General features: G+C 56.8%; 68 protein-coding genes (1 of these 68 cut by a window edge). 55 read left to right on the top strand and 13 right to left on the bottom strand.

The genetic code is table 11. The features are described from left to right. The 29 genes from AWT75_RS20885 to rplQ all read left to right on the top strand — a co-directional run. Window positions 1–121: EF-Tu C-terminal domain-related protein (locus AWT75_RS20885; RefSeq protein WP_476726751.1), on the top strand; the 121-nt coding region annotated here is incomplete at its 5' end. A gap of 14 nt (window positions 122–135) precedes the next feature. Then, entirely contained in the window at window positions 136–447 is a 312-nt protein-coding gene (gene rpsJ, locus AWT75_RS11200; protein ID WP_017507377.1) for a 30S ribosomal protein S10, read from the top strand. A gap of 143 nt (window positions 448–590) precedes the next feature. Next, window positions 591–1,235: a 50S ribosomal protein L3 gene (gene rplC / locus AWT75_RS11205; RefSeq protein WP_062789193.1), complete on the top strand. Its 645-nt coding sequence runs from the start codon at window positions 591–593 to the stop codon at window positions 1,233–1,235. Continuing rightward, entirely contained in the window at window positions 1,235–1,855 is a 621-nt protein-coding gene (gene rplD, locus AWT75_RS11210) for a 50S ribosomal protein L4 (protein WP_045846866.1), read from the top strand. Before rplC ends, rplD begins: the two co-directional genes overlap by 1 nt. After that, the gene (gene rplW / locus AWT75_RS11215) at window positions 1,852–2,160 is read left to right on the top strand and encodes a 50S ribosomal protein L23 (RefSeq protein ID WP_062789194.1); all 309 of its coding nucleotides are present in this window, start codon (window positions 1,852–1,854) and stop codon (window positions 2,158–2,160) included. The genes rplD and rplW overlap by 4 nt, the downstream gene beginning before the upstream one ends. An 11-nt stretch (window positions 2,161–2,171) precedes the next feature. Next, window positions 2,172–3,005 carry a 50S ribosomal protein L2 gene (gene rplB / locus AWT75_RS11220; protein WP_045846868.1) on the top strand — a complete coding sequence of 278 codons (834 nt, stop codon included), beginning with the start codon at window positions 2,172–2,174 and terminating at the stop codon, window positions 3,003–3,005. 6 nt (window positions 3,006–3,011) lie between these two features. Continuing rightward, window positions 3,012–3,290 carry a 30S ribosomal protein S19 gene (gene rpsS / locus AWT75_RS11225; RefSeq protein ID WP_024301222.1) on the top strand — a complete coding sequence of 93 codons (279 nt, stop codon included), beginning with the start codon at window positions 3,012–3,014 and terminating at the stop codon, window positions 3,288–3,290. A gap of 9 nt (window positions 3,291–3,299) precedes the next feature. Next, on the top strand, window positions 3,300–3,629 hold the full coding sequence (gene rplV, locus AWT75_RS11230) for a 50S ribosomal protein L22 (RefSeq protein ID WP_045846869.1): 330 nt from the start codon (window positions 3,300–3,302) through the stop codon (window positions 3,627–3,629). A gap of 10 nt (window positions 3,630–3,639) precedes the next feature. Next, window positions 3,640–4,341 carry a 30S ribosomal protein S3 gene (gene rpsC / locus AWT75_RS11235; protein WP_045846870.1) on the top strand — a complete coding sequence of 234 codons (702 nt, stop codon included), beginning with the start codon at window positions 3,640–3,642 and terminating at the stop codon, window positions 4,339–4,341. Then, window positions 4,325–4,741: a 50S ribosomal protein L16 gene (rplP, locus tag AWT75_RS11240; protein ID WP_045846871.1), complete on the top strand. Its 417-nt coding sequence runs from the start codon at window positions 4,325–4,327 to the stop codon at window positions 4,739–4,741. The genes rpsC and rplP overlap by 17 nt, the downstream gene beginning before the upstream one ends. Next, complete coding sequence (gene rpmC, locus AWT75_RS11245; protein ID WP_011137725.1) at window positions 4,741–4,929, top strand: 50S ribosomal protein L29; 189 nt, start codon at window positions 4,741–4,743, stop codon at window positions 4,927–4,929. The genes rplP and rpmC overlap by 1 nt, the downstream gene beginning before the upstream one ends. A gap of 1 nt (window position 4,930) precedes the next feature. After that, complete coding sequence (gene rpsQ, locus AWT75_RS11250; protein ID WP_045846872.1) at window positions 4,931–5,194, top strand: 30S ribosomal protein S17; 264 nt, start codon at window positions 4,931–4,933, stop codon at window positions 5,192–5,194. Window positions 5,195–5,399: 205 nt separating this feature from the next. Beyond that, the gene (gene rplN / locus AWT75_RS11255) at window positions 5,400–5,768 is read left to right on the top strand and encodes a 50S ribosomal protein L14 (protein ID WP_043579386.1); all 369 of its coding nucleotides are present in this window, start codon (window positions 5,400–5,402) and stop codon (window positions 5,766–5,768) included. A gap of 9 nt (window positions 5,769–5,777) precedes the next feature. After that, window positions 5,778–6,092, top strand: coding sequence for a 50S ribosomal protein L24 (gene rplX, locus AWT75_RS11260; RefSeq protein WP_045846873.1), 315 nt, complete (start codon window positions 5,778–5,780; stop codon window positions 6,090–6,092). Window positions 6,093–6,104: 12 nt separating this feature from the next. Further along, complete coding sequence (rplE, locus tag AWT75_RS11265; RefSeq protein ID WP_045846874.1) at window positions 6,105–6,644, top strand: 50S ribosomal protein L5; 540 nt, start codon at window positions 6,105–6,107, stop codon at window positions 6,642–6,644. Between the two features lie 4 nt (window positions 6,645–6,648). Continuing rightward, complete coding sequence (rpsN, locus tag AWT75_RS11270) at window positions 6,649–6,954, top strand: 30S ribosomal protein S14 (protein ID WP_045846875.1); 306 nt, start codon at window positions 6,649–6,651, stop codon at window positions 6,952–6,954. Window positions 6,955–6,968: 14 nt separating this feature from the next. Further along, the gene (gene rpsH / locus AWT75_RS11275; protein WP_045846876.1) at window positions 6,969–7,364 is read left to right on the top strand and encodes a 30S ribosomal protein S8; all 396 of its coding nucleotides are present in this window, start codon (window positions 6,969–6,971) and stop codon (window positions 7,362–7,364) included. A gap of 9 nt (window positions 7,365–7,373) precedes the next feature. Continuing rightward, window positions 7,374–7,907 (top strand): 50S ribosomal protein L6, encoded by a 534-nt coding sequence (rplF, locus tag AWT75_RS11280; RefSeq protein WP_045846877.1) that lies wholly within the window; start codon window positions 7,374–7,376, stop codon window positions 7,905–7,907. 13 nt (window positions 7,908–7,920) lie between these two features. After that, window positions 7,921–8,274 (top strand): 50S ribosomal protein L18, encoded by a 354-nt coding sequence (gene rplR, locus AWT75_RS11285; protein WP_045846878.1) that lies wholly within the window; start codon window positions 7,921–7,923, stop codon window positions 8,272–8,274. 13 nt (window positions 8,275–8,287) lie between these two features. Continuing rightward, the gene (gene rpsE, locus AWT75_RS11290; protein WP_045846879.1) at window positions 8,288–8,806 is read left to right on the top strand and encodes a 30S ribosomal protein S5; all 519 of its coding nucleotides are present in this window, start codon (window positions 8,288–8,290) and stop codon (window positions 8,804–8,806) included. Then, window positions 8,799–8,984, top strand: coding sequence for a 50S ribosomal protein L30 (rpmD, locus tag AWT75_RS11295; protein WP_045846880.1), 186 nt, complete (start codon window positions 8,799–8,801; stop codon window positions 8,982–8,984). Before rpsE ends, rpmD begins: the two co-directional genes overlap by 8 nt. Window positions 8,985–8,987: 3 nt before the next feature. Then, entirely contained in the window at window positions 8,988–9,419 is a 432-nt protein-coding gene (rplO, locus tag AWT75_RS11300; protein ID WP_045846881.1) for a 50S ribosomal protein L15, read from the top strand. A gap of 11 nt (window positions 9,420–9,430) precedes the next feature. Then, complete coding sequence (gene secY / locus AWT75_RS11305) at window positions 9,431–10,750, top strand: preprotein translocase subunit SecY (RefSeq protein ID WP_045846882.1); 1,320 nt, start codon at window positions 9,431–9,433, stop codon at window positions 10,748–10,750. Window positions 10,751–11,015: 265 nt separating this feature from the next. After that, complete coding sequence (gene rpmJ / locus AWT75_RS20890; protein ID WP_011137711.1) at window positions 11,016–11,129, top strand: 50S ribosomal protein L36; 114 nt, start codon at window positions 11,016–11,018, stop codon at window positions 11,127–11,129. 70 nt (window positions 11,130–11,199) lie between these two features. Beyond that, window positions 11,200–11,562, top strand: a complete 363-nt coding sequence (rpsM, locus tag AWT75_RS11310; protein ID WP_045846883.1) for a 30S ribosomal protein S13 — start codon at window positions 11,200–11,202, stop codon at window positions 11,560–11,562. Between the two features lie 16 nt (window positions 11,563–11,578). After that, a complete protein-coding gene (rpsK, locus tag AWT75_RS11315) occupies window positions 11,579–11,974 on the top strand; it encodes a 30S ribosomal protein S11 (RefSeq protein WP_008955659.1) in 396 nt (131 codons plus the stop codon). Window positions 11,975–11,992: 18 nt separating this feature from the next. Continuing rightward, window positions 11,993–12,613 (top strand): 30S ribosomal protein S4, encoded by a 621-nt coding sequence (gene rpsD / locus AWT75_RS11320; RefSeq protein WP_045846884.1) that lies wholly within the window; start codon window positions 11,993–11,995, stop codon window positions 12,611–12,613. 23 nt (window positions 12,614–12,636) lie between these two features. Further along, window positions 12,637–13,620, top strand: a complete 984-nt coding sequence (locus AWT75_RS11325; RefSeq protein ID WP_045846885.1) for a DNA-directed RNA polymerase subunit alpha — start codon at window positions 12,637–12,639, stop codon at window positions 13,618–13,620. Between the two features lie 24 nt (window positions 13,621–13,644). Continuing rightward, on the top strand, window positions 13,645–14,040 hold the full coding sequence (gene rplQ, locus AWT75_RS11330; RefSeq protein WP_045846886.1) for a 50S ribosomal protein L17: 396 nt from the start codon (window positions 13,645–13,647) through the stop codon (window positions 14,038–14,040). Window positions 14,041–14,125: 85 nt separating this feature from the next. Here rplQ and AWT75_RS11335 read toward each other — a convergent pair whose 3' ends face one another. Further along, complete coding sequence (locus AWT75_RS11335) at window positions 14,126–14,923, bottom strand: MOSC domain-containing protein (RefSeq protein WP_062789195.1); 798 nt, start codon at window positions 14,921–14,923, stop codon at window positions 14,126–14,128. A gap of 362 nt (window positions 14,924–15,285) precedes the next feature. Here AWT75_RS11335 and AWT75_RS11340 point away from each other — a divergent pair, with 362 nt between their 5' ends. Further along, window positions 15,286–16,926, top strand: a complete 1,641-nt coding sequence (locus AWT75_RS11340) for a methyl-accepting chemotaxis protein (RefSeq protein ID WP_062789196.1) — start codon at window positions 15,286–15,288, stop codon at window positions 16,924–16,926. Window positions 16,927–17,030: 104 nt separating this feature from the next. On the opposite strand, the gene lnt is transcribed toward AWT75_RS11340, so the two are convergent. The 8 genes from lnt to AWT75_RS11380 are packed head-to-tail and all read right to left on the bottom strand — an operon-like array spanning window position 17,031 to window position 23,289. After that, window positions 17,031–18,560: an apolipoprotein N-acyltransferase gene (lnt, locus tag AWT75_RS11345; protein ID WP_062789197.1), complete on the bottom strand. Its 1,530-nt coding sequence runs from the start codon at window positions 18,558–18,560 to the stop codon at window positions 17,031–17,033. 1 nt (window position 18,561) lies between these two features. Then, entirely contained in the window at window positions 18,562–19,416 is an 855-nt protein-coding gene (locus tag AWT75_RS11350) for an HlyC/CorC family transporter (protein WP_045846890.1), read from the bottom strand. A 4-nt stretch (window positions 19,417–19,420) separates the two neighbouring features. Further along, the gene (gene ybeY / locus AWT75_RS11355) at window positions 19,421–19,927 is read right to left on the bottom strand and encodes an rRNA maturation RNase YbeY (protein WP_062789198.1); all 507 of its coding nucleotides are present in this window, start codon (window positions 19,925–19,927) and stop codon (window positions 19,421–19,423) included. After that, on the bottom strand, window positions 19,905–20,867 hold the full coding sequence (locus AWT75_RS11360; protein ID WP_045846892.1) for a PhoH family protein: 963 nt from the start codon (window positions 20,865–20,867) through the stop codon (window positions 19,905–19,907). The genes ybeY and AWT75_RS11360 overlap by 23 nt, the downstream gene beginning before the upstream one ends. Before the next feature lie 16 nt (window positions 20,868–20,883). Further along, window positions 20,884–21,225 carry a hypothetical protein gene (locus AWT75_RS11365; RefSeq protein WP_062789199.1) on the bottom strand — a complete coding sequence of 114 codons (342 nt, stop codon included), beginning with the start codon at window positions 21,223–21,225 and terminating at the stop codon, window positions 20,884–20,886. Next, a complete protein-coding gene (locus AWT75_RS11370; protein WP_062789200.1) occupies window positions 21,222–21,518 on the bottom strand; it encodes a YciI family protein in 297 nt (98 codons plus the stop codon). Before AWT75_RS11370 ends, AWT75_RS11365 begins: the two co-directional genes overlap by 4 nt. Before the next feature lie 24 nt (window positions 21,519–21,542). After that, on the bottom strand, window positions 21,543–22,877 hold the full coding sequence (gene miaB, locus AWT75_RS11375) for a tRNA (N6-isopentenyl adenosine(37)-C2)-methylthiotransferase MiaB (RefSeq protein WP_062789201.1): 1,335 nt from the start codon (window positions 22,875–22,877) through the stop codon (window positions 21,543–21,545). A 40-nt stretch (window positions 22,878–22,917) separates the two neighbouring features. Next, entirely contained in the window at window positions 22,918–23,289 is a 372-nt protein-coding gene (locus AWT75_RS11380; RefSeq protein WP_045846896.1) for a hypothetical protein, read from the bottom strand. 437 nt (window positions 23,290–23,726) lie between these two features. Between AWT75_RS11380 and rbsK the strand changes: the two genes are divergently transcribed. The 8 genes from rbsK (at window position 23,727) to AWT75_RS11425 (ending at window position 33,497) form a co-directional block, all read left to right on the top strand. Then, entirely contained in the window at window positions 23,727–24,614 is an 888-nt protein-coding gene (rbsK, locus tag AWT75_RS11390; protein WP_062789203.1) for a ribokinase, read from the top strand. Window positions 24,615–24,662: 48 nt separating this feature from the next. Then, the gene (gene rbsD, locus AWT75_RS11395; RefSeq protein WP_062789229.1) at window positions 24,663–25,010 is read left to right on the top strand and encodes a D-ribose pyranase; all 348 of its coding nucleotides are present in this window, start codon (window positions 24,663–24,665) and stop codon (window positions 25,008–25,010) included. Window positions 25,011–25,032: 22 nt separating this feature from the next. Next, complete coding sequence (locus AWT75_RS11400; RefSeq protein ID WP_338021298.1) at window positions 25,033–26,511, top strand: sugar ABC transporter ATP-binding protein; 1,479 nt, start codon at window positions 25,033–25,035, stop codon at window positions 26,509–26,511. A gap of 21 nt (window positions 26,512–26,532) precedes the next feature. Continuing rightward, window positions 26,533–27,471, top strand: a complete 939-nt coding sequence (locus AWT75_RS11405) for an ABC transporter permease (protein ID WP_045846901.1) — start codon at window positions 26,533–26,535, stop codon at window positions 27,469–27,471. A 75-nt stretch (window positions 27,472–27,546) separates the two neighbouring features. Continuing rightward, a complete protein-coding gene (rbsB, locus tag AWT75_RS11410) occupies window positions 27,547–28,488 on the top strand; it encodes a ribose ABC transporter substrate-binding protein RbsB (protein ID WP_045846902.1) in 942 nt (313 codons plus the stop codon). Window positions 28,489–28,628: 140 nt separating this feature from the next. Then, window positions 28,629–29,633 carry a substrate-binding domain-containing protein gene (locus AWT75_RS11415; RefSeq protein ID WP_062789205.1) on the top strand — a complete coding sequence of 335 codons (1,005 nt, stop codon included), beginning with the start codon at window positions 28,629–28,631 and terminating at the stop codon, window positions 29,631–29,633. Window positions 29,634–29,799: 166 nt separating this feature from the next. Next, window positions 29,800–32,739 (top strand): bifunctional diguanylate cyclase/phosphodiesterase, encoded by a 2,940-nt coding sequence (locus AWT75_RS11420; RefSeq protein ID WP_161937746.1) that lies wholly within the window; start codon window positions 29,800–29,802, stop codon window positions 32,737–32,739. 104 nt (window positions 32,740–32,843) lie between these two features. Continuing rightward, window positions 32,844–33,497, top strand: coding sequence for a HugZ family pyridoxamine 5'-phosphate oxidase (locus AWT75_RS11425; protein ID WP_062789207.1), 654 nt, complete (start codon window positions 32,844–32,846; stop codon window positions 33,495–33,497). Window position 33,498: 1 nt separating this feature from the next. On the opposite strand, the gene AWT75_RS11430 is transcribed toward AWT75_RS11425, so the two are convergent. The 4 genes from AWT75_RS11430 to AWT75_RS11440 form a co-directional block, all read right to left on the bottom strand. Beyond that, entirely contained in the window at window positions 33,499–34,200 is a 702-nt protein-coding gene (locus AWT75_RS11430) for a S4 domain-containing protein (RefSeq protein WP_062789208.1), read from the bottom strand. Between the two features lie 88 nt (window positions 34,201–34,288). Continuing rightward, complete coding sequence (locus AWT75_RS22865; protein ID WP_338021300.1) at window positions 34,289–34,738, bottom strand: HD-GYP domain-containing protein; 450 nt, start codon at window positions 34,736–34,738, stop codon at window positions 34,289–34,291. Further along, the gene (locus AWT75_RS22870; protein WP_239689558.1) at window positions 34,639–35,556 is read right to left on the bottom strand and encodes an HD-GYP domain-containing protein; all 918 of its coding nucleotides are present in this window, start codon (window positions 35,554–35,556) and stop codon (window positions 34,639–34,641) included. Before AWT75_RS22870 ends, AWT75_RS22865 begins: the two co-directional genes overlap by 100 nt. Before the next feature lie 109 nt (window positions 35,557–35,665). Beyond that, a complete protein-coding gene (locus AWT75_RS11440) occupies window positions 35,666–37,276 on the bottom strand; it encodes a methyl-accepting chemotaxis protein (RefSeq protein ID WP_082696063.1) in 1,611 nt (536 codons plus the stop codon). Between the two features lie 654 nt (window positions 37,277–37,930). Between AWT75_RS11440 and AWT75_RS11445 the strand changes: the two genes are divergently transcribed. From AWT75_RS11445 to AWT75_RS11505, 17 genes are all read left to right on the top strand, one after another. Further along, window positions 37,931–39,274, top strand: a complete 1,344-nt coding sequence (locus tag AWT75_RS11445) for a tyrosine-type recombinase/integrase (protein ID WP_062789210.1) — start codon at window positions 37,931–37,933, stop codon at window positions 39,272–39,274. A gap of 174 nt (window positions 39,275–39,448) precedes the next feature. After that, window positions 39,449–40,207: a hypothetical protein gene (locus AWT75_RS22175; RefSeq protein WP_204376996.1), complete on the top strand. Its 759-nt coding sequence runs from the start codon at window positions 39,449–39,451 to the stop codon at window positions 40,205–40,207. After that, window positions 40,200–41,939: a DUF3987 domain-containing protein gene (locus AWT75_RS20900; RefSeq protein WP_082696064.1), complete on the top strand. Its 1,740-nt coding sequence runs from the start codon at window positions 40,200–40,202 to the stop codon at window positions 41,937–41,939. The genes AWT75_RS22175 and AWT75_RS20900 overlap by 8 nt, the downstream gene beginning before the upstream one ends. A 502-nt stretch (window positions 41,940–42,441) precedes the next feature. Continuing rightward, complete coding sequence (locus tag AWT75_RS11450; RefSeq protein ID WP_062789230.1) at window positions 42,442–43,098, top strand: inovirus Gp2 family protein; 657 nt, start codon at window positions 42,442–42,444, stop codon at window positions 43,096–43,098. 117 nt (window positions 43,099–43,215) lie between these two features. Continuing rightward, entirely contained in the window at window positions 43,216–43,524 is a 309-nt protein-coding gene (locus tag AWT75_RS11455) for an H-NS histone family protein (protein ID WP_062789231.1), read from the top strand. Window positions 43,525–43,713: 189 nt separating this feature from the next. Continuing rightward, window positions 43,714–44,085 (top strand): hypothetical protein, encoded by a 372-nt coding sequence (locus AWT75_RS11460; RefSeq protein WP_062789211.1) that lies wholly within the window; start codon window positions 43,714–43,716, stop codon window positions 44,083–44,085. A 90-nt stretch (window positions 44,086–44,175) separates the two neighbouring features. Beyond that, the gene (locus tag AWT75_RS22180) at window positions 44,176–44,427 is read left to right on the top strand and encodes a hypothetical protein (protein ID WP_204376998.1); all 252 of its coding nucleotides are present in this window, start codon (window positions 44,176–44,178) and stop codon (window positions 44,425–44,427) included. Then, the gene (locus AWT75_RS11465) at window positions 44,358–45,419 is read left to right on the top strand and encodes a TolC family protein (RefSeq protein WP_204377000.1); all 1,062 of its coding nucleotides are present in this window, start codon (window positions 44,358–44,360) and stop codon (window positions 45,417–45,419) included. The genes AWT75_RS22180 and AWT75_RS11465 overlap by 70 nt, the downstream gene beginning before the upstream one ends. Then, the gene (locus tag AWT75_RS11470) at window positions 45,416–46,927 is read left to right on the top strand and encodes an efflux RND transporter periplasmic adaptor subunit (protein WP_062789212.1); all 1,512 of its coding nucleotides are present in this window, start codon (window positions 45,416–45,418) and stop codon (window positions 46,925–46,927) included. The genes AWT75_RS11465 and AWT75_RS11470 overlap by 4 nt, the downstream gene beginning before the upstream one ends. Then, a complete protein-coding gene (locus AWT75_RS11475) occupies window positions 46,924–50,103 on the top strand; it encodes an efflux RND transporter permease subunit (protein WP_062789213.1) in 3,180 nt (1,059 codons plus the stop codon). The genes AWT75_RS11470 and AWT75_RS11475 overlap by 4 nt, the downstream gene beginning before the upstream one ends. A gap of 2 nt (window positions 50,104–50,105) precedes the next feature. Continuing rightward, a complete protein-coding gene (locus AWT75_RS11480) occupies window positions 50,106–50,441 on the top strand; it encodes a copper-binding protein (protein ID WP_153013306.1) in 336 nt (111 codons plus the stop codon). A 122-nt stretch (window positions 50,442–50,563) separates the two neighbouring features. Beyond that, on the top strand, window positions 50,564–50,797 hold the full coding sequence (locus tag AWT75_RS23700) for an ATP-binding protein (protein WP_153013307.1): 234 nt from the start codon (window positions 50,564–50,566) through the stop codon (window positions 50,795–50,797). A 572-nt stretch (window positions 50,798–51,369) separates the two neighbouring features. Further along, on the top strand, window positions 51,370–51,972 hold the full coding sequence (locus AWT75_RS11485; protein WP_153013308.1) for a C40 family peptidase: 603 nt from the start codon (window positions 51,370–51,372) through the stop codon (window positions 51,970–51,972). Window positions 51,973–52,012: 40 nt separating this feature from the next. Next, window positions 52,013–52,450, top strand: a complete 438-nt coding sequence (locus AWT75_RS11490; protein WP_153013309.1) for a hypothetical protein — start codon at window positions 52,013–52,015, stop codon at window positions 52,448–52,450. Window positions 52,451–52,520: 70 nt separating this feature from the next. Beyond that, window positions 52,521–52,958, top strand: a complete 438-nt coding sequence (locus tag AWT75_RS11495) for a DUF411 domain-containing protein (RefSeq protein ID WP_062789215.1) — start codon at window positions 52,521–52,523, stop codon at window positions 52,956–52,958. A gap of 65 nt (window positions 52,959–53,023) precedes the next feature. Beyond that, window positions 53,024–53,497: a cupredoxin domain-containing protein gene (locus AWT75_RS11500; protein ID WP_153013310.1), complete on the top strand. Its 474-nt coding sequence runs from the start codon at window positions 53,024–53,026 to the stop codon at window positions 53,495–53,497. Window positions 53,498–53,538: 41 nt separating this feature from the next. Then, window positions 53,539–53,758, top strand: partial view of a hypothetical protein gene (locus tag AWT75_RS11505; protein WP_062789217.1) — the 5' portion only. It continues 176 nt past the right edge of the window; the window shows 220 of its 396 coding nt (coding positions 1–220); its start codon is at window positions 53,539–53,541; its stop codon lies off the right edge, out of view.

Below are 53,758 nucleotides of genomic sequence, written 5' to 3' on the forward strand. Positions count from 1 at the left end.
CAACGTGGAAATCACCGTAGAACTGATCGCCCCGATCGCTATGGAAGAAGGTCTGCGTTTCGCGATCCGTGAAGGTGGCCGTACTGTTGGCGCCGGCGTTGTTGCCAAGATCATCGCCTAATCGGAGCAGATAACATGCAAAGCCAGAAAATCCGCATCCGCCTGAAGGCCTTCGATTACAACCTGATCGATCGTTCCGCCCAGGAAATCGTTGAAACTGCCAAGCGTACCGGCGCTGTTGTTAAGGGCCCGGTTCCGCTGCCGACCAAAATCGAGCGTTTCAACGTTCTGCGTTCCCCGCACGTGAACAAGACTTCCCGCGACCAGCTGGAAATCCGCACTCACCTGCGCCTGATGGACATCGTAGATCCGACCGACAAGACTGTTGATGCTCTGATGAAGCTCGACCTGCCGGCCGGTGTGGATGTGGAAATCAAGCTGCAGTAATGACAGGAAATGCAGCGCTCGCAGGTTAAGTGCTTGCGATTGCTGAAAATCTTGTGATACATTAGCGGACTCGCAATTTTGCGAGTCCGCTTTTGTTTTTTATGCCGGTCAATCGTAATCGGCGCCTGCAAAAGGATATAAACATGAGTTTAGGTCTTGTCGGTCGCAAAGTCGGCATGACCCGCATTTTTGCCGAAGATGGTGCATCCATCCCGGTAACTGTGCTGGACATGTCCGCTAACCGCGTCACGCAAATCAAAACTGCCGAAGTTGACGGCTACTCTGCCGTTCAAGTTACTTTCGGTGCCCGTAAAGCTAGCCGCGTTAACAAGGCGGCAGCTGGTCACTTTGCCAAGGCTGGCGTTGAAGCAGGTCTGGGTCTGAACGAATTCGTTCTGTCCGCAGAAGCTCTCTCCTCCCTGAAGCCGGGTGATGCACTGTCCGTTGAAATCTTCACCGTAGGTCAACTGGTTGATGTAACCGGTACCTCCAAGGGTAAGGGTTTCTCCGGTGTGATCAAGCGTCACAACTTCTCTTCCAACCGCGCTTCGCACGGTAACTCCCGCTCGCATAACACGCCGGGTTCTATCGGTCAGGCACAGGATCCGGGTCGTATTTTCCCGGGTAAGCGCATGGCTGGTCAGTACGGCAACGTCAAGAGCACTGTTCAGTGCCTGGAAGTTGTTCGTGTTGACGCCGAGCGTCAGCTGCTTCTGGTTAAGGGTGCCGTTCCTGGTGCCAAGAACGGCGATGTTGTCGTTCGTCCTAGCGTGAAGGCAGGTGCGTGATGGAATTGAAAGTAATCAATAGCCAAGGTCAGGCTGCTGGCAGCCTGCAGGCATCCGAGACTCTGTTCGGTCGCGAATACAACGAAGCACTGGTTCACCAGGTTGTGACTGCATTCCTGGCGAATGCTCGCAGCGGTAACCGCGCTCAGCTGACTCGTGCCGAAGTAAACCACTCCACCAAGAAGCCGTTCAAGCAGAAGGGTACTGGTAACGCACGTGCCGGTATGACTTCCACTCCGAACCGTCGTGGTGGTGGTCGTGCTTTCCCGAACAGCCCGGACGAGAATTTCTCTCAGAAGGTTAACCGCAAGATGTTCCGCGCTGGCATGGCAGCTATCCTGTCCCAGCTGGTTCGCGACGAGCGTCTGATCGTGGTTGATTCGCTGTCGGTTGAATCGCCGAAAACCAAGGAATTCGTAGGTGTGGTTAAGTCCATGGGTCTGGAACAGGCTCTGTTCATTACCCGTGAACTGGACGAAAACCTCTATCTGTCTTCGCGCAATCTGCCGAACGTGCTGGTGATCGAAGCGCAACAAGCTGACCCGTACAGCCTGCTGCGTTTCAAGAAGATCGTCATCACCCGTGAGGCGGTGCAGCATCTGGAGGAGCAGTGGGCATGAATCAAGAACGTCTGTTGCAAGTAATTCTGGCCCCGGTTGTTTCCGAAAAGAGCACCATGGTTGCTGAGAAGTATCAGCAAGTTGTTTTCCGTGTTGCTACCGATGCTACCAAGCCGGAGATCAAGGCTGCAGTTGAAATGCTGTTCAACGTAAAAGTTGAAGGCGTATCCACTGTTAACGTAAAGGGCAAAGTTAAGCGCTTTGGCCGTACCTTTGGCCGTCGTAAAGACTGGAAAAAGGCTTACGTTAGCCTGGTTCAGGGTCAGGAAATCGATCTGACCGCCACCCCGGCCGCTGCGGAGTAAGGAGATAGAGCATGCCTATCGTTAAAGTAAAACCGACTTCCGCGGGTCGTCGTGCTGTTGTCAAGGTGGTTCACCCTGATCTGCACAAAGGCGCTCCGCACGCCGCTCTGGTAGAGAAAAAGTCTGCCACTGCCGGTCGTAACAACAATGGCCACATTACTACCCGTCATATGGGTGGTGGTCACAAGAAGCACTACCGTCTGATCGACTTCCGTCGCAACAAGGATGGCATTCCGGCAAAAGTGGAACGTATCGAATACGATCCGAACCGCACTGCCCACATCGCCCTGTTGTGCTACGCCGATGGCGAACGCCGCTACATCATCGCTCCGCGCGGTGTTAAGGCTGGTGCAGTTCTGCTGTCCGGTGCCGAGGCTCCGATCAAGGCTGGTAACGCTTTGCCGATCCGCAACATCCCGGTGGGTACTACCATCCACTGCGTAGAGCTGCAACCTGGCAAGGGTGCCCAAATGGTCCGTTCGGCTGGCGGTTCCGCCATGCTGCTGGCCCGTGAAGGTGTCTACGCTCAGCTGCGTCTGCGTTCCGGCGAAATTCGTCTGGTGCATGTTGACTGCCGCGCTACTGTTGGCGAAGTGAGCAACGAAGAGCATTCCCTGCGCAAGCTGGGTAAGGCTGGTGCTAGCCGCTGGCGTGGTATTCGTCCGACCGTTCGCGGTACTGCGATGAACCCGATTGATCACCCGCATGGTGGTGGTGAAGGCCGTACTGGTGAAGGCCGTGTGCCGGTTAGCCCATGGGGCACTCCGACTAAGGGCTTCCGTACCCGTCGCAACAAGCGTACCGACAACATGATCGTACGCCGCCGCTATTCTACTAAAGGGTAATTGACAATGGCACGTTCGCAGAAAAAAGGCCCGTTCGTTGATCTGCACCTTCTGAAGAAGGTCGACGCGGCGCGTGCAACCAATGACAAGCGTCCGATCAAGACCTGGTCGCGTCGTTCGACCGTCCTGCCGGACTTCATTGGTTTGACCATCGCGGTACACAACGGTCGCACCCATGTGCCTGTTTATGTTTCCGAAAACATGGTCGGTCATAAACTGGGCGAATTCTCGCTGACTCGTACCTTCAAAGGCCACGCGGCCGATAAGAAGGCGAAGAAGAGATAAGGTGAAGCGATGAGAGTATCTGCAAATCTGAAAAGCGTCCGCCTGTCGGCACAAAAGTGCCGCCTGGTGGCCGATCTGATCCGCGGTCAATCCGTTGGTCAGGCTCTGAATATCCTGGCCTTCTCCCCGAAGAAGGGCGCGGTTATTGTGAAGAAAGTGCTGGAATCTGCCATCGCTAACGCCGAGCACAACGAAGGCGCTGACATCGACACCCTGCGTGTCACCAGCATCTTTGTTGACAAAGGCGCTAGTCTGAAGCGTTTCACTGCCCGTGCTAAGGGTCGTGGCAATCGCATCGAAAAGCAGACCTGCCACATCTCGTTGACCGTTGGCAATTAAGGGGTAAGAAATGGGTCAGAAGATTCATCCGACGGGATTCCGTCTTGCCGTTAACAAAAACTGGTCTTCCAAGTGGTTCGCCAACTCGAAGAATTTCCCGGAAATGCTCATGCAAGACCTGGAAGTTCGCGAATACCTGAAGAAGCGCCTGGGTCATGCGGCTGTTGGTCGTGTCACCATCGAGCGTCCGGCCAAGTCCGCACGCATTACCATTCACAGTGCCCGTCCGGGTGTTGTGATCGGTAAAAAGGGTGAGGACATCGAAGTTCTGAAGCGCGAATTGCAAGCTCGTCTGGGCGTGCCGGTTCACGTGAATATCGAAGAAGTTCGCAAGCCGGAACTGGACGCGCAAATCATTGCTGATGGCATCGCCTCCCAGCTGGAAAAGCGTGTAATGTTCCGCCGTGCCATGAAGCGATCCATGCAGAACGCCATGCGCATGGGCGCCCAGGGCATCAAGATCATGTCCTCCGGTCGTCTGAACGGCATCGATATCGCTCGTAGCGAATGGTATCGCGAAGGCCGTGTGCCGCTGCATACCCTGCGTGCCGATGTTGACTACGCTACCTCTGAAGCCAAGACCACCTACGGTATCATCGGCATCAAGGTATGGGTTTACAAAGGTGAGCTGAAGCCGGGTCAAGTAGCACCGGCTCCGGTTGCGACCGAGAAGAAAACGAGAAAGGGCCCGCGCAATGCTGCAGCCAACTAGACTCAAGTACCGTAAACAGCATAAAGGCCGCAACACTGGTATCGCTACCCGTGGCAACAAGGTGAGCTTTGGTGATTTCGGTTTGAAGGCTGTTGGTCGCGGTCGTCTGACCGCGCGTCAGATCGAAGCGGCCCGTCGTGCCATGACCCGTCACATCAAGCGTGGCGGTCGTATCTGGATCCGTATTTTCCCGGACAAGCCGATCACTTCCAAGCCTGCTGAAGTGCGTATGGGTGGGGGTAAGGGTTCTCCGGAATACTACGTGGCCGAAATCCAGCCTGGCAAGATGCTGTACGAAATGGACGGTGTTAACGAGGAACTCGCTCGTGAAGCTTTCCGTCTGGCCGCAGCCAAGTTGCCGATCGCCACTGTGTTTGTAACTAGACAGGTAGGTCAGTAATGAAAGCGTCCGAACTGAAAGCCAAAACTGTTGACGAGCTGAAAGCGGAACTGCTGAGCCTCCTGAAGGCCCAGTTTGCCCTGCGTATGCAGCACGCTACTCAGCAACTCGCCAAGACCTCTGAACTGAAGAAAGTGCGTCGCGACATCGCTCGTGTTCGCACCGTTCTGAAAGAAAAGGCAGTTTAAGATGAGCGAAACCAAAGTGGTACGTACGCTGACCGGTACCGTTGTCAGCGACAAGATGGATAAGACTGTAACCGTTCTGGTCGAGCGCAAGGTTAAGCACCCGATCTACGGCAAGATTATCCGTCGTTCTAAGAAGTTCCACGCACACGACGAGAACAACGAGTTCAAGGCCGGCGACATCGTAGTAATCAGCGAGTCCCGTCCTCTCTCGAAGACCAAATCGTGGGTGGTGACTGCCCTGGTCGAGAAATCTCGCCAGGTATAAGACTTGCAAGGGACGAAAGTCCCTTGTATAATGGCCATCTTCTTATCCGTGTCGGATAGGAATTCCGCCCTTACGGGGTCCAAAACTGGCCGTTTGATACGCCACAGCTTGATCTGTGGCGTTTCGTCTGTTTGGTCTTGCTCTTATGCGAGAAACCGGCAGGTGAAAGTGACGGATAAAGTTGGATTAGAAAGGTAATCATCAAATGATCCAAATGCAGACCATGCTTGAGGTCGCTGACAATACTGGTGCGCGTCACGTTATGTGCATCAAGGTATTGGGCGGTTCCAAGCGTCGCTATGCAAGCGTTGGCGACATCATCAAGGTGAGCATCAAGGATGCTGCTCCGCGCGGTCGCGTCAAAAAAGGCGACGTGTACAACGCAGTAGTAGTACGCACCGCCAAAGGCGTGCGTCGTCCGGACGGCTCGTTGATCAAGTTTGATAGCAATGCTGCCGTTCTGCTCAACAACAAGCTTGAGCCGATTGGCACTCGTATCTTCGGACCCGTGACGCGTGAACTGCGTACCGAGCGTTTCATGAAGATCGTGTCGCTTGCTCCTGAAGTGCTGTAAGGAGGTCGCATGCGCAAAATTCGTAAAGGTGATGAAGTCGTAGTAATCACCGGTAAAGACAAGGGTAAACGCGGCACCGTTCTGCGCGTCCTGGATGAAAAACTGGTTGTTGAAGGCGTGAATGTTGCCAAGAAACACCAGAAGCCGAATCCGGTGCGTGGCGTTGCTGGTGGTATCGTTGAAAAGGTTATGCCTGTTGACGCTTCCAACGTTGCTATTTTCAACCCGGCTAGCCAGAAGGCTGACCGCGTAGGCTTCAAGACTCTTGAAGACGGCCGCAAGGTACGCGTGTTCAAGTCCAGTGGCGAAGTTATCGGCGCGTAAGGAAAAGCAAACATGGCACGTTTCTACGATTTCTACAAAGACAGCGTAGTGCCGGAACTGATGAAACAGTTCGGCTACAAGTCGATCATGGAAGTTCCGCGCATCGAGAAGATCACCGTCAACATGGGTGTTGGTGAAGCTGTTGCCGATAAAAAGGTAATGGAATTCGCCGTGGGCGACATGGAAAAGATTGCTGGCCAGAAGCCGGTAGTTACCACCGCTCGCAAATCCATCGCCGGCTTCAAGATTCGTGATGACTATCCGGTTGGTTGCAAGGTTACCCTGCGCCGTGAACGCATGTACGAATTCCTGGACCGTCTGGTAACCATCGCGTTGCCGCGTGTTCGTGACTTCCGTGGTGTTTCCGCCAAGTCTTTTGACGGCCGCGGCAACTACAACATGGGTGTCAAGGAACAGATCATCTTCCCGGAAATCGAGTACGACAAGATCGATGCTCTGCGTGGTATGAACATTACTGTTACCACTACGGCGAAGACTGACGAAGAGGCCCGCGCTCTGCTGGCTGCGTTCAAGTTCCCGTTCAAGGGTTAAGCACATGGCAAAACTTGCACTGATCAAGCGTGAAGAGAAGCGCGTTAAGGTGGCTGAAAAATTTGCCGCTAAGCGCGAAGCCCTCATCGCTACCATCAACAATCAAAGCCTCTCGGAAGAAGAACGCTTCGCCGCTCGCCTGCAACTGCAGCAGCTGCCGCGCAATGCTTCCCCGGTACGCCAGCGTCGTCGCTGCGCCATTACCGGTCGTCCGCGTGGCGTGTTCCGTAAATTCGGTCTGGGTCGTAACAAACTCCGTGAAATCGCCATGAAGGGCGAAATTCCGGGTGTTGTTAAGGCCAGCTGGTAATAGGAGAACCATAAATGAGCATGCACGATCCTATTTCCGATATGTTGACCCGCATCCGTAACGGCCAAATGGCTTCCAAGGTGGCTGTTGCTATGCCGTCTTCCAAGCTGAAAGTTGCGCTGGCACAGGTGCTGAAAGAAGAAGGCTACATCGAAGACTTCGCCGTTGCCGGCGAAGCCAAGAAGCCTGTTCTTGATATCCAGCTCAAGTACTACGCTGGCCGTCCGGTGATCGAGCGCATTGACCGCGTTTCCCGTCCTGGCCTGCGCGTGTACAAGGGCTCCACCGAAATCCCGAAGGTAATGAATGGTCTGGGCGTAGCTATCCTGTCTACTTCCAAGGGCATCATGACCGATCGCAAAGCACGCGCTGCCGGTATCGGCGGTGAGCTGCTGTGCGTAGTGGCATAAGGGGGTCAAATGTCTCGCGTAGCTAAGAATCCCGTAGCCATTCCGGCTGGCGTCGAAGTTAAATTCGGTGCTGCAGAAGTGACCGTAAAGGGTGCCCTGGGCTCCCTGAGCGCCGCTCTGTGCAATGACGTTGAAATCAAGTTCGACAACAACGAACTGACTTTCGCGGCTAAAAACGACAGCAAGTTCGCACGTGCCATGTCCGGTACCCTGCGCGCCCTGCTGAACAATATGGTGATTGGTGTATCCAAGGGCTTCGAGAAGAAGCTGCAGCTGGTTGGCGTGGGTTACCGTGCCCAGGCTCAAGGCGACACCCTGAACCTGTCTCTGGGTTTCTCCCATCCGGTAGCTCACCAGATGCCTGCTGGCATCAAGGCTGAGACTCCGACTCAGACCGAGATCCTGATCAAGGGTGCTGACAAGCAACTCGTTGGCCAGATCGCTGCCGAAATCCGCGCTTATCGTTCCCCGGAACCCTACAAGGGCAAGGGCGTTCGTTACGCTGATGAGGTTGTGGTTCTGAAAGAAACCAAGAAGAAGTAACTGAGGCACTGACATGGACAAGAAACAAGCTCGACTCCGCCGTGCACGTAAAACCCGTGCTCGGATTGCGGAGCTCAAGATGGTGCGTCTCACTGTTTACCGCACCAACAGCCACATTTATGCCCAGATCATTGATGAAACTGGCAGCAAGGTACTGGCAAGCGCTTCCACTCTGGAAGCCGAAGTACGCGCTGACGTTTCCAATGGTGGCAATGTGGCCGCTGCAGCCGTAGTCGGTAAGCGCATCGCTGAAAAAGCCAAGGCAGCCGGTATTTCGACCGTGGCATTTGACCGTTCCGGTTTCAAATACCACGGCCGTATGAAGGCTGTGGCAGACGCAGCCCGTGAACACGGTCTCGTATTCTAATTCGGAGTGAAGAATGGCTAAGCACGAAATGGAAGATCGTGGCGACGGTCTGGTCGAGAAGATGATCAGCGTCAACCGCGTCACCAAAGTGGTTAAGGGCGGCCGTATCATGGCTTTCTCCGCCTTGACCGTCGTTGGTGATGGCGATGGCGGCATCGGTATGGGCAAGGGTCGTTCCAAGGAAGTTCCTGTTGCCGTACAGAAGGCAATGGAACAAGCCCGCCGCAATCTGGTAAAGATCCCGCTGCGTAATGGTACGCTGCATCACACCGTAACCGGCAAGCATGGTGCTACCACCGTGTTCATCCAGCCGGCCAAGGAAGGTACTGGCGTTAAGGCCGGTGGCCCGATGCGCGCAATCTTCGACGCAATGGGTGTTCACAATGTTTCGGCCAAGATTCATGGTTCCACCAACCCGTACAACGTGGTTCGTGCAACTCTGGACGGCCTGAACAAGATTAACACCGCTTCTCAGGTTGCCGCCAAGCGTGGTCTGACCGTAGAAGAGATCCTGGGGGTTGATCATGAGTAACACCAACACTGTTAAGGTAACTCTGGTAAAGAGCCTGATCGGTCGTCTGGAATCCCACAAGGCTTGCGCCCGTGGCCTGGGTCTGAAAAAGATCCGCCAGACTGTGGAAGTGCTCGATACCCCTGAAAACCGTGGCATGATCAACAAGATCAGCTACCTGTTGAAATTCGAGGGCTAAGAGATGCTGCTGAACACCATTCAACCCGGTGCCGGCGCCAAGCATGCCAAGCGTCGTGTAGGTCGCGGCATTGGTAGCGGCCTGGGCAAGACTTCCGGTCGTGGCCACAAGGGTCAAAAGAGCCGTGCAGGTGGTTTCCACAAGGTTGGTTTTGAAGGCGGTCAAATGCCGCTGCAACGTCGCTTGCCGAAACGTGGCTTCAAGTCGCTGACCGCACGCTTCAATGCAGAAGTACGCCTGTCCGAACTGAACCTGCTGCCGGTTGACGAAATCGATCTGTTGGCACTGAAGCAAGCTGGTCTGGTTGACGCTCAGGCTCTGGTAGCCAAGGTTGTCCTGTCCGGCAAGATCGAACGTGCCGTTAAGCTGCGTGGCATTGCTGCGACTGCTGGCGCTCGCGCTGCTATCGAAGCTGCCGGCGGCAGTATTGAATAAGGCGCACTTACGTGTCGAATACTTCTCTAGTTGGAAATGCCAATAAATTTGGTGATTTGAAGCGCCGTATCATGTTCTTGATCGGAGCTTTGATTGTTTACCGTATTGGTGCGCATATTCCGGTGCCTGGTATCAATCCTGCCGAACTAGCGAAGTTGTTCCACACGTCGCAGACGGGCCTGCTCGACATGTTCAACATGTTCTCGGGCGGCGCCCTCTCGAGGTTTACGGTATTTGCCCTGGGCATCATGCCGTACATCTCTGCTTCCATCATTCTTCAGCTTGCCTCTGAGGTTCTTCCGAGCCTGAAGCAGCTGAAGAAGGAAGGCGACGCTGGACGTCGTAAGGTAACTCAGTACACACGTTATGCAACCGTTTTGCTGGCCTCTTTCCAGAGTTTCAGTATTGCGGTGATGCTGTTTAAGCAGCCTAACCTGGTGGTGACTGCCCAGTGGGAGTTCTACCTGACAACCGTGGTATCTCTGGTAACCGGCACCATGTTCCTCATGTGGCTGGGTGAACAGATTACCGAGCGTGGTATCGGTAACGGTATCTCGCTGATCATCTGTGCAGGTATTGCATCAGGTGTTCCGGCTGCCATTGGCAAGACGCTCACGCTGACCAGTCAAGGCTCGCTGCCCATCCTGTTTACCATCGTGCTGTTTGTTGGTGTTGCACTGATGACCTACGTAGTCGTGTTCGCAGAACGCGGCCAGCGCAAGGTTCTGGTCAACTACGCCAAGCGTCAGGTTGGTAATCGTGTCATGCAGGGCCAGAGCACGCACATGCCGCTCAAGCTCAACATGGCAGGGGTGATCCCGCCGATTTTTGCATCCAGCATCATCCTGTTCCCTGCCACCATTCTTGGCTGGCTTGGTAACAATGAAAGCCTGGGTTGGCTCAAGGGCGTGGCTGACAAGCTGCATCCGGGTCAGCCGATCTATGTGCTGCTGTATGCAACGGCCATCATTTTCTTCTGTTACTTCTACACCGCGCTCGTTTTCAATCCGAAAGAGACGGCAGATAACCTGAAGAAAAGTGGTGCTTTCATCCCAGGTATCCGTCCAGGTGAGCAGACTTCGCGTTATATCGAGAAGATCATTCTGCGGCTGACATTGATCGGTGCAATCTACATTACGCTGGTTTGTCTGTTGCCGGAATTCCTCATCCTGAAGTGGAATGTACCGTTCTACTTCGGTGGCACATCACTGCTGATCATTGTAGTGGTCACCATGGATTTCATGGCTCAGGTACAGTCCTACGTTCTGTCGCATCAGTACGAAAGCTTGCTCAAGAAGGCTAACTTCAAAGGCAATGCGCTCGGCCGGTGACATACGTGTTCTCGCTGGGTTATATGGCTAGGTAAGAAACCATCCAGATGCAGGGTGAGATTTGGCAGTAGAGCAGCTGCCCTACTGCTGGATCAAACTTGAGAATGGACACGTCGTACTTGGGCATGATCAGCAAGCTTGTTTCAAAGCACGCTTATTGATTACAAGGTCAGGGTGGCTAAAACCGCCTGGACAGACCGCTGCCCGTATCGTGTTCCGTGCGAAATTACGCACTCGCTCTTTTAGAGTAACGAAAGGAACTGACATGCGAGTACAGCCTTCGGTAAAGAAGATTTGCCGTAACTGCAAAATTATCCGTCGCAATCGCGTTGTACGCGTGATCTGCACGGACCCGCGTCACAAGCAAAAACAAGGCTAACATTTGTTAGACCTGACTTTGCGTGTTACAATCGCAAACTTTTCAAGGTCTTAAGGCTTAAGGAAAGAGTATGGCCCGTATTGCAGGGGTAAACATCCCCAATCATGCGCATGCCGTTATTGGCCTGCAGGCAATTTTCGGCATCGGTCAAACTCGCGCCCAGCAGATTTGTGCTGCTGCCAGCGTGAACCCCTCCACCAAGGTGAAGGATCTGACTGACGCTGAGATGGAAACTCTGCGTGAAGAAGTAGCGAAGTTCACCGTTGAAGGTGACCTGCGCCGCGAAATCACGATGAGCATCAAACGTCTGATGGACATGGGCTGCTATCGCGGCATGCGCCATCGTCGTGGCCTGCCGTGCCGCGGTCAGCGCACTCGCACTAACGCGCGTACCCGTAAGGGACCGCGTAAGGCGATCGCCGGCAAGAAGTAACTAAAGGAACACAGAAATGGCTAAAGCAAACACAGCTGTCCGTGTACGCAAAAAAGTGCGCAAGTCTGTTAGCGAAGGTATCGTGCATGTTCACGCTTCGTTCAACAACACCATCATCACTATCACCGACCGTCAAGGCAATGCACTGTCTTGGGCTACCTCTGGCGGCGCTGGTTTTAAGGGCTCGCGCAAAAGTACACCCTTTGCTGCACAGGTAGCAGCAGAGCATGCTGGTAAAGTTGCCCAAGAATACGGTGTGAAGAACCTCGAAGTTCGTATCAAGGGCCCGGGTCCGGGTCGTGAATCCGCTGTTCGCGCACTCAACGCGCTGGGTTTCAAGATCACCAGCATCTCCGACGTGACGCCGGTACCGCACAACGGTTGCCGTCCGCCCAAAAAACGTCGTATCTAATTCGGAGAGTGTGAGAACATGGCACGTTATATCGGCCCAAAATGTAAGCTCGCTCGTCGTGAAGGCACCGACCTTTTCCTGAAGAGCGCGCGTCGTGCACTGGATTCCAAGTGCAAACTGGATACCCCGCCTGGTCAACACGGCGCCCGTAAGGGTCGTCTGTCCGACTACGGTGTCCAACTGCGTGAAAAGCAGAAAATCCGCCGTATCTATGGCGTACTCGAGCGTCAGTTCCGCAATTACTTTGCGGAAGCTGTACGTCGTAAAGGCTCCACTGGTGAAAACCTGCTGAAGCTGCTCGAAGCACGTCTGGACAACGTTGTATATCGCATGGGCTTTGGCTCCACTCGTGCAGAAGCACGTCAGCTGGTAAGCCACAAGGCTATCGTTGTGAACGGCCAGGTAGTTAACATTCCGTCTTTCCAGGTTAAAGCTGGTGACGTAGTGTCTGTCCGCGAAAAAGCCAAGAAGCAAGCCCGTATCGTAGAGGGTCTGGCTCTGGCTGAGCAAGGTGGTTTCCCTTCCTGGGTGTCTGTTGACTCCAAGAAGATGGAAGGCGTCTTCAAATCTGCTCCGGAACGTTCCGAACTGTCTAGCGATATCAACGAACAGCTCGTTGTGGAATTCTACTCCAAGTAATCGCTAGCTCTTAGGGAATGACTATGCAAAACAGCGCTTCGGAATTTTTGAAACCTCGTCTGATTGACGTGCAGCCGGTATCTGCTACCCATGCACGCGTTTCGATGGAGCCGTTCGAGCGTGGCTATGCTCACACTCTTGGCAACTCGCTGCGCCGTATCCTGCTGTCGTCGATGCCGGGCTTTGCTCCTACCGAAGTGACTATCGCTGGCGTTTTGCATGAGTATTCCGCACTTGATGGCGTGCGCGAGGATGTCGTAGACATCCTCCTCAACCTCAAGGGCGTAGTGCTTAAGCTGCATGGTCGTGACAGTGTCGTGCTGACCTTGAAAAAGGAAGGTGAAGGTGCTGTCTTGGCTGGCGATATCGAGTTGCCGCATGATGTTGAAGTGATCAATCCGGAACACGTGATTGCCCACCTCTCTGTTGGCGGCAAAATCGACATGGAGATCAAGGTCGAAAAAGGCCGTGGCTATCAGCCTGTGTCTGCTCGTTCCATTCATGAAGAAAACCGTTCCATCGGTACCATTCAACTGGATGCTTCCTTCTCGCCGGTTCGCCGTGTGAGCTTTGCTGTGGAAAGCGCCCGTGTTGAACAACGTACCGACCTCGACCGCCTGGTTCTCGATATCGAAACCAATGGCGTGATCGAACCGGAACAGGCCGTGCGCAATGCTGCACGTATTCTGATGGATCAGCTGTCGATCTTTGCTGACCTCCAAGGCACAGCGGTTGAAGAAGTCGTTGAAAAGGCGCCGCCGATCGATCCGATCCTGCTGCGTCCGGTAGACGATCTTGAACTGACGGTTCGTTCGGCCAACTGCCTGAAGGCTGAGAACATTTATTACATCGGCGATCTGATTCAGCGTACTGAAACCGAGCTTCTGAAGACTCCGAACCTCGGTCGCAAATCGCTGAACGAGATCAAAGAAGTTCTCGCTTCCAAGGGTCTGACTCTCGGCATGAAGCTTGAGAATTGGCCTCCGGCTGGTCTGGAAAAGCCGTAAGTTTGAGACTAAAGGACATTAACAATGCGTCATCGTTACAGTAATCGTAAACTGAACCGCACGACCAGCCATCGTCTGGCGATGCTGCGCAACATGGCGAATTCGCTGCTGAAGCACGAAGTTATCGTGACCACGCTGCCGAAAGCCAAGGAACTGCGTCGTGTGGCCGAGCCGCTGATTACGCTCGGCAAAAAGCCGTCTCTCGCCAACCGTCGTCTGGCGTTTGACCGCACTCGTGACCGCGATATCGTGGTTAAACTCTTCGACGTTCTCGGCCCGCGCTTCTCCGCCCGCAATGGTGGTTATGTGCGTATCCTGAAGTACGGTTTCCGTAAGGGCGACAATGCCCCGCTGGCTCTGGTTGAGCTGGTAGACCGTGCTGAAGATGCCGTTGCCGTTGTAGATGACTCCGCTGAATAATATTCGGTGAAGTTATGAAAGAAGCCAGCGAAAGCTGGCTTTTTTCATTTCTGCTGCAATCTGTGGTACGGACGTCTGGTGCTACTCAGAATTCATACCTGGATTCAAGCACCCGCATGGGCGCACCAAGTTCCAGCATTCCTTCGTTCCGTGCCACCAGATTCATGCCAAAGCAAATTCCCTCCGCCAGTTGCCTGGTTTTGCTGAGTGTCCGCATCGGTTCGTTGTCAGCATCTACTTCTGCACTGATCGGGTCGGTGGTAATCATCTGGCAGCGGGTGCAAGGCTTGGCTACATCAAACACGATGTCCCCGATCTGAATCACCTTCCAGTCATCCTCCTCATATGGCAGTGCGCCACTGACCAGCAAATTGGGTCTGAAATGTTGCACCGTCACCGGTTTGCGCAATTCTTGATTCAGTGTGTCCAGCGAGGCCTGATTCACCAGCAGATAGGGATAGCCATCCGCAAATGACATGGGGGTCTGTGCTCCATCCAGCACGCGTGTGGACTGCATGCCCAGCCATAGCAAACGGCAGTCCCTACCCATGTAATCAGACAGCCAGGCATCCACGTGTTCGTCCCCATGCCAGGCAGTGAAGTTCGCACGCCATACGGTTGTTGCCACCTTTTGCTTGTAGACCTGGGTCATGGCAAGGATCGGTGAGCGTCCCGGAGCACTCAGCAACAATCCACCAGGTATCAGGGCTGTTGTAATTTGCAACATCTGTGGATATTGCCGTGCGGTCAGGAACTGACCATCCGCCGTGCTGAGCAACCACTCCCTGTCATGCAGCAAGCCTTGTGCACTGGCAAAAGCCCTGTCGTAGGCAATCCCTCGTGCGGATTTCATTGGGTGCACAAACATTTGTGTCAGTTTCATGTGTGCTCTTTCTGGCAATGTCCGAGCCATGATCCTAGCATTGTTGTACTACCTTCGGTGACCGCCTTGTCGAAGAGGGGTGGTATCGGCATGCAGTCTGCACTTTGTATATGACGATATCTTTGGCGCTGTTGTATCAGATCAGTATTTGTAGCTTGCATTCTTGCTAGGCTATCCGGTTGTCTTGCAGCTGATCGCCCATTGCAGATTTCCAGCTGGCATCTGCTGAATGTACTGGCTACTTTTAAATGGCGCATGGGTAAACCCGGCTATATCTTTGTCTATAAAGATGTAGAATGACAAAAACTGACAAATAGAGCAGTTGCTTGCTAGAGACTGACAACGGGAACAGAGAGAAAAAAATGAACACAACTGCCGGAATGTCATTACGCAGCCGCCTTATCGCCTGGCTGTTGCTGGTGGCCTTGCTGATTTGCTGTCTGAGTGGGCTGGCTCTGTACAACCAGCGCAATAGCCTGCTACAGGACAGACAGGACAAGACACGGAACCTGGTTGAATCCGCCATGGGCATCATCAGCAGCTATGAGGCCCTGGAGGCGAGTGGCAAGCTGAGTGAAGCCCAGGCCAAGCAAATGGCCGCTGCCGCGCTGATGGCCAGCCATTACGACGGCAAGGAGTACTTCTTCGGTTACGACCAGAACTGGAACTATGTCATTCATGGTGCCAAGGCAGCCATGCTGGGCAAGAATGTTCAGGGCTTGAAGACGCCGACCGGTGTCGATCTGGGTCAATTGTTCATCGATACCGTCACCAAGGGCAATGGACAAGGTTTTGCCGCCTATGTGTGGGACAAGCCCGGCTTCGACCAGCCGCAACCCAAGATTTCCTACCTGATGACCAGCCAGCGCTGGCACTGGATTATCGGTACCGGCATTTATCTGGACGATGTCCAGGCCGCGTTCATGAAGCAACTATGGCTGACCCTGGCCGAAGTGGGCGCCATTCTGGTGTTGTTGCTGATTGCCGGGCTGTTCCTGATGCGCAGCGTCCTGGGGCAACTGGGGGCGGATCCTGGCGAAACCATGCAAGTGGTCCGTCGCATTGCGGATGGTCATCTGGATACCCAGGTAAACGTGGTTGCAGGTGACACAAGCAGCGTGATGGCAGCGATTCAGCAAATGCAGCAGCACCTGAAGTCGCTGGTGCGGGAAATTTCTGATGAAGCCGTGCGTTTGTCCGGCATGAGTTCTGATGTGGCGCGCCGATCCGATGCAGTTGTCAAAGGTTCTGATCAGCAAAGTGAGGCAGCTGCCGCCATGGCAGCTTCCATCGAGCAGCTGACGGTCAGCATCAATCATATTTCTAGCCATGCGCATGATGCGCGGAATCTGTCGCAAGAGTCCGGCCGCCTGTCGCGTGAAGGTGGCGAGGTGATCTCCAGCGCAGTCAATGAAATGCACCGTATCAACGAGTCGGTTGATCAGGCGGCAGAAACCATTGCTGATCTGGCCAGCAAGACCCAGACCATTTCCAGCATCATGCAGGTGATCAAGGATATTGCCGACCAGACCAACTTGCTGGCACTTAATGCCGCCATTGAGGCTGCGCGTGCGGGTGAGATGGGGCGCGGTTTTGCCGTGGTAGCAGATGAAGTGCGCAAACTGTCGGAGCGTACCGGCCAGGCTACGCAGGAAATCGCCGGCATGATCCAGGAAATCCAGAGCAGCTCCGATCAGTCACGTGCCTGTATGGAAGAAGCGGTTGGTCGTGTGAAGAATGGTTTGCAACTGGCGGTTCAGGGTGGGGAAGCGATATCCCACATCCGTGATAGCGCCACCAGTGTGGTGGATGTGGTGAACGAGATATCACATGCGCTGAAAGAACAGGGCAGTGCCAGCACCGAAATTGCACAGCAGGTGGAATTGATCGCCCGCAGCGCCAGTGGTAATGCAGAGGAGGCGGCAGGTACCTCTAAGGAGGTGCAGGCCATGCATGCGTTGGCAGACGATTTGCGTCAGCTGGTATCCAAGTTCCACGTGTAAGAGCCCCGCCATGCCAGGCAAAAGCCCTCCACCAGGAGGGCTTTTTTATTCAGTTACCGCAGTGGTGACTGCTGTGGATGACTTCTGCTGCTCGTCGTTTTTGGTCAGGACGCGTTGTTTTCAGCGGCTGGCCGTTGCCTGGGCTTTTCCCGGTAACGCTGGTATGCACCCAGCGCCATGGCCAGCAACAGCAAGCTGACACAAGCGATGATCACCGGTTGATTGCCCAGCTGCATATAAGGCGTCAGGCCCTGGTAGTCCTGCACCATGCCTTCCAGCACTTGCTGGGAGAACGGTGCTGCCACGCTGGAAATTTCACCATTGGGACGCACAATCGCCGTCATACCGTTATTGGTGGCGCGCAGCATGAAGCGGCCGGTTTCCAGTGCGCGCGCCTGGGAGAGCTGCAAATGCTGGCTCATGGCAACGCTTTTTCCAAACCAGGCCAGATTGCTGACATTGGCAAGAATGCCTGCGTGGGCAGCGGGGTCGATCAACTCTTCGCCAAAGCTGTCCTCGTAGCAGATATTGAAAGCAATGTGGTGGCCTGCCAGCAACAGTGGAGCCTGATTGGCACCACCGCGACTAAAGCCCGACAGTGGCATGTTCATGTACTGGTAAATCCAGCCAATCAGGCCGGGTAGCGGGATGAACTCACCAAACGGCACCAGATGATCTTTGGCGTAAGAGGGTAGCGCCGGATCGGTCAGTACCACCACGGCATTCAGATAACCACGGCCATCCGGGGTGCGGCGTGGAATGCCGGTAGCCAGGGCCATGTTCTTGCGCCGGGCATCGCCTGCCACCATGGTCAGGTAGCCGGAAGGCAGGTCATCCAGAAATACCGGCAGGGCAGTTTCCGGCAGGATCATCACGTCAGCCTGGGTGCTGGCAACCTGCTGGTAGTAAGTTTTGAGGGTCTGTTCAAAAGCAGCCGGATCCCACTTCAGCACTTGCGCAATATCCCCTTGGGCGAGTGCAACCCTATAGGGCTTGCCTACCGGTTCCGTCCAGTTGACCGATTGCAGCCAGAAGCCGGCACTCCATATTGCCAGCAGCAATGTCGCAGCCAGTGCGCGTTGCAGGCGCTGGCCATTGGCCAGCAGCAGCAAGGCGCCGGCGCTGAATGCCACCAGATAGCTGACCAGATGGATACCGCCCAACGGGATAAAGCCTGACAAGGGGCTTTCTGTTACCTGTGAATAGCCGACGGCGCCCCAGGGGAAGCCGGTCATCACCCAGCTGCGCAGCCATTCGCCCAGCTCCCACAGGGCCGGAAACGCCAGCAGCCAGCGCACCCATGTTCGCTGGTCGATACGGATGACCAGCCAGCAAGCAAGGCCGGGCCAGATGGCAAGATAGGCGGGTAGCAATAGCACCAGTGGTGCGGCCAGCACCGCCGGCAGGCCGGCAATATCATGCAGGCTGTTGTATATCCAGTTGAAGTTGCTGGTATAGGCTGCAACACCCCAGACATAGCCAGTACGGAAGGCAAGGGTGGGATTGCGTTGTACCAATTGCGCCAGTGCCAGCAGCGACAAGGGCAGCAAGCCGTACAGCCGGTAGGGCGCAAAGCCGTAGAGGGTAAGCGCCCCGGCAAGCGCGGCGGCAATCAGTACAAGCAGGGTGCGCATGTCAGTCCTGGGTGCTGTCGGCGGTATTGCTGTGCAGCCGTTCCACCAGCAGGGTCTGCAGGCGACGGCTGTCAGCGCGCAGGATGGTGAAGCGCAGCGAGCCGGACTCGACGGTTTCGCCGCGTTTGGGCAGGTGGCCAAACAGTGAAATCACCAGGCCGCCTACGGTATCGACGTCGTCGTCGTCGTAGCTGGTGGCAAAGTACTCGTTGAAGTCCGCCACTTCGGTGAGGGCGTTCACGCGGTAGCGCTGGTCGCGAACCGGCACGATATTGTTGTCGTCCTCTTCGAAGTCGTATTCGTCTTCGATGTCGCCGACGATCTGTTCGATCACATCCTCGATGGTGACGAGACCAGACACGCCGCCATACTCATCCACCACGATGGCCATGTGGTTACGGTTGGAGCGGAATTCGCGCAGCAGGACATCGAGAGGTTTGGATTCCGGCACAAACACGCTGGCGCGCAGGGTGGCCCGCAGGTCGAAGCGGGCAGGGGCATGGAAGTAATGCAACAGGTCCTTGGCCAGCAGGATGCCCAGCACGTCGTCCTTGTTGTCGCCGATCACCGGAAAACGCGAGTGCCCGGTGCGCAGTACATCCGGCAGCAGGCGTTCGATGGGGTCGTCAATGCGGATGACGTCCATCTGGCTGCGCGGCACCATGACATCGCGGGCGGTCAGGTCGCTGACTTCCAGCACGCCTTCAATCATGGCCAGCGCTTCGGCGTCCAGCAGATTGCGTTCAAAGGCGGAGTGCAGCAGGGTGATCAACTCCTCGCGGTCTTCCGGTTCGCGCAGGAGCATGGCGGACAAGCGTTCCAACAGGCTGGGCTTGTGTTTACTGGGGTCTTCCATGGGGTTAGCGTTTTTCCTCTAGATAGGGATCGGGATATCCTAACTTCGCGAGAATGACAGTTTCAAGCGTTTCCATGATTTCCGCTTCTTCGTCATCCTCGTGGTCAAAGCCTTGCAAGTGCAGCATGCCGTGTACCAGCAGGTGGGCATAGTGGGCCATCAGGTCAATGCCTTGCTCGGTGGCTTCTTTTTCCACCACCTCGGTACACAGTACCAGGTCGCCAAACAAGGGCAGATCGGCAATGTTTTCGCCTTCGTTCAGTGCGAACGACAGCACATTGGTGGCGTAGTCCTTGCCGCGGTAGGTGTGGTTGAGGCTGCGGCCTTCCTCGCTGCCTACCAGCAGGATGCTGACCTGGGCCTGTTGCACATCGGCCTGCAAGGCAGCCTGGCAGCAGCGGCGGATCAGTCTGGCATCGGGCAGCCGCTGTGCCTGGCTGCGGTCTTCCAGCGTCAGTTGCAGGCGGGCGGCCAGACGCAGCAGCGGGTTATTTCGCTTGGCTTGTTTCATCGTTTTTCAGTTGATAGTTATCGTAGGCATCGACGATTTTCTGCACCAGCGGGTGGCGCACCACGTCTTCGCTCTGGAAATGGTGAAAGTGGATGCCGCGCACATGGCCCAGAATCTTCTCCACTTCCACCAGTCCGCTTTTCTGATGGCGCTGCAGGTCGATCTGCGTCACGTCACCGGTAATCACCGCGCGTGAGCCAAAGCCGATGCGGGTGAGGAACATCTTCATCTGCTCCGGCGTGGTGTTCTGTGCCTCGTCCAGAATGATGAAGGCATTGTTCAGCGTGCGGCCACGCATGTAGGCCAGCGGTGCAATTTCAATCAGGTTTTTTTCGAACAGGCGGGTGACGCGGTCAAAACCCATCAGGTCGTACAAGGCGTCGTACAGCGGACGCAGGTAGGGGTCGACCTTTTGTGCCAGATCGCCGGGCAGGAAGCCCAGTTTTTCACCGGCTTCCACCGCCGGGCGCACCAGCACGATGCGCTTGATGGCATCGCGTTCCATGGCATCCACCGCGCAGGCCACGGCGAGGTAGGTTTTGCCGGTACCGGCCGGGCCGATGCCAAAGGTGATGTCGTGCTGGCTGATGGCCTTGATGTAACCGCTCTGGCGCGGAGTACGGCCACGCAGGTCGCCACGACGGGTCAGCAGCACCGGCGCGTCGGCATCGGCTGCATGATTGTGCTGGCGGGCTTCCACCAGCTCCAGTTGCACATCGTCAATCGAGATGTCCTGCTTTTCTGCCAGCAGGTACAGGCGGGTCAGGCTGTAAACCGCGAGGTCGGCCTGCTCGCCACTGCATTTGAAGTGTTCGCCACGGCGCTGGATCAGCACATCCAGACCGGTTTCGATCTGCTTGAGGTTTTCATCCAGCGGGCCGCACAGGCGGGCCAGCCGTTCGTTATCGACCGGATTGAAACTGAGAGGAGTGGTATTCATGAGTCAGGGTCAGGTGTCAGTGGCTGAACAGCAGCGCCAGCCAGAAGCTGGCTTCCAGTACAAGCAAAACGCAGACCAGCAAGGTCAGCAACATGAACAGGCCGTTACGCAGCCCGGCCGAAGCCAGTTTGTCCAGTAGACACAGCAGGGCAGCATACAGCAAGGCGGTGGGAAGCAGCGCAGCCGGCCCGGTCAGCAGCAAGAGCGAACGGCTACCCCAGTTGCCATTGCTGCCGGGCTGGCCCACCAGCAGGCTGAGCACCAGCAGGATGGGCAGGGCAATAAGGCTGTAGCGCACCACCCTGGCTGCATGGCGGCGCAGTGGTGGCGGCTGGTGGGCGCTGGTGGGGTTGCTCATGCGTTTGGCCGGTCTTGCAGGATTTCCAGCCCGGCAACCGTCATGCTGGGGTGAAACTCGGTGATGTCGTAGCGTGCCAGTCCGGCCAGGGCGAAGGGGTCCTGCGCCAGCCGCTGTTGCAGCATGTGGCGATCACCGCGCGCCAGAATGATGCCACCGGTGCGTGGTTCCTTGCGGCCGGAGGCCAGGAACAGACCGTCGGCATAGCATTGCTTCAACCACAGCACATGTTGTTCCAGCTGGGCGTCGATTTCCTCCAGCGGGGCGATATAACTGAGTGAAACGATGAACATGACGGGTCTGTGCCTTTATGTGGTTCAGCGGTCTTCCTGCAGCAGGATTTCCCCTGCCAGCGAATGCGGACGCGCTTCGGTAATGACGACATCCACCATTTGCTTGAGCAGACGCGGGTGACCGACAAAGTTGACGACCCGGTTGTTGGCGGTACGGGCTGCCAGCATGTTCGGGTCCTTCTTGGAGATGTTTTCCACCAGCACGCGCTGCACGCTGCCCACCATGCTCTGGTTGATGGCAAAACCACGCGCTTCGATCACATCGTTCAGCGCCTCCAGGCGGCGTACCTTTTCGGTATGCGGGGTGTCGTCGGTGAGGTTGGCTGCCGGGGTGCCGGGGCGGGCGCTGTAGATGAACACATAGCTGAAGTCGAATTCCAGGTCCTTGACCAGCTTCAGCGTCTTGGCGAAATCAGCTTCGGTTTCGCCGGGGAAGCCGACGATGAAGTCCGATGACAGGCACAGGTCCGGACGCAGTGCACGCAGCTTGCGGATGATGGACTTGTATTCCAGTGCGGTATAGCCACGCTTCATGGCGGTAAGGATGCGGTCGGAACCGCTTTGCACCGGCAGATGCAGGTGCGATACCAGCTTGGGCAGCTTGCCGTAGCAGTCGATGATGCGCTGGGTGAATTCACGCGGATGGCTGGTGGTAAAACGCAGGCGTTCCACGCCCGGAATTTCGTGCACGTATTCCAGCAGCAGGGCGAAGTCGGCGATTTCACCATCGGCCATCACGCCACGGTAGGCGTTGACGTTTTGCCCCAGTAGGGTGATTTCCTTTACCCCTTGCTGGGTGAGACCGGCAATTTCGGTCAGCACGTCTTCAAACGGGCGGGAGACTTCCTCGCCACGGGTATAGGGCACCACGCAGAAGGAGCAGTACTTGGAGCAGCCTTCCATGATGGAGACGAAAGCAGCGGCACCATCCACCTTGGCTGGCGGAATGTGGTCGAATTTTTCGATTTCCGGGAAGGAGATATCCACCTGCGCCGCACCGCTGTGCTGGCGGGCGCGAATCATGTCCGGCAGGCGATGCAAGGTTTGCGGGCCGAACACCACATCCACATAAGGCGCACGCTTGACGATGGTGTCGCCTTCCTGGCTGGCGACGCAGCCGCCAACGCCAATGATCAGGTCGGGCCGGGCTTCTTTCAGCGGGCGGATGCGGCCCAGATCGGAGAATACTTTTTCCTGTGCCTTTTCCCGCACGCTACAGGTGTTGAACAGGATGACGTCGGCTTCTTCCGGATTGTCTGTCTTGATCATGCCTTCGGCATCGCCCAGAACGTCGACCATTTTGTCCGAGTCGTATTCGTTCATCTGGCAACCGAAGGTCTTGATGTATACCTTCTTCATTGCTTACAGGAATTCCAGCTGGTTCATGGGGAAGGGCGCCTTACTGCTGGCGCTGTTGCAATTGGGCGATTTCTTCATCGCTCAATACCCAGATGCGATTGATGTTGCCTTGCAAGTCCAGTGTGATGCCTACCGTTTTACCCACCAGCGTGGGTAATTGTCCGGACAGCACGAACAGGTTGTTGGCATCGTAGATGCGCAGCCCGGGCGCAGTGGTATAGCTCTGTCCGCTGGGAATCACCATGGCAACCAGCGTGTTCAGCAGCGAACTCTCGCTTTTGGCGAAGGTGACGACATTGTTGTCCACACTGGAGAGCGTGCCGGCCACGATATTGGCGGGCAGCAGTCTGTTCACGGCCATGGCTGGCAGTGAGAACAGACAGAGCAAGAGGGCGGTGATGAGTGTTTTCATAATCAAATGAATGTGTTGCCGGGAGTTTAGCACAGCCGCAGCGCCGGCGCAGGGGACTTGTGCGGGTGGGTAATGGCGGCTGAGTCGGTATTGCAGTGCGGCATGAAAATGCGCAAAGCCGCATGGAATTTGGGCTTGATGAATTGTGCGCCGCAACTACAGCCGGGCGGCAAATGGCACTGTGACGGTGCAAATCCAGGCGCTGCCAAGGCCTCGCCGGCCTTGGCATGCACCACGGTGTGGTTTTTTTCTGTCGCCATGTAGTTGAAAACTTACATTTTTTGCGTTTTGCGCTTCCACCGACATGCGGGCTCTGCTATAAGTTCACCGCATTGCTGAGTACGTTTTAGCGTTTGATCAACAGCAGACCGTGCTTGCCGTTCTGCCCGGCCCGGGCAGCGGGCATAGCACATGGTTTGCCGCAAGAAAGACAAAACATGAGCCGCGTTTTGCTGATCGGTAGCATCAACATGGACCTGGTGGTGGAAGCAGACAGCTTTCCGCGTCAGGGTGAAACCCTGTTTGGTCGCCGCTTTGCCACCTATCCTGGTGGCAAGGGGGCCAATCAGGCCGTGGCGGCTGCCCGTCTGGGTGCCAATGTCAGCCTGATTGCCTGTGTCGGGCAGGATGCCTTTGGTGCGCAATTGCTCAGTGGCTTGCAGGCCGAAGGCGTGGACACCCGCTGGGTAGCGCAGGTCAGTGAAGCCACCGGCATGGCCAGCATCACCCTGGCTGGTGGTGACAATGCCATCATGGTGGTGCCCGGTGCCAACCATGCCGTGTCCCCCGCCCAGCTGGATGCCGCCGAAGCCGCCTTTGCCGAGGCCGATGTGGTGCTGGCCCAGCTGGAAGTGCCGCTGGCTACCGTCGAGCATGCTGCCATGCTGGCGGCGCGCCACGGCAAGCCCTTCATCCTGAACCCCGCTCCGGCCCAGCCGCTGCCTGCCACCTTGCTGCAACAGGTTTCCCTGCTGACGCCCAATGAATACGAGCTGGCGGTGGCAATGGGCAGCCAGCAGCCCTGGCAGCAACTGCTGGCCAGTCGTCCGGCGGGCATCGTGATGACACAGGGCAGCCTGGGCGCCAGCTATGCTGATGCCGATGGTGTGCTCCGGCAGGTGAATGGTTTTCCGGTATTCGCCGTCGACAGCACCGGTGCCGGCGATACCTTCAATGGTGCGCTGGCGGCATTCTGGGCGCTGGGCCTGGGCGAGGCTGTGCGCCGTGCCAATGCCGCCGCCGCACTGTCGGTGACCAAGCAGGGCGCGCAAAGCGGCATGCCCACCCTGGCCGAGCTGCAACATTTTCTGGAACAACAAGCATGAAAAAAGCTGGGACATCTGAATCGCGACATCGCGCGCGTGCTGGCCGGCATGGGCCATACCGACAGTCTGGTGATTGCCGACTGCGGCCTGCCGATTCCGGCTGGTGTGGAATGCATCGACCTCGCGCTGGCGCTGGGCGAGCCGGGCTTTGCCCGCGTGCTGGACACCGTGCTGGCTGATTTCCAGTGCGAGCGTGCCGTCTTTGCCGACGAATGCCGCAGCCGCAACCCGGCTGTTGTCGAGCAGGCGGCCGCCCTGGCCGCGCAGGGCGTGGCACTGGAGTTTGTCAGCCATGAACAATTCAAACAGCGCTGCCAGGAAGCCAAGGTGATCATCCGTACCGGTGAATGTACGCCGTACGCCAATGTGATCCTGCACTCCGGTGTGATTTTCTGAGGGCCTGGTGATGAATGTTGTCATGCAGGGCATCAGCAAGGCATTCGGCCCGGTGCGGGTGCTGGAACAAGTGGACTTTGCCATTGCCGGCGGGGAAATCCACGCCTTGATGGGCGAGAACGGTGCCGGCAAATCCACGCTGATGAAAATACTCAGCGGGGTGTACCGTAGCGATGCCGGCAGCATCGTGATTGACGGCAAGCCGGTGGACATCCGCTCCACCCGTCAGGCCGAAGCCTGCGGCATTGCCATCATCCATCAGGAGCTGAACCTGATTCCGCAACTGTCGGTGATGGAAAACCTGTTCCTTGGTCGTGAACCATCGCGCTTTGGCGTAATCGACAGCGCCTGCATGCGGCGCGAGGCACAGGCACAGCTGGCGTCGCTTGGGGCTGGCAATATCGACCCGGAAGCCGAAGCCGGCAGCCTGTCCATCGGTCAGCAGCAGATGGTGGAAATTGCCAAGGCACTGGCCATGGATGCACGTCTCCTGATCATGGACGAGCCTACCGCCGCGCTGACCGAACGCGAGATCGACACCCTGTTCGGCCTGATGCAGGCGCTCAAGGCACGTGGTGTCGCCATTGTGTATGTGTCACACCGCATGGAAGAAATCTTCCGTATCTGCGACAAGATCAGCGTGTTGCGCGATGGCCGCTTTGTTGGCGAGCGGGTGATTGCCCGTACCGATTTTGATGAAGTGGTGCACATGATGGTGGGACGCGAAATCGGCGACCGTTTTCCGCGTCGTACCGTACAGCCGGGTGCCGTGCGCCTGCAGGTGGATGGGCTGGCTGACGAACATCATGTGCGCGACATCAGCTTTGCCGTACGGGCTGGTGAAGTGCTGGGCGTGGCCGGGCTGATGGGCGCGGGGCGCAGTGAAATCCTCAAGACCCTGTTTGGCCTGAACCGCCGCACGGCGGGCACGGTGTTGCTGGATGGCGAGGCGGTCAGCCTGCACAGCCCGGGAGCAGCGATTGCCGCTGGCCTCGCCTTTGTAACGGAAGACCGCAAGAGTCAGGGCCTGGTACTGGGCATGTCGCTGCGCGAAAACGCCACCCTGGTGCATCTGCCGCAGTACGCCCGGCTGGGTGTGGTGTCGGATGCGGCCGAGCAGCAGGCGGTGGCCGGCTTGATCGAGCAATTGCGTATCCGCACCCGCGACGCCGAACTGGAGGTGAAATCGCTGTCCGGTGGCAATCAGCAAAAAGTGGTGTTTGCCAAATGGCTGGCCCAGCCGCCCAAGGTGTTGCTGCTGGACGAACCCACCCGCGGGGTGGACGTGGGTGGCAAGGCCGAGATTTATCACATCATCAACCAACTGGCCGCAGCGGGTGTGGCCATCGTGATGGTGTCGTCGGAATTGCCGGAAGTCATGGCCATGAGCAACCGCATCCTGGTGATACACGAAGGCCGCCAGACCGGCCTGTTCGAGGCCGCTGAGGCCACCCAGGAAGGCATCATGGCTGCGGCCACCGGTACGGCGCACGCCGCCTGAACAAGAGCAAGGGAATAAATAATGACTCCAAAACAAAAAGCCACCCTGCAGAAGCTGGGGCCCTTCATCGCCCTGGTGCTGGTGTCGGTGGGGCTGGCCGTACTCAGCCCGGACTTCCTGACCGTGGCCAACCTGCTGAACGTGATGCGCCAGGTGTCGATCAATGCGCTGATTGCCTTTGGCATGACGCTGGTGATCCTGCTGGGCGGCATCGACCTGTCGGTGGGTTCCATCCTGGCGCTGTCCTCGGTGGGCATTGCCACGCTGATCCAGTCCGGCGTCAACCCGATGCTGGCTACCCTGCTGGGGGTGATCGGCGGTGGTGTGATGGGCCTGCTCAACGGCCTGGTGGTGAGCAAGGGCAAGGTGGCGCCGTTCATCGCCACCCTGGCTTCCATGACCATCCTGCGCGGTCTCGCGCTGGTGGTGTCAGGCGGCAGCCCGATCACCGGTTTCAACAGCGATCTGTTCTCCATGCTGGGCGGCGGCTATGTGGCCGGGCTGGTGCCGATTCCGGTGGTGTGGATGCTGATCATGTTCGGCCTGTTTGCCTTCCTGCTGAAGAAAACAGTGTTCGGCCGCCATGTGTATGCCACCGGTGGCAATGAGGAAGCCGCCCGGCTGTCCGGCGTGAAGGTGGATCAGATCAAGCTGTGGGTCTATACCGTTTCCGGTGCCATGTCAGCCATGGCCGGGGTGGTGCTGACCTCGCGCCTGAATTCCGCCCAGCCCACCGCCGGTAGCGGCTACGAGCTGGATGCCATCGCCGCCGTGGTGCTGGGTGGTACCAGCCTGACCGGCGGCCGCGGCTGGATTTTTGGCACGCTGATGGGCGCGTTGCTGATTGGCGTGCTGAACAATGGCCTTAACCTGCTGGGCGTATCGTCCTTCTACCAGCAGGTGATCAAGGGTGTGGTCATCTTGCTGGCGGTGCTGATCGACCGCAGCGGCAAAAAGTAAACGCAGGGTTTGAATCAACAAAAGTCCTGTCCAGGGCTGTTTAACGCAACGTAGTCAATATCAGGGAGACTCACCATGAATCGCATTCTTCATCCGCTGCTGGCCAGCATGCTGGTGTTCGGCATTGCCGCCTGCTCCAAGCAAGGTCCGGACAGCGCTGCGCCGGCTGCCGCCAGTGCACCTGCCGCTGCCGCCGATGGCAAGCTGACCGTCGGCCTGGCCGTATCCACCTTGAACAACCCCTTCTTCGTGTCGCTGCGCAAGGGCGCTGAAGACGAAGCCAAGAAAGACGGCGTCAACCTGATTACCGTGGATGCCCAGGACGACCCGGCCAAGCAGCAGGCCAGCGTGGAAGACCTGATCCAGAAAAAGGTGAACGTCATCCTGATCAACCCGACTGATTCCTCCGCCGTGGCCAATGTGGTGAAGGAAGCGACCGGCAAGGGCATCAAGGTGGTGTCGCTGGACCGCAGCGTGAACGGTGCCGAAGTCAGCGCCCACATTGCTTCGGATAACGTGGCAGGCGGCAAGATGGCCGGTGAGTACCTGCTGGAAAAACTGGGTGGCAAGGGCCGTATCGTCGAGCTGGAAGGTATTGCCGGCTCCTCCGCAGCACGTGAGCGCGGAGAAGGCTTCCACAAGGTGGTGGATGGCAAGGCTGATGTGAAACTGCTGGCCAAGCAACCGGCAGATTTCGACCGCGCCAAGGGCCTGTCGGTGATGGAAAACATCATCCAGGGCAACAAGGACATCCAGGGCGTGTTTGCGCATAACGACGAAATGGCGCTGGGCGCGCTCAAGGCCATTCAGGCTGCCGGTCTGAAAAACGTGGTGGTGGTGGGCTTTGATGCCACCGCTGACGCCGTTGCCGCGGTGAAGGCCGGTACCCTGGCCGCCACCGTGCAGCAGCAGCCTGAGCTGATCGGCCAGTATGGCATCCAGACTGCCAAGAAACTGGCAGCCGGCCAGAGCGTGGACAAGTTCATTCCGGTACCGCTGAACCTGATCAAGCAGTAAGCGGGAAGCCATGGCTGGTACAGGGTTTTCCTGTGCCCGCCCGCTTGTAATACAATCGCTACAAGCCAGCCAACCCCCGCTGCTGACAAGGCTGCGGGGGTTGTTGCTGCCGGTGACCAACCCCTTACAGAAAGTCTTGCGTGACTGCCTACAAGCGCCTCACCATCGATGACATTGCCAGCCTGGCCGGCGTATCCCGTACCACGGCCAGCATGGTGCTCAATGGCCATGCCGAGCGTTATCGCATTTCGCCAGCCACGGTGGAACGGGTGGAGAAAGTAGCACGCGAGCACCATTTCAACCCTTCGCAATCGGCACGGTCATTGCGCAGCAAACGCAGCAACAGCATCGGGCTGGTGATTCCCGACCTGACCAACTCGGCCCATGCCACGCTGGCGCAGGCCATGGAAAACCTGTGCCGCGAGCGTGACCACCAGCTGGTGCTGGTGACCAGTGACGAGGACCCGCAGCGCGAAGCCGAAGGCATGGCGCACCTGGTGGCGCGTCAGGTGGATGGCATGGCCGTGGTGCCTTGCAGCAGTGATGCCGCCCTGTATCAGAAATGGACCAGCCGTCTGCCGCTGGTGTTTGTCGACCGCCGCATCGATGGCAGTGGCATTCCGTCGGTGGTGACTGACGCCACCGATACCGTGGCCCGGCTGATTGGCAGCAAGCTGGCGCAGGGTGTGCAGGAAGTAGTGTATTTCGGTGGTCAGCCCACGCTTTCTCCCAGCCGCGACCGGTTGGCAGGTTTCCGTCAGGCGCTGCAACAGCATGGCATGCAGGCCCCGGCTGAGTGGGTGGTGGAGCGCGATTTCCAGCGCGCTTCCGGTTTTGCCATGATGCAGCAGTGGTATGCCGCCAAAGGGCGCTACCCGCAAGCCTTGTTCACCGCCTCCATTACCTTGCTTGAAGGGGTGCTGTCCTTCATGAGCCAGACCCACCATCTGCGTGAAGCTCCGTCCTGTCTGATGACGTTTGACGATCATCCCTTGCTCGACTGCCTGCCCATTCCGGTGGATGCCATCGTGCAGGATGGTCAGGGCATGGCAGAGCACTGCCTGGCGCAGATTTTCGCCCTGCTGGAAGGCCGCACACCGTTACCGGCTGATCGGGCAGTTGCCGCGCACATCATTCAGCGTTAGCCACGCCACCGTAGCAATCGCCTTGTATTGTCGGAAGATTTGTCGTTTTTTACCTGCCCGCTTTGGTTTTTTTATTCGTACAGGCTGATGTTGAGCATGACAAGTGACGCTTACGGTACATCATGCTAATGTCAGCAAGCTGTCATTTATAACTGCAAGGTGCCTAGTGCCTGTTCGACTTCCTGCCATTTTGCGACTGGCCGTGGTGTATGCCCTGATCGGCATCCCCTCGCTGTATAGCGCCATTCCGCCTGGCTATACCGCACCTGTATTTCCTGCTGCCGGCCTGGCCCTGATGTCCTTGCTGCTGTGGGGGCGATCATTGTGGCCCGGCGTGCTGCTGGGCTCTTTGCTGGTGCAAGTGGCGGCGGCTTGGCAGTCCGGCGTGCAGGGCTGGGGTTTCCTGTCCTTGCTGATTGTGCCGGCAGCCGCAACCTTGCAGGCGCTGGCAGGGCGCTGGCTCATCACCCGCATCATAGGCTGGCCCAACCGTCTGGATAATGCCGCCAGCGTGATTCGCCTGATGTTGCTGGTGATTCCGCTTTCCTGCCTGGCATGCAGTGGCATCAGTGTGCCCTTGCTGGCCATGCTGGGCGTGCTGCCCCGTACCGATGCCCTGTTCAACGCCTGGAACTGGTGGCTGGGCGATACCTTTGGCTGCCTGATCATGCTGCCCTTGATGCTGGCGCGTTTTGGCCGGCCGCGCAGTGAATGGCAGGCGCGCAGCCGTGCCTTGCTGTGGCCCATGCTGCTGACGGCGCTCACCATGGCCAGCCTCAGCGTGCTGATTCACCATTGGGAAGCACTGCGGGTGCAAAGCCAGTTCAACCGCGATGCCAACCAGATCGAACTGGCCCTGCGCAAGCGTCTGGAAATGCAGCTGGACGTGATGCTGGCACTCAAGCAATTGCAAAGCAGCGCCCCGGTATCCTCGACCGAGCAATGGGCAGAGCTGACTTCGCCCTGGCTGGGGCGCTTGCCCGGTACGCAAAGCCTGGGCTGGAGCCCGCTGGTGAATGATGCCGAGCGCAAGGCTTTCGAGCGGGATGTGCTGGGTGGACGTGACATCCAGGCGCGGGATCCGGCGGGAAACATCCAGCCTTCGCCCCAGCGGCCATCCTATCTGCCCATCCGTTTCAACGAACCGCTGCAGCGCAATCTGCGCGCTCAGGGGCTGGATATCCTGTCCTCACCCATACTGGCCAGCACCATTCGCCGCAGCATGCAAAGCGGTCAGGCCGAAGCCAGCCCGGCCATCCGCCTGGTGCAGGAAGTGGGCAAGCAAAAAGCCATTGCCCTCTATCAGGCGGTGTATGCCCCGGCCGATGCCATGCAGCACCAGGTATTGCGCGGGGTGATTTCCAGCCTGTTCCGCATGGACGACATCGTGCAAACCACGCTGCAGCACGATGTGCGACATGATATTGAAGTCTGCCTGATCGACATCGACGGCATGCCGGGTTTCCACCGTCTGTCCGGCCCGCAAAACTGCGGCAAGGGTGGCTGGTTCGGTCAGCGGCCACATCTGGAAAGCCGCTTTGTGTTTGCCGGGCGCAACTGGGCCTTGCGCCTGCGCGCCAGCGAAGAATACCTGGACGGTCTGCGCAGCTGGCTGGAGTGGATCACCTTTGTGGTGGGCCTGGCCATGACCGGCCTGTTTGGCGGTTTCTTGCTGATTGTCACCGGTTATACCCGGCGGATGGAGGGGGAGGTGCAGCAGCGCACCGCCGAGCTGGCCGATGCCAACCAGCAGTTGCAAGTGCAGCTGGATGCCACCCGCAAGGCCGAGGCCAATGTCAGCTATCTGGCCTTGCATGACAGCCTGACCGGCCTGCCCAACCGGCCGTGCTGGCTCAACATGACACGCCGCGAGCTGGACGCCGCCGGCCAGCAAGGCCAGCTGGCGGTGCTGTTCCTGGACATGGATGAATTCAAGACGGTGAATGACAGCCTGGGCCATCCGGTGGGGGATCAGCTGCTGGTGAACATTGCGCGCCGTTTGCAACAACCGCTGCCGCCAGAGGCCATGCTGGCCCGTCTGGGCGGGGACGAATTTGTCATCCTGATGCCCTATACCCATCAGTCGCAGCTGGAGGCGCTGGGCAGTGCGCTGCTGGCCCTGTTTGATCAGGCCGTGCTGGTGGATGCACATGAACTGCGCTGCACCGTGAGTATCGGCGTGGCGCTGTACCCGCAGGATGGGCAGGACCCTGACACCCTGCTGCGCCACGCAGACATGGCCATGTATGCGGCCAAGGAAGCCGGGCGCGATACCCTGCGTTATTACACGCCGGAAATGAATGTGCTGGTGCTGGAACGTCTGACACTGGAGCGTGATTTGCGCCGGGCGCTGCAAGACGAACCCGGCCAGCTGGTGTTGTACTACCAGCCGCAGATTGATGCCGTCAGCGGCCAGTGCATAGGCTGCGAAGCGCTGGTGCGCTGGCAGCATCCGGTACGTGGTTTCATGCCGCCGGGCGAATTCATTCCGCTGGCCGAGCGCTCCGGCCTGATTGTCGAGCTGGGACGCTGGGTGCTGGCCCAGGCCTGTGCCGAACAGGCCAGCTGGCGGGCGCATGGCCTGCAACTGCCGGTTTCGGTCAATATTTCCCCGGTGCAGCTGGAGCGCAGCGACCTGCAACCCTATGTGCAAGGCCTGATGCAGCGTTACGGGCTGAAGGACGGTGCGCTGGAACTGGAACTGACCGAAGGTGCGCTGATGCATGAAGAAAGCCACCATCTGGACGTATTCCATGCACTGGTGGCTCTGGGTTGCCGCTTTGCGCTGGACGACTTTGGCACCGGGTATTCCTCGCTGTCCCGCCTGCGCCGTTTCCCCATCAGCCGGCTCAAGATAGACCGCAGCTTTGTCCGCACCTTGCCCGGCACCACTGACGATGAAGCCGTGGTACGTGCCACCTTGTCGATGGCGCGCGACATGGGCATGGAGGTGGTGGCCGAGGGCGTGGAAACACCGGCGCAAAGCGAGCGCCTGCTGGCGCTGGGGTGTCGCGTGATGCAAGGCTTCCATTTTGCCCGCCCCATGCCAGCTGGCCAGTTGCTGGAGTATGTGCAAAGCCTGCAGCAGCCGGTCGACCCGCACTGAGTTTGTCCTGGCGCAAGATGATGACGGCGCATGACCGGGCATGGCGCAGTCATCTGCCATAAAATGGCCGACATGACTGTTTGCAGGTTTCAGGAGAAATACTGGTGAAAATTGCGCCCATCGCCGCCTTGCAACTGATGCACGCCCAGCATCATGCCACGCTGGCCACCCACTCCGGTCAGTTGGCCGGTTATCCCTATGCCACGGTGCTGCCTTATGTACTGGATGAACAGCACCGCCCGCTGCTGCTGATCAGCGCGCTGGCCGAACACACGCGCAATCTGCTGGCCGATGGACGTTGCAGCCTGGCAGTACTGCAAAAGGGTGCCGAGGATGTGCAGGCCGAAGCGCGGCTGACCTTGCTGGCCGATGCGCAGCGCATCGAGACGGATGACTTGTTGCTACAGCGCTTTTTGCGCTACCAGCCGCAGGCAGAGGATTTGCTGCAACTGGATTTCATGTTCTTCCGCCTGCTGCCGCAGCGCCTGCGCTATATCGGTGGCGTGGGGCGCATGGGTTGGCTGGAGGCGGAGGAATTGAGCCCGGATGTGCTGCCGCTGGCACAGGAGGCCGCACTGTTGCAGCAGGCCCGGGTGCCAGAGGGCATCACCCTGCTGGGGCTGGATGCTTACGGGGTGGATTACCGGCGCCAGAGCGGCGCCGGGCATGAACGTCACAACTGGCCAGAGGCCATCAGCCAGCCGGCTGCACTGGCCGCTGCCTTGGACTCAGCGCTCGATACCCTGGCCGCGCAGTAAATCAGAAGGACTCCATCGGCAGCAGGTAGCGCCATTGCCCGGCAGGAAGGTCGCCGATACCCAGTTTGCCAATGCGGATGCAGCGCAGCGCCAGCGGCTGCAAACCCAGCGCCTGGCAGATGGCCATGGGCTGACCGGGCTGCACGGCTGACAGCACCATGCGCAGCTGGCGGTCACTCTGGCGGCTGATTTTCAGGCCGCGTGGTGGCTTGCCCGGCAGTTGCAAGGCCTGCAACTGTTGTTTCAGCAGCTCGGCCGCCGGGGCGGCTTCCAGCTGGATCAGGTATTCCTGTTCGGCATCCGCCAGTTTGCGTGCCAGTTTCTTGTCCAGGGTGAGTGCCACCAGCCCATGGCTGTTTTCGTCCAGCGCCCCGGCCTGTTGCAAGGCTTTCAGATGGCGCGGATTGAAGCTGACTTCGCTGTTGTCCCGGGCATGGCGTTGCTGCGGGGTAATCAGCCCGGCCAGAGGCAAGCGGCTATCCGCAGCACGATGCAGCAGCAGACTGATGCTCAACCCGTCCAGGCTCATGCGCGGGGCATCCAGTTCGATGCGCTGCTGCGGGCTTACCCGGCTGCCCAGTTGCTGAACGACCTGGCCATCCACCCGCACCCGGCCTTGCTCGATAAAGGCATCGGCTTCGCGACGCGAGCACAGTCCCAGTTCCACCATGCGTTTGGACAGACGCAGTTGCTCATCACTCATCTTGCAGATTCTCCGCTCGGGTTGACCCAGGGTTGGGGCTGGCGATTATCCGCCCCCGCTGGCGGGCTGGCAAATCATGGCAAGCCGGTCAGTGTGAACTGGCCACCGGCAGGGCTGCCGCCATGGCACCAGCCATGTCCCCGGCAGCAATGGCCAGAATCTCCGGGTCGATGCGCCCGTGCGCGACAAAGTCCTGCAAGGTGGCCAGCACTTGTGCTGCGCTCAGGCCGGTGCGGTAGGGGCGGTCCTGCGCCAGCGCCTGGAATATATCTGCCACCCGCAGGATGCGGGCTTCCAGACTCATGCTGGCTCCACTCAGGTGGAAGGGGTAGCCATGGCCATCGGGTTCTTCGTGGTGATACGCCGCCCAGCAGGCAATTTCCTCGAAGCCGCTGATATGGCGCAGGATCTGGTAGGTTTCAAAGCTGTGGGCATTGATCAGGCTGCGCTCATGCGCATCCAGCCCGCCGGGCTTGTCCAGGATCTCGTCCGGCACCCGCAGTTTGCCAAGGTCATGCAGCAGCGCAGCAATTTCCAGTTGGTCGCAGCGGCCGGGTGACAGCCCGCGCGTTCGGCCAGCCAGCGCGACAGCCCGGCCACCCCCTGCGAATGACGTGCGGTGAACGGGCTCTTGGCATCCACGATGCGGGAAAACAGCGTGGCCAGTTGCTTGAGCTGGGTGGTGGTGGCGGTGCAGGGATGGCGCTCGCCACGCCGGTCGTGCAGCATGCCGGCAATGCCGCGCGGCTCCAGTTGCAGCCAGAAGGCTTCCGCGCGGGAAGCCTGCAAGAAGGCATCCACCAGTTGCGGGGCAAAATGGCTGCCACGGTAGCTGGCAATGCGCTCGCGGATGGCTCCGGTATGCATCAGCAACTCACCCCCCTGATAGTAGGCCGCAGCCATGGCATCCACCCGGTCCACCAGATAAATCAGGTTGGCCTGCTCGGCCACCTCAAGCGGCAAGTCCAGTCCGGACAGGGTTTGCCATGGCGTGTGGTGGTAGCGCACCGGTTCCACCATGGCTGCGAGCGGGGCAAAGCCTGCCAGCAGGCTGGCGCCATCCTGACAGTGCTGTTGCGAGCCGGCCCAGTCGAATTCGCTGACCAGATGCTGATGCGTGCGGGTGGACGATACGCCGATATCGTGCAACAGGCCCAGGTCGAACAGGAAGTCAGCCTGCTGGCGGCTACGCTGCAAGACCAGCGCGCAATTCCAGGCCATGATGCCCACCCGCTTGCCGTGTGCCACATCATCAATCCCCACCAGGTCCAGTGCGTCGGACAGGGCATGGATGACTTCACGCAAATCGACATGGATGCTGTCGTCGCAGGCGGGGGGAAGGATGGGAGCGGACATGGGTGCACTTTCGCAAGACGGGAAACATGGCAGCCAGATGGCATGCCATGTGTTCAATCTAATGCAAGATTACCCGGCCCGAAACCTGCTTTTCTGCGCTGGATCAGGCTTACAGGCGATAGGCCGCCACAATCTCCTGCATGCGGCGGGCAGTGGCATCCAGCGCCAGCGCCGAGCCGGAGGCTGCCGAAGCATTGCCGTTGGCTTGCTGTGCCATCTGGGCGATGTGGTCTACCTGCACCGCAATTTCGGTGCTGGCGCTGGCCTGCTCGCGGATGGCAGTGGTGATGCTGCCCACCAGTTGCACCAGTTCCTGGGTGGTGTGGGCAATGCGCTCGATGGCGTCTTGCGCGGCATCGGCCCGCTGCAGGCCGGTTTCCACCCGGGTTTCGGTGGCGGCCATGGCCTTGCCGGTGTCTTCGTTGCTGCCGGCAATGGCGTTGATGACGGTGTTGATCTGGTTGGTCATGCTGCTGGTGCGCTCGGCCAGCTTGCGCACCTCGTCGGCCACCACGGCAAAGCCGCGGCCCTGTTCGCCGGCGCGGGCGGCCTCGATGGCTGCGTTCAGTGCCAACAGATTGGTCTGATCGGCCACGTCCTTGATGACCGAGACCGCAGCGACAATGGAGCGTGCCTGCTCGCCCAGCTGGCGCACGCTGCTGGAGGCGGTGCCCACTGTGTCGGCAATATCGCGGATGTCGCTCACCGTACTGCTGACCACCGCGCCGCCGGTATTGGCCAGCGCCCCGGTTTGCAATGCCTGCTCGTTGGTGGCGGCCGCCTGCATGCCCACATGATTGATGCTCACGGTCAGCTGCTGCACGGTTGCCGCCACGCTGGCGGAAATTTCGCTCTGGCGCGCAACGGTGCCGGCAACTTCTCCGGCCGAGGATGCCAGCCCGGCCGAGGCCTGGGTCAGCTGGCTGATCTGCCCGCTCAAGGCTTGCAGGCTGTCATGCAGTTTGCCGATCAGCCCGTTGAATGCGCTGGCGGTGGCACCCAGTTCATCCTGACTGTTTTGTGGTGCACGGCGGGTGAAGTCCAGCGATTCGGCAATGCCGGTAATCGCACTTTGCAGGCCTTGAATGGCACGGGACAGGGAGCGGGTGAGCGACCAGCTCATGCTGCCCACCACCAGCAGGCACAGCACCACGGTGGCCAGGCTCAGCCACTGCACGAAGCGCAGCAGGCCAGTGGCCTGTTCCGCCTGATTTGCCGCTTGCCGGTAATTGGCTTGCAGGTGGGCGTCCCCCGCCGCCAGCACGGCGCGGGCGCTGGGCACCACCTGACGCAGCGCCGACTTGGCCGCAACGATGTCACCTGATTCTGTCGCTTCCAGATAGGGCTTCAGTGCCTTGGCATAGTCGTCCAGCCGGGCCTGGTCCTGCTGCAACAGTTGCTGCGCCTGACTGTCCAGTGCCTGGGTCCGGTACGCGCGCAGTGCGCTGCGGGCATCCTGCTCGGCATCACTGATGGCCTTGGGCAGTTGCTGCAATTCGTTGGCATTGTCGGTGGCACCCAGCAGCAGGGCGTTCACCGTCATTTTCAGCGTGTCGGTCTGAAAACGCTCCAAGGTTTGCAAGCTGGGCAGATCGCCCGTCACCAGATGCCGGATGAACTGGCCAAGACTGAACTGGGTGTAAACCATTACCCCGCCTTGCACGCAAAGACCGAGCGTGGTGACAAGGGCCAGCATGGTAAGCCTGGACTTGATTTGCATGATGCCTTCCTGTGGACATGCTCAACGATTGCCGTCTGCCTGCAGGCAGCGGCCCCCCTCTCCGGCTGATGGGCAGCAGAGATGATATTTGATCTTTTCTGATTTTTGCTGTGGGGGATATTCGCCATGCCGCGTGCAGCATTACATGCCGGGGCAGCCAGCTTGTTTTGTTTTTATCAGGATTTTGGCTACATTCAGGGTGTGACGAGCCGCACCATGCCAGCCGCAGGGTGAGGGCAGGCGCAGTAGTTATGCCTATATTTGATCAAAAGCACAAGTGTTTTGCTGTCAAATGGACAAACTATTCCAATGGAATTGGTGTGCATGGCGTAGCAGCCTGCTGACAAGCAGTGTGCCGGGCGGCAAGCAAAAGGGTGAGTGGCAGCGAAGAAGGGTATGAGAGGGGCAAAACAAAAGGCCAACTCCTGAGAGCTGGCCTTTTACTGAAACTGGTGGCGAATCAGGGACTCGAACCCCGGACCTGCGGATTATGATTCCGTAGAACTAATCATTGATCTGTTTTGATCTACATTGATTTCACTTCTTAACTTGATGAAATATATGGAAAAATTGAATTTTTTCTCTGATTCTTCATTGACTCTCATTGATCTGATGGAATACGATTTGCCTACATATTGCCTACATGGATAAATTTTGAGCAAGCAGAATTTTACGGCAGCCCGGGTCGAAAGCTTTAAATGTGATCCAGAGAAGCGGCAAACTATCTACTGGGATGCGAAGACGCAGGGGTTTGGTCTTCGTGTGACCTCAACAGGTGCCAGAGCATACATCTTTGAGTCCCGCCTCTTCGGGAAGACAATTAGGGTGACAATTGGTGATGCTCGCGCCTGGGAGCTTGGTAGGGCTCGAACAGAAGCTGCGCGGCTGAGAACATTGGTGGATGAAGGTAAAGATCCGCGTGAAGTTCGTGCGGAAATGCAAGCTAAGCATGAGGCAAGGCGTGCAGAGTCCATGCGACAAGATATGCTTGTCAGGGAGGCTTGGGAGCAGTATTTACTCAATCGGAAAGATAAGTGGTCCGATCGTCATCTGCAAGACCACATGCGTCTGGCAGAGCCAGGTGGTCGCATGGCACTTAAAGGTAAGCGGCAGATTGTGCCTGGGCCATTAGCATCTCTGATGGTCTTACGTCTTTCTGAGCTTACTAAAGACACTGTAGATGCATGGCTTGCTGTGGAAGTGAAGTCTCGTCCTGCAAGGGCTAGGCTTGCCTTCTCATTGCTGAAAGCTTTTATTACCTGGAGCCAAGAGCAAGTTGATTACGAAGGGTTGGCATCCCCAGAAGTGTGCACGAATAAGCGAATACGAGAACATTTACCCAAGCCAAAAATGAAAGTGGATTGTTTGCAGCGAGAGCAGCTAGCTGCTTGGTTCCGTGCCGTTAGAAGCCATCCCAATCCTGTTATCAGTACCTATTTGCAAGGCTTGTTGATTACAGGTGCAAGACGTGAAGAGTTAGCCGGGCTACGCTGGGAGGATGTGGATTTTCGTTGGCGGCAACTTGTACTTGATGACAAAGTGGAAGGCACTGGGGGAAGAACAATACCGCTTACACCTTACCTTGCGCGACTATTGATGATCTTGAAAGAATACAATGAAACGCTACCAAGTAAGCGCAGGTTGTTGACCCTGCAGAAAATGGGTAAATCTTGGGCACCTTCGCCTTGGGTTTTTCATAGTAAGACGTCTGCTGATGGAAAAATTGCAGAGCCACGGATTGCGCATAATGAAGCGCTTCAGACTGCTGAGTTACCGCACATTACCCTTCATGGGCTGAGACGATCGTTCGGGACACTCTCGGAGTGGGTTGAAGTTCCTGTTGGTGTTGTAGCTCAGATCCAAGGCCACAAGCCGTCCGCTATTGCAGAAAAGCATTACCGGCGCAGGCCATTGGACTTGTTACGCATGTGGCACGACAAGATCGAAACTTGGATGCTTGAACAAGCAGGTATCCCATTTCAGTCATCAGTGGACTGAAGTTATGCTATTTGCAAAGATTACTTTGTATTTGCATGCAGATTCCCACATTTTCCTTACAGATATTTACCTCACGGCAGTACAATCTTCTTGGCATGTTCCTGACTACAGTTGGCGCACGCAATGTGCGTCGCCGTCAGTAGAACCGATGGTAATGGACAAGAGGATTTACTTATGCAAAACACATCCCCAGCAGATCAGATAACAGCAAGTCTGCAGCTCCTTAAAACCATACAGAAATACTTGGATATGCAAAGTTGGACTCCCGTTATGGGAGCAATGCTGCTTGCCGGAGTCCACCCTCCATGCGATTGTGAAGCCATCCCTACAACGGGCGGTACTAGTCTTGATGGGAACCCCATTATTGGAAGTGGAAACACTCCGTTTTATGAGGCTGGCATTATCTTGCGGCAATGGAATGATTGGTGCGCAGATGAGGGCAGCTCTCCTTCTCACGTGGTCCCTCTCGATTTTATCAACTGGTGTATCGAAGACGAGATTCAGGAACGCTATGCAGTTTCCAGCTCATTCATCTGGATCAGTATTTTCAAAAATTCATTAGGTTCTATTAATGCGCCGGTCCCCTTTGAAATAGCGGAATATGCTTCACAAGCAAAAGAGCCGTTGGACGTTATAATTAAAAAACTAGATCTAATAGATCGGAAAATTAATAAACAACAACATGCAAGTGCTACTGCATTAGTTTCTATTTCCTCTGATAGTGATGTGGGAAAGTTAAAAATTAATCCATATAGACAGCATCTTACAACAGAAGAGTTTGCTAACGGATTAAACGTAATGCCTCAGACGATATTGAAGGCTTATAGCATAAACGAGAATTATTGCGGGGTTAGGCCGATTAAACTTTCCAATAGAAGGCTTGCTTGGCCATTAAATGCTGTTGAGCTTGCACTAAGGAAAAATAATGGCTAATCAAAATTCAATCCCAGAATCGCCATATCCAGTTGATTTCCTACCCCCACTTATTTCTGATGCTGTTAAAGAAGTTGCCAATAATTTAAAGATTCCTATGGATCTTGCTGCGCATGCTGCACTTTCTGCAATATCCACAGCGTGCCAAGGAAAAATTAATGTTAAATTTCCGAACTTTCCTGCTGCATCATGTGGTTTGTTTTTATGGGTAGTTAGTAATGCGAGTCGTGGGAAATCAATTGCAAATGAGCGTTTTTTTAGGGGAGTTGCAAAATTTGAAGAGGAGTACAATCAGAGTGTCACAGTAGACAAGATTTTACTGGATGCTCAGACGGGGGCTTGGAAGAATGAAGGTGTATCAATAAAAAATGAATTAAGAAAGCTAGTACGTGGTACGGATGATTATAAATTATTAAATGACGAATTGATTGCACATGGTTTGAGAAAGCCAATCCAAGGTAAGCAAAAAACTATTTGCTATGCTCAAATAACCTCCCAAAAGTTACATGAAGCTCTGGTTAGTGATGGAGTTGCTGCTATTATTTCACCAGAGGCTGGTCATTTGGTATTGAGTGAGGCTTTTGGCCAACCTGGCATTTTAAGTAGTTTCTGGAGTGGTGAAGATCAAGCGATGGGCCTTATTAAAGGCGATAGGAAACCGTATCACCCGAGATTGACAATTTCCATAATGACTCAATCAGATCCATTTCATGAATTTATGGATCTGCGTGGTAAGAAGGCATTTAGCTCAGGGTTGCTTTCCAGGTTTTTGGTTTCATTTCAGGGTGGTCATGAAATTCCACAAGAGGCAGCAAGTATTATTGATGAAATTCCAGAACCGTGTTTAATTAAATTTAATAATAGAATTTACGAAATACTAAGAAAAGGTGATGTTGATTTTAGAGATAGAATCTGTTTGGAATTCTCAAGAAAATCAAAATTGCAATTTGAAGAATTTCAGCAAAAAATAAACAATATAATAAAAGAAAAGCATGTGCCTGTAGAGATTGAAACATTCTATCGTAGGCTGGTTCAGCATGCATCCAGAATTGCCGCATTGTTTCAGTATTTTTGCAATGAAAATGAAATAATTGAAGACCATGTAAAAAATGCGATTGATTTGTGTTCTTGGTATGCGGTAAATTACGAAAATATTTTCTCCAAATATCTGAGATCAGATATTTCAGCTGGGGAGCGATTTGCAAAAAAGTTAAATGATTGGCTGGAAAAGGCATCGTGGTCACGATACACATATCCCACGCTAAAGAATGGAATTTATAGCTTTAGGGATTTGCAAAATTATGCAGGATTTAAAGGGAAGGCTGCGGAATTAACAGAGGCAATAAATATATTGGAATCTCGTAGGGTAATTAATGTCCTGTCCGGAAAGAAGGGGGCATTAATTGTTTTATATCCGTTTCATGAGCAAAGTATCCATTCTATTATTGATGTGTATGGGTTAAGTGACCTCTACCCCAGTAGACCTCCCGTTCCATATGGTAGTGGACCAGTTCCTAGTTCTACGCCAATTTTAGATCAGCATCTACGCACTTTTAATTATCAAGAAAATGATCAGCAACAAGTTACGAAACCTTCTGTAGTTACTGTAAACGGTGCTGTTAACAGCAATGATCTTTCATATGTTCAAAAGGAACTACAAGAGAAGGCTACTAAGGAATGCTTGGGAAACATTACTGTAGATGTAGAATTTGTTAAGAACAATTCTCAATGATATTTAATTTGCACAAATGCTTTGTGCAATGTTAATTTTAAACAAAATCCATCAAATGATGAGTTACTTTAAATCACTACATAGCTACAGTAGTAGTGTAGTCATGTGGAAGTCTGAGTTAGAGATGGAAATGCAGGCAATCTTTACTCTCATGGGCTTCTTGGTAGCTCCACTAAATACATCAAAATGACAAGTGAATTTTTAATATTTGAATTGATTTAATATTTTAGTGGAGTTGAAAAAATGTATTTACGACTTGAATTTCAATTGTATATAGTAAATTTAATAGGCTTGCTAATAGATTTTCTAGTTACGTGATGTAGGTATTGGTAATATAAAGCTAGTTATGTATCTGTAGTTAAGCATGCGGTGCCCTAGCACAGGTATGAGCTTGCTAACTGGCTAGTATAGGCACGTAATGTGACGTGCCAATTGGCTAGTACAGTAAGTAAAAAAATACTTCAAGTGTTCAGGTTATGAAACCTACCACTTGGAGCTTAAAATGATCCGTAATGCTGCAAATACCAACCAGACCCTATTTTACCAACCACACTTCAACAATCTGCCTGTCATGACGGACAAAGGGCCGCTCATCACTGAATACCTAGCTGGATTGCAGCAAGCGATGCATGCTGCACTTGCTGATTACAATAGGGTCTTTGCATTCAGGGTAGATATCAGATTTCCTGATGATTTGATGAGCTATGAAATCTATAATAGCAATGAAGTCATTCAGCGCTTTCTTGCTTCATTCATTGCAAAGATCAACCATGCACGTAAAGTATCTGCTGCTAACTATGGCAGAAGCCATCCCTGTGTCGTGCGTTATGCATGGGCACGGGAAGTAGGACATGATGGTAAGCCTCATTACCACTTGGTATTCCTGCTGAATAACGATGCCTACTGCACCGTAGGCAAGTATGAGCAAGGTAGGGAAAATATCTTCAACAGACTGGAAGGGGCATTGGCTAGTGCGTTGAGGGTCAGTGTGGAGCAGGTAGCTGGCCTAGTTGAAATTCCTCGTCAGTCTAGCTACTGCCTGTTACGGAATGATCCCTGCACCTGGGGAGATTTCTTCTATAGAGCCAGCTATCTGACCAAAGTGGCAACTAAATACTTTGGTAATGGCTTGCATGCATTTGGCTATAGCCAGCGGTAGACAAGCTGGCTTGCAACTCTTCATGTAAGTGATGTCATCTACTTTTAAATTTGATTTATTACCATGGCTGGTCTAGCCTAGCTACATTGATGAATTTTTGAGTAGAGAATAATGATCATGGAATTGCAAGCTAAGAGCTTTACTGAACTGCAGGAACTGCTAAAGGCCGTTGATGCTGAAATTAGCCGTCGTGAGACAGAAGAGAAGGCTAATGCCAAGAAGCAGATCCTGGAACTGGCTAAGTCGTATGGCCTGAGCCTTGATGATGTGCTCAGTAAAGCTACAACTACTGTACGTAAGCCAGTAGAAGCCAAGTACAAAAACCCGAATGATGAGTCTCAGACTTGGACTGGTCGTGGTCGCAAGCCGGTATGGGTGCAGGCCTTGTTGGATGAGGGCTTTAGCTTGGAAGATTTGACTATCTGATCTGACAAATTGCAGGCATAGAAAAAGCGCTACACATGTAGCGCTTTTCTTATTTCAAGCTTTATTTTGGGGCGAATATTGTCATTGTACTAGGCAAACTGCAGCAAACAAGCTGACACAAAAATTCAGACAGGTCCTGTTCGGAGAGGGCTTTTCTTTCCAAGTCCCTTTCACTTATACTTCACCCCCATGAAATTGCTGCGGCTGGTTCTCACCTTTCTGCTGATGCTGGCGATCCCGTTTCTGGGAACGCCGGCGCTCGCCATGCCGCAAACGTCTCCTTGTCCCATGCAGTCTGACATGACCCACCGCATGGATATGTCGTCTGACCGCAATTGTTGTCAGATGGAAGAGGCCACTAATCCGGACTCGTCGTCGAAAGCCAAATCGTCGAGCCCGTGCAAGTTCGGGCAGGACTGCCAGCTCGGTCAAGCCTATTCGCCCGCTCTCGCTTACGTCGCCTTCCTGACGCTACCGGCTACCCCGGTGATTGCCGTTCATCCCGACACCGTAATGCTTTCCCATGACCCGTCCGGGTTGTGGCGCCCCCCTCAGCTCTAACTCCGTTTGACGCCCCGAACCCACGCGATTCCCCTCGCTTGGGCTGCTGTCGTGCGCTGTGGCGCACGGGTCACTCCATGGAGTTAGAACATGTCCATTCGTTTGATGCGATTTCCCCTGCAGCTATCGCTGGTAGGGTTGGTCGGCCTTGCCCAGGCCGCGCCGCTCACGTTTAACGCGGCACTCGATCAAGCCGAAAGCGGTGCGCCGGCGCTCGCCGCCCAACGCGCGCAAATCAATGCCGCCCAATCCGCCGCGATTCCGGCCGTGCCTTGCCGGATCCCAAGCTGTTCGTCGGCATCGACAATTACCCCGTGTCTGGCATGGATGCCGGGCACCTGAAGCGGGACTTCATGACCATGCAGAAGGTCGGCGTGATGCAGGAGTTTCCCAACGCCGACAAGCGCCGGGCGCGGGTTGAGGCGGCCTCGGCCGAGATCGAGGTGGCCGAAGCGCAAAGCCGGGTGGCTCGCCTCAAGGTGCGCCGCGAGGTCGCACTCGCCTGGCTCAACCGTTACGCCCAGGAACGCAAGCTGGCGCTGTTTGATGACCTCGAGCGGGAGAACCGGCTGCTTGCCACGGCGGTTCGGGCGCAGATTGCGTCAGGCCGCGCCCAGCCCGCCGATGCGGTGATGCCGAAGCAGGAAGCCGCCCAACTGGCCGACCGGCACGATGACTTGGTGCGCGATCTGGCCAAGGCGAATGCCGAGCTGCGCCGCCTGATCGGCCCCGCGGCCGATGAACCGCTGGCGGGCGACCCTCCGGCGTTCAACCTCGATGCCGGCACCTTGCGCCAGCACCTGCACCATCACCCGGAAATTGCGGCCTTCGGCGCGGCGACACACAAGGCCGAGGCCGAAGTGCGCGAAGCGGTCGCAATGAAAAAACCGGACTGGGGCATGGAACTGGCTTACCAGCGTCGCGCACCCCAATTCGGCGACATGGTATCGCTGCAGTTCACCTTTGACCTGCCGCTTTTCACCAAGACACGCCAAGACCCGAACATCGCGGCCAAGCAGCAGGAACTGGCCAAGATCGATGCCGAACGCGAAGCGATGCTGCGCGATCATGCCAACGAACTGGACAGTGACTTGGCCAATTACGCCGCACTGGAACGCCAAGCAGCTCGTGTTCGCCAGGAGTGGTTCCCTCTGGCCCTGCAGAAGGTTGACCTGACCACGGCCAGTTACAAGGCGGGCAAGGCTGATCTGACGACCGTTCTCTCCGCGCGTCGCGATCTGATCGAGCAACGCTTCAAACTCATCGAGCTGGATAACCAGCGTGTCAGCACCGCCGCCAGGCTCTACTTCGCTTATGGGGAGAACGCACAATGAACAAGCAGCAATGCAAACTCGTCGCCCTGGTGGTGGCCGTGGCGCTGGCAAGCGGCGGCGGGGGCTACTGGCTGGCCCGACATGGCCAAACCGACCACACGGCAAACCCGGCTGCCACGGCGGCCGGCGCTACGAAAGACGGCCGTAAAGTGTTGTACTGGTATGACCCGATGATGCCGAACCAGCACTTCGACAAGCCGGGCAAGTCGCCTTTCATGGACATGCAGCTGGTGCCCAAGTACGCCGACGAGGGCGGCGAGACGGCCGGCGTCAGGATCGATCCCGGCGTGGTGCAGAACCTGGGTATCCGGCTCGCTACGGCCAAATCCAGGACACTGACGGAACCGATCGAAGCGGCTGCGAGCGTGATGTTCAATGAGCGGGAAGTGGCCATCGTCCAGGCCCGTAGCACCGGCTTCGTGCAAAGAGTGTATGCCCGTGCCCCGGGCGATGTGGTTCCGGCCGGCGCCCCCATCGCTGATCTGCTGGTGCCGGAGTGGGCCGGCGCCCAGCAGGAATACCTGGCCATGCTCAAAACGGGCGACAAGGCGCTTGCCAATGCGGCCCGAGAGCGCCTGCGCCTGACGGGGATGCCGGAGTCTCTGATCGAGCGTGTCGAGCAGACTGGCGTACCGCACTCCGTCGTGACCATTTCGACCCCGGTCGGCGGCGTCATTCAGGAGTTGGACGTGCGTAGCGGCATGACTGTCGGCATGGGCATGACGCTGGCCAAGATCAACGGCCTGGGTACCGTGTGGCTGGAGGCGGCCATTCCCGAAGCCCAGGCCGGTCGTGTCCGCACCGGCCAGCCCTTGGCGGCCCAGTTGACGGCCTACCCGGGCGAGACCTTCAAGGGCAAGGTCATCGCGGTGCTGCCGCAAACCAACGCCGATAGCCGGACCCTGCGCATCCGCATCGAGCTACCCAACCGTGACGGCCGGCTCAAGCCGGGCATGTTCGCCCAGGTGCGTCTCGAGACGGGAACGGGCAAACCGGCGATCATGGTGCCTTCCGAAGCCATTATTCGTACCGGTACACGCACGGTGGTGCTACTCGCCGCCGACGGTGGGCATTACCAGCCGGTCGAGGTGCAGATTGGCCAGGAATCCGGCGGCAAGACCGTCATACTCAAGGGGCTGGAGGCGGGGCAAAAAGTGGTGGCCTCCGGCCAGTTCCTGATTGACTCCGAAGCGAGCCTCAAGGGTGTGCTAGCACGGCTGGACGGAGGCGCGGCGTCCACCACGACAGCTCCTCAGCTATCCCGCGACAAAGCTGCCACGCTCAGCCAGGCGATTGGCAAGGTGGAGGCCATCCAGGCCGGTGAGATCACCATTTCACACGGGCCGGTTGCCACACTCGGCTGGGGGGCGATGACCATGACCTTCAAGCTCGCCAAACCCGAGCTAGCCGCCGGTCTGAAACCGGGTGACAGTGTCTCGTTCGGCTTCAGCCAGAACGGCAGTGACTACGTGGTGCAGCAACTCGGTAAGACCGGAGGTGGGCAATGATCGAGAAACTCATCCGCTGGTCGGTCGCCAACCGCTTCCTGGTGGTACTTGCCACGCTGTTCGTGGCGGTCTGGGGAGTGTGGGCGGTCAAAACCACCCCGCTTGATGCGCTACCCGACCTGTCCGATGTGCAGGTCATCATCCGCACCAGCTACCCGGGGCAGGCGCCGCAGATCGTCGAGAACCAAGTGACCTATCCTCTGGCGACCACCATGCTGTCAGTACCGGGCGCCAAGACTGTGCGAGCTTACTCGTTCTTTGGCGATTCCTTCGTCTATGTGCTGTTCGAGGACGGGACCGATCTCTACTGGGCGCGCTCGCGCGTGCTGGAGTACCTGAACCAGGTGCAGGGCCGGCTGCCCGCTGCCGCGAAGGCGTCGTTGGGCCCGGACGCGACCGGTGTCGGCTGGGTCTACGAGTACGCGCTGGTGGACAAGAGCGGCCGGCACGACCTCGCCCAGCTGCGCAGCTTGCAAGACTGGTTCCTCAAGTTCGAGCTGAAGAGCCTGCCCAATGTGTCCGAGGTCGCTACCGTCGGCGGCATGGTCAAACAGTACCAGGTGGTGCTCGATCCGGTGAAGCTGGAGGCTTACCGCATCCCGCAGAGCAAGGTGGTCGCGGCGATCCGGCTGGCCAACCAGGAAACCGGCGGTTCGGTGTTGGAACTGGCCGAGACCGAATACATGGTGCGCGCCTCCGGCTATCTGAAGACGCTGGATGACTTCCGCGCCATCCCGCTGACCACCTCAGCTGCTGGCGTTCCGGTCAAGCTAGGCGACGTCGCTACCATCCAGCTCGGGCCGGAAATGCGGCGCGGCATCGGTGAGCTCAACGGCCAGGGCGAGACCGTCGGCGGGGTGGTGATCTTGCGCTCCGGCAAGAACGCGCACGAGACCATCGCGGCCGTCAAAGCCAAGCTGGCCGAACTCAAGTCCAGCCTGCCGGCTGGGGTGGAGATCGTGCCAACCTATGACCGTAGCCAACTGATTGACCGTGCCGTGGACAACCTCAAAGACAAGCTGATTGAGGAGTTCATCGTGGTGGCAGTGGTGTGTGCGGTGTTCCTGTGGCACCTGCGCTCGGCACTGGTAGCGATCGTATCGCTACCGCTGGGCATCCTGATCGCCTTCATCGTGATGCGGGAGCAAGGCGTCAACGCCAACATCATGTCGCTCGGCGGTATCGCAATTGCCATCGGTGCCATGGTCGATGCGGCGGTGGTGATGATCGAGAACGCGCACAAGCACATTGAAACCTGGCGCCACAAGCATCCGGGTGAAACGCTGGAGGGAGAAACACATTGGCGTGTGATGACCGAGGCGGCGGCCGAGGTTGGCCCGGCGCTGTTCTTCTCTCTGTTGATCATCACGTTGTCTTTCATTCCTGTGTTCACGCTGCAGGCGCAGGAGGGCCGACTATTCGGGCCGCTGGCGTTCACCAAGACCTACGCGATGGCTGCGGCAGCCGGCTTGTCGGTGACGTTGATCCCGATCCTGATGGGCTACTGGATTCGCGGTCGTATCCCCGATGAACATCAGAACCCGCTCAATCGTTGGCTGATCCATTGCTATCGTCCCTTGCTGGATGCGGTGCTACGCCGACCGAAAACGACGCTGGTCATTGCGGGTCTGGCGTTGCTGACCACCCTGTGGCCAGTCAGCCGGCTCGGTGGCGAGTTCATGCCACCACTGGACGAGGGGGACCTGTTGTATATGCCGTCAGCGTTGCCGGGGCTTTCGGCCGCCAAGGCAGCCGAGTTGCTGCAGCAGACCGACCGACTGATCAAGACGGTGCCCGAAGTGGCAAGCGTCTTCGGCAAGGCGGGCCGCGCCGAGAGCGCCACTGATCCGGCGCCGATCGAGATGTTCGAGACCACCATCCAGTTCAAACCGCGCGCCGCATGGCGACCGGGCATGACCCCGGAAAAACTGGTCGACGAGTTGGACCGGGTGGTCAAAGTGCCGGGGTTGTCCAACATATGGGTACCGCCGATCCGCAACCGCATCGACATGCTGGCTACCGGCATCAAGAGCCCGATCGGGGTCAAGGTGTCGGGCACCGATCTGGCCGCCATCGACAAGGTGGCGCAGCAGGTCGAACGGGTGGCCAAGGGCGTCCCCGGAGTCAGCTCCGCGCTGGCAGAACGGCTGACCGGCGGGCGCTACATCGACGTAGATATCGACCGGGCCGCCGCCGCACGCTATGGCCTCAACATCGCCGACGTGCAGGCCGTGGTGTCGTCGTCAATCGGTGGCGAAAACATCGGTGAAACCATTGAGGGACGGGCGCGCTACCCGATCAACGTGCGCTACCCACGCGAGATCCGTGACTCGTTGGAAGGATTGCGCAACCTGCCGATCCTGACTGACATGGGGCAGCAGATCACACTGGGGACCGTAGCCACCATCCGCATCAACGATGGCCCCCCAATGTTGAAGAGCGAGAACGCCCGTCCGTCGGGCTGGGTATACGTCGACGTGCGTGGCCGTGATCTGGCCTCCGTCGTTGCCGATCTGCGTACCGAGATTGCCCGGCAGGTGAAATTGGAGCCTGGTATCAGTCTCGCCTACTCGGGGCAGTTCGAGTACCTGGAACGGGCCAACGCCCGGCTGAAGTTGGTGGTACCGGCGACGCTGGTGATCATCTTTGTGCTGCTTTACCTGACCTTCCGTCGACTGGACGAGGCGGCACTGATCATGGCGACCCTGCCGTTTGCGCTGGTAGGCGGGGTGTGGTTCCTGTACCTGGCGGGGTACAACCTGTCGGTGGCGACCGGCGTCGGCTTCATTGCGCTGGCCGGGGTGTCTGCAGAATTCGGAGTTGTGATGCTGCTGTACCTGAAACAGGCAGCGGCCGAGCGACAGGAGCATGGACTCATCTTGGATGTGCACATGCTCGATCAGGCGATCCGGCAGGGGGCGGTATTACGCGTTCGTCCCAAGGCGATGACAGTAGCGGTGATCCTGGCCGGCCTGCTGCCGATTCTGCTCGGCTCCGGCACGGGCTCCGAGGTGATGAGCCGCATCGCCGCACCGATGGTCGGCGGCATGATTACTGCACCACTGTTATCGATGTTCGTGATTCCGGCTGCGTATCGATTGATGCGTGCCAACAAGCAGCAAACTCAGGCACAGCCTGAATCAACCCGTATTCGCCAACCTATCCAGGAGAAATAAAGATGTCCAAGTTACTTTCTATGCTGTTTGCCGCAATGTTCGGCCTCGCCGTAGTGCTCCCTGCCCAGGCCGCCGAAACCGGCATCTCAAGTACAGCGAAACCGACGGGTCAGCTGGCTCTTGGAGAGGGAGTTATCAAGGCACTTGATGCCAAGGCTGGCATGGTGACGCTGTCGCATGGTCCGGTTCAGGAACTGAAATGGCCCCCGATGACCATGGCGTTCAAGCTGGCAAAGCCGGAATTGGCTAAGGGGCTTGCCGTCGGGAAGAAAGTGAAGTTCGAGTTTCAGTCACAAGGGATGTCGGCTGTGATCACCGGGATCAAGGTCATCGGCTAACTAGCGCTGTAGGGGTTGGCAAGGCTGCCGACCCCTTTCTCCAATGATTCGGGCGATATCAAAAGCAGCGGGTTGGAAGGGTGTTTGTTGATAAATCAATGCAGTAATTTTGTTAGCTTGGGTTGATTGCAGGTCCAAGTATCCCGGAACAAGAGCGTGAGCGCGTACCGGAACGCTTCTATCGTGGCAGTCATCCTGGAATAGAAGGAAGTGGGCTTGGACTTGCGATTGTGAGTCGTATCACAGAGCAGCACAAAGCTCGACTTGAGTTACTCACCGGTTCCTCCTGGCATGGATTGCTGGTGAGGATCAGATTTCCGTGCGTGAGAAGTGCCCAAGCACTACAACATGGCTGAAATTCTTGCATGACCACAGAATATCGGGAAGTGCCTGGGGTTCATTTCATGCCAAACCCTTGGCTGACAAGCGAGCGCCTGCACTATAATCGGCGAGATGTACGCATGCCGACTTGTGTTGATCCTGCTCTTGACCCTGGCGCTCTCCTTTATCGCCTTGGGGAGTGCACGCGTACACCCCACGGATACCGGCGCGGCATCCCATACTGCCTGTGCCACGCTAGCCGGGCATGAAATCTCCCAGTCACCACGCACGCTTACGGCTCCGTCTGCCGGGCAACATGCTTGCCAGCACAAGCTGGATTGCAAGTCATGCTATTCCCTGGTGGCCTTGCTCATCCCTCAAGCCCGGTTGCGTTCGGGTAATGCCCAAGCCACACCACCGCCGCTGCAAAAGCCGCTTGCCATCCGCGCCGAACCTCTCTGGCGTCCACCCATTACGGCTTGATTTGTCGCTGTTCAGTCGAACAAGAATGCTCTGTTCCTGCCCATTGCGTGGCAACACCCAGGCGGTAGCGACTTGTGTGCGCGACCGGTTGGGCTGATTGCGGCCAAATAACCGATGACAATGAATGATCGTAATGTTTGTGAAGCGTAGAGGTGGTCTTTTATCGCCAGTGGCTTTCAATGGCCACGTCTGGCAGTTCAAAATCATGATGTGCTTGCTTGTGTTGCTGAGCCCGCTGACATCCGCTGCCAACCATGAAAAGGCCGTCGCTGTAGAGGAGCCACAGCCGGCGGCACCGTTACAACTCCAGAAAGATCTGGCCGGCGAGGTACTACTGCAGGCCATGAGCCTGACCGGCATTGCCTACCGTTTTGGTGGGCAATCGCCGGCAACCGGTTTTGACTGCAGTGGCCTCATCCGCTTCGTGTTTCTGAAGTCGGTAGGATATGAGCTACCCCGAACAGCGGCAGAACAAGCCCGGCAAGGTAGGGCCGTAGGTATGGGTGAATTACAGGCTGGCGATATCGTGTTCTTCAATACACGAGGATTCCGGTTTTCGCATAGCGGCATCTATCTGGGCAAAGGCAAGTTCATCCATGCCCCCAGAGCGGGTAAAACGATAGGTATCAGTGATATGACCCAAGCCTATTGGGTCAAGCGCTTTGATGGTGCGCGCCGGATTCTGCAACATGCCAAAGCAAAGCAGCAGGAGGCCCCGGCAAAATGAGGCCGGGACATGATGGCGGTACAACTGATCTAGATCAACAATGCAGCCGCAAAGAATTATTTTGCATTCACTTTTGCCACTCAAAAGTGCTATCTTGGCAAGTATGAAAGCCTTATACCGTTTCCTGCTCATGCTTCTGCTCATGCTTCCAGCACTCAATGTGCTGGCAGCAGGTGTAGACATGGCCATGGCCGGGAAGGCAGTCATCTCGGCGGACTGCATGGCCCATGAAACCCATGCGGCCTGTCATAAGGAAACAGCCAGCAAGATGACGACCCATGCCGCCACTGCAAAAGCAGCACATGGCATGTTGTGTAACGGGGCTGGCTGCGTGCAACTCTGTACACCCTCCGTGTTCCAGCATACAGCCTGGTCTGCCGCCCCGCTTGCCCAGGTTGGTATTTTTGTACCTACCCAGCCTGCCAAACTGGCTGGTATCACCCTTTCTCCGCCGCATCGCCCCCCTTTACTTGCCTGACCGTATTTTCTGACTTGCCGGCCTGTTGCCGGTTATCCGAATCATTGTCATTGCCAGAAGGAGGGCCATCATGGCCATCATTCGTACCCGCGTTCTTGCCGTCTTGATCGGCGCGTTCAGCACCTCCGTTTTTGCCGCCACTCCAGTCACGCTGTACAAGAGCCCCACTTGTAGTTGCTGCGAGGCCTATATCAGCTATCTCAAGCACAACGGCTTTGATGTCACTGCTATCAATCGCGACGACATGCAGCCGATCAAGCAGCAGATGGGTGTCACGCCCGGTCTAGGTAGCTGCCATACCGCCAAGATTGGCCGCTACACCATTGAAGGCCATGTACCAGTCGCCGCCATCAAGAAGCTGCTTGCCAGCAGGGCCGACGTGGTTGGCTTGTCTGCACCTGGCATGCCATTGAACAGCCCTGGCATGGGTGAAGAAAAGCCAGGCACGCTGGCCATCTACACCATGACTAAAGACCAACGTACCGGTGTGCTGTTCGGCCGATTCTGAGTCATTGCCCGACGGGGTGTGGCCGGGCTTTGGCCATCGCCATCCCGCCGGGCGGGAGCTACACAATGAAATATCAAAAACACGCGCTGCTGCTGGCACTACTGCTACCAGCAGTCGCCATGGCACAGATGAATGGCATGGACATGTCGGAGCAATTCGCTTTCGGCCAGCCCGCGCAAGAATCTGCTGTAACACGGACCATCCATGTCGAAGCCACCGACACAATGCGGTTGAAATTCGACTCCATGCGCATCCGTCGCGGTGAAGTAGTGAAATTCGTGGTGAGAAATAGTGGCCAGGCTCCGCATGAGTTCGCTATTGGCGATGAGTCATTCCGCAAGGAGCATCTGCTGGAAATGCGAAAACAGATGGCCGGGATGGAACATCACGATGTCAATGTGCTATCTCTCAAGGGGGGCGAGACTAAAACGATTGTCTGGCGCTTTGATCCGGTCAAGAGTAAGTCCGTTCTGTTTGCCTGCTATGTTCCAGGGCACTTTGAAGCCGGCATGTATCACCGGCATGTCATGCTGAAATAGGCCTTACCCAATTGATCGGCTCATCGCGTGGAGTAGACAAAATGCTCACCTTGTACCGGATACGCCAACACCTGCATACCTGGAGCCGGCTGCTGCTGGCCGTCTGGGTATTGGCGTTTGCGCTGGTCTCGGTGGCAAACTGTCAGGCCATGCCGGTAGCGCCAGATCATGAGGAGACCAGCCTGCTGGCTCCATGGCAGCATACGCATGACCAGCCCCACAATGAGCTGTGTAGCAAAGTGTGTGCCGATGCCCAACATT

Origin of the sequence: Aquitalea pelogenes, assembly GCF_001515305.1 — a bacterium.
In the GTDB taxonomy this organism is placed as follows: Bacteria; Pseudomonadota; Gammaproteobacteria; order Burkholderiales; family Chromobacteriaceae; genus Aquitalea; species Aquitalea pelogenes.

What these genes read in the sequence shown, in the direction of transcription:
- rpsS (WP_024301222.1), top strand. Translation starts at nt 3,012, where the DNA reads ATGGCACGTTCGCAGAAAAAAGGCCCGTTCGTTGATCTGCACCTTCTG.
- rpsJ (WP_017507377.1), top strand. Translation starts at nt 136, where the DNA reads ATGCAAAGCCAGAAAATCCGCATCCGCCTGAAGGCCTTCGATTACAAC.
- rplE (WP_045846874.1), top strand. Translation starts at nt 6,105, where the DNA reads ATGGCACGTTTCTACGATTTCTACAAAGACAGCGTAGTGCCGGAACTG.
- AWT75_RS22870 (WP_239689558.1), bottom strand. Translation starts at nt 35,556, where the DNA reads ATGTCCGCTCCCATCCTTCCCCCCGCCTGCGACGACAGCATCCATGTC.
- rplQ (WP_045846886.1), top strand. Translation starts at nt 13,645, where the DNA reads ATGCGTCATCGTTACAGTAATCGTAAACTGAACCGCACGACCAGCCAT.
- rplO (WP_045846881.1), top strand. Translation starts at nt 8,988, where the DNA reads ATGCTGCTGAACACCATTCAACCCGGTGCCGGCGCCAAGCATGCCAAG.
- rpsQ (WP_045846872.1), top strand. Translation starts at nt 4,931, where the DNA reads ATGAGCGAAACCAAAGTGGTACGTACGCTGACCGGTACCGTTGTCAGC.
- AWT75_RS11485 (WP_153013308.1), top strand. Translation starts at nt 51,370, where the DNA reads ATGATCGTAATGTTTGTGAAGCGTAGAGGTGGTCTTTTATCGCCAGTG.
- rpsD (WP_045846884.1), top strand. Translation starts at nt 11,993, where the DNA reads ATGGCACGTTATATCGGCCCAAAATGTAAGCTCGCTCGTCGTGAAGGC.
- rplF (WP_045846877.1), top strand. Translation starts at nt 7,374, where the DNA reads ATGTCTCGCGTAGCTAAGAATCCCGTAGCCATTCCGGCTGGCGTCGAA.
- AWT75_RS11360 (WP_045846892.1), bottom strand. Translation starts at nt 20,867, where the DNA reads ATGAATACCACTCCTCTCAGTTTCAATCCGGTCGATAACGAACGGCTG.
- rplN (WP_043579386.1), top strand. Translation starts at nt 5,400, where the DNA reads ATGATCCAAATGCAGACCATGCTTGAGGTCGCTGACAATACTGGTGCG.
- rplW (WP_062789194.1), top strand. Translation starts at nt 1,852, where the DNA reads ATGAATCAAGAACGTCTGTTGCAAGTAATTCTGGCCCCGGTTGTTTCC.
- rpsK (WP_008955659.1), top strand. Translation starts at nt 11,579, where the DNA reads ATGGCTAAAGCAAACACAGCTGTCCGTGTACGCAAAAAAGTGCGCAAG.
- AWT75_RS11460 (WP_062789211.1), top strand. Translation starts at nt 43,714, where the DNA reads ATGAAATTGCTGCGGCTGGTTCTCACCTTTCTGCTGATGCTGGCGATC.
- AWT75_RS11325 (WP_045846885.1), top strand. Translation starts at nt 12,637, where the DNA reads ATGCAAAACAGCGCTTCGGAATTTTTGAAACCTCGTCTGATTGACGTG.
- AWT75_RS22180 (WP_204376998.1), top strand. Translation starts at nt 44,176, where the DNA reads ATGTCCATTCGTTTGATGCGATTTCCCCTGCAGCTATCGCTGGTAGGG.
- rbsD (WP_062789229.1), top strand. Translation starts at nt 24,663, where the DNA reads ATGGGCCATACCGACAGTCTGGTGATTGCCGACTGCGGCCTGCCGATT.
- rbsB (WP_045846902.1), top strand. Translation starts at nt 27,547, where the DNA reads ATGAATCGCATTCTTCATCCGCTGCTGGCCAGCATGCTGGTGTTCGGC.
- rplD (WP_045846866.1), top strand. Translation starts at nt 1,235, where the DNA reads ATGGAATTGAAAGTAATCAATAGCCAAGGTCAGGCTGCTGGCAGCCTG.
- ybeY (WP_062789198.1), bottom strand. Translation starts at nt 19,927, where the DNA reads ATGAAACAAGCCAAGCGAAATAACCCGCTGCTGCGTCTGGCCGCCCGC.
- rpsM (WP_045846883.1), top strand. Translation starts at nt 11,200, where the DNA reads ATGGCCCGTATTGCAGGGGTAAACATCCCCAATCATGCGCATGCCGTT.
- AWT75_RS11430 (WP_062789208.1), bottom strand. Translation starts at nt 34,200, where the DNA reads ATGAGTGATGAGCAACTGCGTCTGTCCAAACGCATGGTGGAACTGGGA.
- miaB (WP_062789201.1), bottom strand. Translation starts at nt 22,877, where the DNA reads ATGAAGAAGGTATACATCAAGACCTTCGGTTGCCAGATGAACGAATAC.
- AWT75_RS11400 (WP_338021298.1), top strand. Translation starts at nt 25,033, where the DNA reads ATGCAGGGCATCAGCAAGGCATTCGGCCCGGTGCGGGTGCTGGAACAA.
- AWT75_RS11365 (WP_062789199.1), bottom strand. Translation starts at nt 21,225, where the DNA reads ATGAGCAACCCCACCAGCGCCCACCAGCCGCCACCACTGCGCCGCCAT.
- AWT75_RS11500 (WP_153013310.1), top strand. Translation starts at nt 53,024, where the DNA reads ATGAAATATCAAAAACACGCGCTGCTGCTGGCACTACTGCTACCAGCA.
- rpmD (WP_045846880.1), top strand. Translation starts at nt 8,799, where the DNA reads ATGAGTAACACCAACACTGTTAAGGTAACTCTGGTAAAGAGCCTGATC.
- lnt (WP_062789197.1), bottom strand. Translation starts at nt 18,560, where the DNA reads ATGCGCACCCTGCTTGTACTGATTGCCGCCGCGCTTGCCGGGGCGCTT.
- rplV (WP_045846869.1), top strand. Translation starts at nt 3,300, where the DNA reads ATGAGAGTATCTGCAAATCTGAAAAGCGTCCGCCTGTCGGCACAAAAG.
- AWT75_RS11405 (WP_045846901.1), top strand. Translation starts at nt 26,533, where the DNA reads ATGACTCCAAAACAAAAAGCCACCCTGCAGAAGCTGGGGCCCTTCATC.
- rpsH (WP_045846876.1), top strand. Translation starts at nt 6,969, where the DNA reads ATGAGCATGCACGATCCTATTTCCGATATGTTGACCCGCATCCGTAAC.
- AWT75_RS11480 (WP_153013306.1), top strand. Translation starts at nt 50,106, where the DNA reads ATGTCCAAGTTACTTTCTATGCTGTTTGCCGCAATGTTCGGCCTCGCC.
- rpmJ (WP_011137711.1), top strand. Translation starts at nt 11,016, where the DNA reads ATGCGAGTACAGCCTTCGGTAAAGAAGATTTGCCGTAACTGCAAAATT.
- rplB (WP_045846868.1), top strand. Translation starts at nt 2,172, where the DNA reads ATGCCTATCGTTAAAGTAAAACCGACTTCCGCGGGTCGTCGTGCTGTT.
- AWT75_RS11335 (WP_062789195.1), bottom strand. Translation starts at nt 14,923, where the DNA reads ATGAAACTGACACAAATGTTTGTGCACCCAATGAAATCCGCACGAGGG.
- rpsN (WP_045846875.1), top strand. Translation starts at nt 6,649, where the DNA reads ATGGCAAAACTTGCACTGATCAAGCGTGAAGAGAAGCGCGTTAAGGTG.
- AWT75_RS11440 (WP_082696063.1), bottom strand. Translation starts at nt 37,276, where the DNA reads ATGCAAATCAAGTCCAGGCTTACCATGCTGGCCCTTGTCACCACGCTC.
- AWT75_RS20900 (WP_082696064.1), top strand. Translation starts at nt 40,200, where the DNA reads ATGGCTAATCAAAATTCAATCCCAGAATCGCCATATCCAGTTGATTTC.
- AWT75_RS11490 (WP_153013309.1), top strand. Translation starts at nt 52,013, where the DNA reads ATGCAGCCGCAAAGAATTATTTTGCATTCACTTTTGCCACTCAAAAGT.
- AWT75_RS11450 (WP_062789230.1), top strand. Translation starts at nt 42,442, where the DNA reads ATGATCCGTAATGCTGCAAATACCAACCAGACCCTATTTTACCAACCA.
- AWT75_RS11380 (WP_045846896.1), bottom strand. Translation starts at nt 23,289, where the DNA reads ATGAAAACACTCATCACCGCCCTCTTGCTCTGTCTGTTCTCACTGCCA.
- rplC (WP_062789193.1), top strand. Translation starts at nt 591, where the DNA reads ATGAGTTTAGGTCTTGTCGGTCGCAAAGTCGGCATGACCCGCATTTTT.
- rplX (WP_045846873.1), top strand. Translation starts at nt 5,778, where the DNA reads ATGCGCAAAATTCGTAAAGGTGATGAAGTCGTAGTAATCACCGGTAAA.
- rpsC (WP_045846870.1), top strand. Translation starts at nt 3,640, where the DNA reads ATGGGTCAGAAGATTCATCCGACGGGATTCCGTCTTGCCGTTAACAAA.
- AWT75_RS11350 (WP_045846890.1), bottom strand. Translation starts at nt 19,416, where the DNA reads ATGGAAGACCCCAGTAAACACAAGCCCAGCCTGTTGGAACGCTTGTCC.
- rplP (WP_045846871.1), top strand. Translation starts at nt 4,325, where the DNA reads ATGCTGCAGCCAACTAGACTCAAGTACCGTAAACAGCATAAAGGCCGC.
- rplR (WP_045846878.1), top strand. Translation starts at nt 7,921, where the DNA reads ATGGACAAGAAACAAGCTCGACTCCGCCGTGCACGTAAAACCCGTGCT.
- rpmC (WP_011137725.1), top strand. Translation starts at nt 4,741, where the DNA reads ATGAAAGCGTCCGAACTGAAAGCCAAAACTGTTGACGAGCTGAAAGCG.
- AWT75_RS11470 (WP_062789212.1), top strand. Translation starts at nt 45,416, where the DNA reads ATGAACAAGCAGCAATGCAAACTCGTCGCCCTGGTGGTGGCCGTGGCG.
- AWT75_RS11495 (WP_062789215.1), top strand. Translation starts at nt 52,521, where the DNA reads ATGGCCATCATTCGTACCCGCGTTCTTGCCGTCTTGATCGGCGCGTTC.
- AWT75_RS11475 (WP_062789213.1), top strand. Translation starts at nt 46,924, where the DNA reads ATGATCGAGAAACTCATCCGCTGGTCGGTCGCCAACCGCTTCCTGGTG.
- rbsK (WP_062789203.1), top strand. Translation starts at nt 23,727, where the DNA reads ATGAGCCGCGTTTTGCTGATCGGTAGCATCAACATGGACCTGGTGGTG.
- AWT75_RS11340 (WP_062789196.1), top strand. Translation starts at nt 15,286, where the DNA reads ATGAACACAACTGCCGGAATGTCATTACGCAGCCGCCTTATCGCCTGG.
- AWT75_RS11455 (WP_062789231.1), top strand. Translation starts at nt 43,216, where the DNA reads ATGGAATTGCAAGCTAAGAGCTTTACTGAACTGCAGGAACTGCTAAAG.
- rpsE (WP_045846879.1), top strand. Translation starts at nt 8,288, where the DNA reads ATGGCTAAGCACGAAATGGAAGATCGTGGCGACGGTCTGGTCGAGAAG.
- AWT75_RS22175 (WP_204376996.1), top strand. Translation starts at nt 39,449, where the DNA reads ATGCAAAACACATCCCCAGCAGATCAGATAACAGCAAGTCTGCAGCTC.
- AWT75_RS11370 (WP_062789200.1), bottom strand. Translation starts at nt 21,518, where the DNA reads ATGTTCATCGTTTCACTCAGTTATATCGCCCCGCTGGAGGAAATCGAC.